Source organism: Streptomyces sp. NPDC032940 (assembly GCF_040636935.1).
Classification (GTDB): domain Bacteria; phylum Actinomycetota; class Actinomycetes; order Streptomycetales; family Streptomycetaceae; genus Streptomyces.
Map to the genome: position 1 here is coordinate 1 of NZ_JBEZVJ010000014.1, position 55685 is coordinate 55685.

Sequence of the window (55685 nt, forward strand, 5' to 3'; positions counted from 1 at the left end):
CCTGGAGCGGCACGGTCTTGCAGTCGACCATCTCGATCCGCTTGCCCTGCACGAAGCCCGCGAAGACCCCGGCCGGGGCCCGTGCCGTTGCGCGGTCCCGAACGGTGCCGGGCGGCGCGGCACGCCCGGGGGCGCGGGGAACCGCGCGAGGACGACCGGCCCGCGGCGGCCGCCGACCACGACCGAGCCCCACGGAATCCCGGCCCACCCCGCTCCGACGGTCAGCCGTGCCACGACCGCCATAGTGCCGCGTAGGCGCCGTCCGCCGCGACCAGCTGGTCATGGCTGCCCAGCTCGCAGATCCGGCCGTTCTCGACCACGGCGATGACGTCCGCGTCGTGGGCGGTGTGCAGGCGGTGCGCGATCGCGATCACCGTGCGGCCGTCCAGGACACGGGCCAGGGACCGTTCGAGGTGGCGCGCGGCCCGCGGGTCGAGCAGGGACGTCGCCTCGTCCAGCACCAGGGTGTGCGGATCGGCCAGCACCAGCCGGGCCAGCGCGATCTGCTGCGCCTGCGCCGGCGTGAGCGCGTACCCGCCGGAGCCGACCTCGGTGTCCAGGCCCTCGTCGAGCGCACGGGCCCAGCCGTCCGCGTCGACCGCGCCCAGCGCCGCCCACAGCTCCTCGTCGGTGGCACCGGTGCGGGCGAGCCGGAGGTTGTCGCGCAGGGAGCCGACGAAGACGTGGTGCTCCTGGTTGACCAGCGCGACGTGCGAGCGGACCCGCTCGGCGGACATCCCGGACAGTTCGGCGCCACCCAGGGTGATGCTGCCGTCACGGGGACCGTAGATGCCGGCGAGCAGCCTGCCCAGCGTCGACTTGCCCGCACCCGAGGGGCCCACCAGGGCCAGCCGGGTCCCCGGGGCGACCTCCAGCGACACCTTGCGCAGGACGTCCACGCCCTCCAGATAGCCGAAGTGCACCCTGTCGGCGCGCACGTGCCGTCCGTCCGGCGCGGGCGACGCGTCACCGGCGTCCGGCTCGATGTCCCGCACGCCCACCAGCCGGGCCAGCGACACCTGGGCGACCTGGAGCTCGTCGTACCAGCGCAGGATCAGCCCCACCGGGTCGACGAGCATCTGCGCGATCAGCGCGGCGGTGGTCAGCTGGCCCACCCCGATCCACCCCTGCAGGACGAACACGCCCCCGATCAGCAGCACCGAGGCGAGCACGGTCACATGGGTGACGTTGATGACCGGGAAGAGCACCGACCGCAGCCAGAGCGTGTAGCGCTCCCATGCCGTCCACTCCTCGATCCGGCGTTCCGACAGCTCGATGCGGCGGGCGCCCAGACGGTGCGCCTCGACGGTGCGTCCGGCGTCCACGGTCTCCGCGAGCGCGGCGGCCACCGCGGCGTACCCGGCGGCCTCCGAGCGGTAGGCGGAGGGCGCCCGGCGGAAGTACCAGCGGCAGCCGATCACCAGCAGCGGCACGGCGAGCAGCACCACCGGCGCGAGCGGCGGCGCGGTGACGGCGAGACCGCCGAGCAGCAGCACCACCCACACCACGCCGATGGACAGCTGGGGCACGGCCTCGCGCATGGCGTTGGCGAGGCGGTCGACGTCCGTCGTGATCCGGGACAGCAGATCGCCGGTGCCGGCCCGCTCCAGTACGCCCGGCGGCAGCCCGACCGACCGCACGAGGAAGTCCTCGCGCAGGTCGGCCAGCATCCGCTCGCCGAGCACCGCGCCGCGCAGCCGCACCTCGCGGACGAACACGGCCTGGACGACGAGAGCCAGCAGGAACAGCGAGGCGGTGAGCCCCAGGTGCAGCTCGCGGGTGTCGTCCGAGACACGTTCCACGAGCCCGCCCAGCAGGGACGGGCCGGCCATGGAGGCGATCACGGCGACGGTGTTGACGGTGACGAGCAGGAGGAAGGCGCGGCGGTGCCGGCGCAGCAGTCCGCCCGCGTAGGCGCGTACGGTCGCGGGGGCCCCGACGGGCAGGGTGCTCGCCGTCGTCGGGGCCGCCGGGTCGTACGACGGTGGCGCCACGCCGATCATGCCGTCTCCTCGATCTCTTCCAGTCGGTGCGGTGCGTCGCGGTGCAAGGCGTCCCGGTGCAGTACGCCCCGGTCCAGTGCCTCGTCGTCCAGCGGCCCGCCGAACGAGCCGCCGTCGCGCTCAGGTTCCTGCCCGGGGCGCCGAGCGGCCGTCTCCTCGTCGGTCTCGCGGGTGACGACGGTCCGATACCGGGGTTCGGTGTGCAGCAGCTCCCGGTGGGTGCCGACCGCCGCGACCCGCTCCTCGTGCAGGAACACGACGCGTTCGGCGTGGTCGAGGAGCAGCGGTGACGAGGTGAACACCACCGTCGTGCGCCCCGAGCGCAGGCCGCGAACGCCCTCCGCGATACGCGCCTCGGTGTGCGAGTCCACCGCGGAGGTCGGTTCGTCCAGGACGAGCACCTCCGGGTCCGTGAACAGGGACCGGGCCAGGGCGAGCCGCTGGCGCTGGCCGCCCGAGAGGGAGCGCCCCCGCTCGGTGATGCGGGCGTCCATCGGATCGTCGGCGTCCAGCGACCCCTGCGCGAGTGCCGCCAGCACGTCCGGGCACTGGGCCGCGGCCAGGGCGTCCTCGGCGGTGACGGTGCCGGACGCGGGTACGTCGAGCAGCTCCCGCAGCGTGCCGGAGAGCAGCACCGGGTCCTTGTCCTGGACCAGGACGGCCGTGCGCGCGCAGTCCAGCGGCAGTTCGTCGAGGGGCACCCCGCCGAGCAGTGCCGAGGCACCCCCCTCCGCGGCGGCCTCCTGCGAGGGGTGCCCGCCGAGACGTTCGGCGAGCCGGCCGGCCGCGTCGGGGTCGCCGCACACCACGGCGGTGAGCAGGCCCTTCGGGGCGAGCAGACCGGTGGCCGGGTCATACAGGTCCCCGGCGGGCACCTCGGCGGCGCGCGACCCCGCGGTGTCCGTGGCCCGCTCGAGCGCCAGCACACGTGCGGCCCGTCTGGCCGAGGGCCGGGAGAAGGAGTACGCCATGGCGATCTCCTCGAAGTGCCGCAGCGGATAGGTGAGGATCATGACGGAGCTGTAGACGGTGACGAGTTCGCCGACGCCGATGCGGCCCTCGCGGGCCAGGTGCACGCCGTGCCACACCACCGCGATCAGCAGCAGTCCCGGCAGCAGCACCTGGACCGCCGAGATCAGGGACCACATGCGGGCACTGCGGACGGCCGCGTGTCGCACCTCCTGGGATGCGCCCCGGTAGCGGTCGAGGAACAGCTCCTCGCCGCCGATGCCGCGCAGCACCCGCAGCCCCGCGACGGTGTCCGAGGCCAGTTCGGTGGCGCGTCCGGCCTTCTCGCGCTGGACGTCCGCCCGCCGGGTCGCGCGGGGGAGCAGCGGCAGCACCGCGAGCGCCAGCACCGGCAGGCCCGCCGCGACGACGATCCCGAGCGACGGCTCGTAGACGACCAGGCCGACGCAGACCAGCACGATGGTCACCGCCGCCGCGGTGAACCGGGACACGGCCTCCACGAACCAGCCGATCTTCTCGACGTCGCCGGTGGAGACGGCGACGACCTCGCCGGCCGCGACACGACGGGTCAGCACCGAGCCCAGCGTCGCGGTCCTGCGGGCCAGCAGTTGCTGGACACGGGCCGCGGCGGTGATCCAGTTGGTGACCGCGGTCCGGTGCAGGAAGGTGTCACCGAGCGCGTTGCCGACACAGCACAGCGCCATGAGACCGCCCGCCGCGGCGAGCCGGGCGCCGGCGCGGTCGACGACGGCCTGGACGGCGAGCCCCACGCAGAAGGGCAGGGCCGAGACGGAGGCGAAGTGCAGCAGGCCCCAGGCCAGCGACTTGAGTTGGCCACCCAGCTGGTTCCGGAACAGCCACCACAGAAATCGGGGGCCCGAGCGCGCGTCGGGCACGCCCGGGTCGGGATACGGAAGGTCTTGGATCTGCATGACGTCCCAGAGGCTCGGGTCAGGGGGTGCCGCGCAACACGGCATCAAGAGGCTGCAAACCGTGAAAGGTTCGCGTCGCCGCATGCCCAAAATCAAGCGGTTTTCCGCGGCGGGGCACGAATCCGGGCACCGTGCGCCGGGGGTCCGGCGGCCGGTCCGGTGCAACGCCCCGGGCGGCGGGGGGCGTTCGGCGAGGGGAGTGCGACGATGGACTGATGCGAAGTGGTGGAGCACGGCGTACGGCAGTCGCGTGGGCGGCCCTGGGTTCCCTCCTGGCGGCGCTGTCCGCCTGCGGCGGCGGACCGTCCGGGGACGGTGCGCGGACCGGTGCGAGCCAGTCCGCCGGCGCGGCGGGCACGAGCGGCACCCCGTCCGACCCCACGCGGATCCCCGGTGTCGGCGACCGGCTGCAGCGGCGAATCCCCGCCGGGTCGAGTCAGGTCGTCGCGGTGTACGGGGAGGGCAGGGACTCCGCCGCGTCCACGGCCGTGCTGTACACGAAGCAGGGTTCGCAGTGGCACCGGACCCGCGGCTGGGCGGCGCACAACGGCCGCAAGGGCTGGACGACCGACCACCACGAGGACGACAAGCGCAGCCCCGTGGGCGTCTTCACGCTCAGCGACGCGGGAGGCGTGCTCCCCGATCCGGACCCGGCCCCCGGCACGGGGCTGCCCTACACCCGGTCCTCCGCCTTCGCGGCGCCGCGCTCGTGGGGCAGGTCGTACTGGCACGACTTCGACTACGTCATCGCCATCGACTACAACCGCGTCAAGGGCACGCCGCCGAACGACCCGACCCGCCCGGAGGGCGCGTCCAAGGGCGGTTCGATCTGGCTCCACATGGACCACGGCAGCGGCACGTCCGCCTGCGTCAGCCTCCCCGAGGAGGGGATGGAGTACCTGCTGCGCACGCTGGACCCGGACCGGCACCCGGTGGTGGTCATGGGCGACCGGGCGGATCTGAAGGCCTGACCGACACCCCCGCCGCGGTGCGCGCCCTCACCGCCGGCGTCGACATCTCCGTCAAGGGAGCAGCGCACATGGACATCCGACAGTGCCGGGAAGGCGATCTCGGCGTCCTGGAGAGGCACATGCCCTCACCCGGACGGACGCGCCGCCATGTGATGCGGTTCGAGACGCAGCAGCGCGGTCTCAGCACCTTCCTGGTCGCCTGGCACGACGGAACCCCCGTCGGCACGGCACAGATTCTGTGGAACGGCTGCAAGGCGCCCGAAGTCCGCGACCGCTTCCCCGACTGCCCCGAGCTGAACGGCCTGGGAGTCTGGCCGCCGCAGCGGCGCTCACAGGGCATCGGGACGGCCCTCGTCCGTGCGGCGGAGACCCGGGCCCGGCACAAGGGCTGCCCCCGGATCGGCTTGGGCGTCGACGATGAGAACCACCGGGCAGCCTCGCTCTACCTCCGACTCGGCTACCAGGAAACCGGCTGCCACTACCTCGACCGCTACCACTACCTCGACGCCGACGGCTTGAGGCACGAGGTCGCCGACCCCGGCCGGTTCCTGATCAAGCAACTCGCCGAACAGCCGAACTGACCGATTCGCCGACCGGCCGAACCGACACCGACCAGCACGCGCCCCTACGCCGTGCCGGCCCCACGTCCGCCGCCGTCCGTGTCGGGCCCGTCGACCAGTGTGTCCAGGAGTCCGCCCAGCACCGTGCGCTGTTCGTCCGTGAGCGGGGAGAGGATCTCCTCCGCGGCCAGCCGGCGTGCGGCGCGTACCTCTCGCAGGGCGGCGCGTCCGTCGTCCGTGAGTTCGATCCGAATCACCCGGCGGTTGGCCGGATCGGGGGCGCGGCGCACCTTCCCGGCCGCCTCCAGCCCGTCGACCAGTGTCGTGACCGCCCGCGGTACGACCTCCAGCCGCTCGGCCAGATCGGCCATGCGAGGCGGCGAGCCGTAGTGCGCCAGGGTACGCAGCAGCCGGGACTGGGCCGGTGTGATGCCGAGGTCGCGCCGTTCGAGATGACGCTTCTGGATGCGGTGCACCCTGCGGGTGAGCCGCAGCAGCTGCTCGGCGAGCGGGCCGTCGGGATCGGGGGCGGTCATGCGGGAACAATAACAGGACCACGTTCATTGTGAGTACAGGTAACAATGAGCTATGGTCCGTCGTCCGTCGGGCCGGCGACCCGCCCGGTCCCGTCGGCCTTCTCTCTCGTCCCCCGTAGGAGCCCATGCATCCCGACCGTGACACCACCTGGACGCCACCCGCCGACGCCAAGGAGCAGCCCCGGCAGGTGCGACGCATCCTCAAGCTCTTCCGTCCCTACCGCGGCCGTCTCGCGGTCGTCGGACTGCTCGTCGGCGCCGCGTCGCTGGTCTCGGTCGCCACACCCTTCCTGCTCAGGGAGATCCTCGACGTAGCGATCCCCGAGGGGCGCACCGGCCTGCTGAGCCTCCTCGCCCTGGGCATGATCCTGGGAGCCGTCCTCACCAGCGTCTTCGGCGTGCTCCAGACGCTGATCTCCACGACCGTCGGCCAGCGCGTCATGCACGACCTGCGCACCGCCGTCTACGGCCGCCTCCAGCGCATGTCCCTCGCCTTCTTCACCCGCACCCGCACCGGCGAGGTCCAGTCCCGCATCGCCAACGACATCGGCGGCATGCAGGCCACCGTCACCTCAACGGCCACCTCCCTGGTCTCGAACCTCACCAGCGTGGTCGCCACCATCGTGGCGATGGTCGTCCTGGACTGGCGCCTGACCGTCGTCTCGCTGCTGCTCCTGCCGGTCTTCGTGTGGATCAGCCGCCGCGTCGGCCGCGAACGCAGGAAGATCACCACCAGACGTCAGAAGCAGATGGCCGCGATGGCCGCCACGGTCACCGAGTCGCTCTCCGTCAGCGGCATCCTGCTGGGCCGCACCATGGGCCGCTCGGACTCGCTGACGCGGGCCTTCTCCGACGAGTCCGAGCGCCTGGTCGACCTCGAGGTGCGGTCGAACATGGCGGGCCGCTGGCGCATGGCCGTCATCACGATCGTCATGGCCGCCATGCCGGCCGTCATCTACTGGACCGCGGGCATCGCGCTCCGGTTCGGCGGTCCGGACGTCTCTCTCGGCACCATCGTCGCCTTCGTCTCGCTCCAGCAGGGACTGTTCCGCCCGACGGTGAGCCTGCTGTCGACCGGCGTCCAGATCCAGACCTCCCTCGCCCTCTTCCAGCGCATCTTCGAGTACCTCGACCTGCCGATCGACATCACCGAGCGGGACGAGCCCGTCCGCCTCGAGCGGGTCAAGGGCGAGGTCCGCTTCGAGAACGTCGAGTTCCGCTACGACGGCAAGGGCGGCCCCGTCCTCCGCGCCATCGACGTCACCGTCCCCGCGGGCGGCAGCCTCGCCGTCGTCGGCCCGACGGGCGCGGGCAAGTCCACGCTGGGCTACCTGGTGCCGCGCCTGTACGACGTGACGGGCGGCAGGGTCACCCTCGACGGGGTCGACGTACGCGACCTGGACTTCGACACCCTCGCCCGGTCCGTCGGCGTCGTCTCGCAGGAGACGTACCTCTTCCACGCCTCGGTCGCCGAGAACCTGCGCTTCGCCAAGCCCGACGCCACCGACGAGGAACTGGAGGCGGCGGCGCGCGCGGCGCAGATCCACGACCACATCGCCGCCCTGCCCGACGGCTACGACACGGTCGTCGGCGAACGCGGCCACCGCTTCTCCGGCGGGGAGAAGCAGCGCCTGGCCATCGCCCGCACCATCCTTCGCGACCCGCCCGTCCTCGTCCTCGACGAGGCGACCAGCGCCCTGGACACCCGTACCGAGGCCGCCGTGCAGGACGCCATCGACGCCCTGTCCGCCAACCGCACCACCATCACCATCGCGCACCGCCTGTCCACCGTCCGGAGCGCCGACCGGATCGTGGTCCTGGACTCCGGCCGCCTGGCCGAGCAGGGCACGCACGAGGAACTGCTGGCACAGGACGGGCGGTACGCGGCCCTGGTGAGGCGGGACGTCCGACTGGAGCCGACAAGATGAAGATATGCCGGGTTTGGGGTGTTAAGGGGGTTACCGTGCCCGCATGCACATGAACACTCCGCGACGGAGCGCGAGGAGTCCGAGGAGCCTGAGAAGCCCGAGATTCCCGACCGCTCCGAGACGCCCGAAACTCCCGAGACCGCCGAGGGAGACGGTCCGGCTGACGCGCCGGGGCCGTATCGCCCTGATCGCGACCGGAGCCCTCGTGGCCGGAGCCGCCGTGGCGGTGCCGCTGCTGACGACCGGCGACGAGGGCGAGTCCCGGCCCACGTCCTTGGTGATCCCTGAGGGCTGGCGCGCCACCCAGGTCTACGCGGCCGTCGACAAGGCCCTCGCCCTGCCCGCGGGCACCACGAAGAAGTCCCTGGCCAGAGCCGATCTGAAGCTGCCGAACGAGGCCGAGGGCAACCCCGAGGGCTACCTCTTCCCGGCGACCTATCCCCTGGGCGAGCAGCCCACCCCGGAGAAGCTGCTGTCGGCCATGGTCGACACGGCGAAGAAGAAGTTCCACGGCGCCCCGGTCTCCGCCGGTGCCCAGCGCAACGCGCTCAACGTCTACCAGGCGGTCACCATCGCGAGCATCGTCCAGGCGGAGGCCGCGACCAAGGCCGACATGGGCAAGGTGGCCCGGGTGATCTTCAACCGCCTGGAGCGGGGCATGCCGCTGCAGATGGACTCCACCATCAACTACGCCCTGGGCCGCTCCACCCTCACGACGACCGCGGAGGACACCCGGATCGCGAGCCCCTACAACTCGTACCAGCGGATGGGCCTGCCGCCCACGCCCATCGACAACCCGGGCGACGAGGCGATGCGCGCCGCGATCGAGCCGCCCCCCGGCGACTGGCTGTACTTCGTCACCGTCAAGCCCGGCGACACCCGCTTCACCGCCGACTACGCCGAGCACCGGCGCAACGTCGACGAGTTCGACCGCAACCGGCGCAGCGCCTCGCCCCCGGCCGACGGCGCGACCCGGTGACCCGGCGGGGCGTCACGCGGCGACCGGTTCCTCCTCGGCCAGCAGCCGCCTGATGTCCCGTACGGCCGCACGTCCCGCCCGGTTGGCGCCGACGGTGCTGGCCGACGGCCCGTAACCGACGAGGTGGACCCGCGGATCGGCGACCGCGCGCGTGCCCTCGACACGGATGCCGCCGCCCGCCTCCCGCAGCCGCAGCGGCCTCAGATGCTCGATGGCGGCCCGGAACCCCGTGGCCCACAGGATGACGTCGGCGTCCACCCGCCGGCCGTCGCTCCACTGCACTCCGTCGGGCGTGATCCGCTCGAACATGGGCCGCCGGTCCAGCACGCCGGACTCGAGACCGGCCCGGATCGCCTCGTTGAGCGGCAGTCCTCTCAAGAGTGATTGACAACTATGCATGCATGCCCGATAGTTGAGAGTGGAGGGGGACACGTCGCCACAGTCCCCCGCACTCAGGGGAGGGGAACGGCGTGCGCCGTGTCTTGTTGGCTGAGCGGGTGTCTGACGCCAAGGGAGAGCGTTCAGAGAGCATTGAGGCTCAGGACGAAAAGTTGCGTCGGCGTGCGGAGGAAGCCGGCGTCACCATCGTTGATGTGGCCAAGGATGTCTCTGTCTCTGGTGATGTCAAGCCGATGGACCGGCCCGAACTGGGTAAGCGGCTCACTCCTGAGGGACTGCGTGCTTGGGATGAGATTTGGGTAACCACCCAAGACCGACTCAGCAGGGATGACAGGCACTTTTCTGCCTTCATTGACTGGGCTCTGGACCACAACAAGGTCATCGTGGTTCTCGATGACCCTGACTTCAACCAAATGATGCACACGGTTGAAGGCAGAACCATGCTGCGCCTCAAGTCCATGGGGCCGGCCAAGGAGCTGGAGCGCATCAAGACCCGGGTAAGGGAGAGCCACGAACGGCGCCGCTTCACTGCACGATGGCACGGTGGCTTCCCTCCCTTTGGCTTCCGTCCGGTCAGTCGGTACGAGAACGGCAAGACTGCCACCTACCTCGAACAGGATGAGGAGATGGTGACCGTACTCCATGAGATGCGCCGGCAGATCATTGACGGACAGTCGTTTCTTGGAGTCTCCAAGTACCTCAACGCGAACAAGGTTCTGACTGCCAGGGACCGTGCCCGTATCCGTAAGGGGAAGCCGGTCAAGAGCCGTGAGGGTGAGGGCGTACAGGAGCAGTGGTCAGAGACCACGGTGAAGAACGTCCTTACCAATGAGTCGACTCAGGGACTCAAGAAGTATCAGGGCGAACTACTCTACGGACCGGACGGGGAGCCGGTCCGGTTGGCTGAGCCTGTCTTCACTGATGACGAGTGGCAGTCTCTTCAAACGGCCATCGAGCAACGGACTATGTCCAAGGCTAAGAGGGTCAACAGGACCAACCCCCTGTACGGCGTGACGTTCTGTGCCGTGTGTGGGGCCAAGGCAGTGCAAAAGTCGTTCACCCGCGGGGACAACACATACAGGTACTACGTGTGTGGGAGCTTCCCCAAGGAGGATCGTTGCAAGGGCTCTGTGCGTGCCGATGAGTTGGAGGAGTGGTTGGAAGTGCTCTTCCTTCAACGGTGGTTCCACGAGCCGGTTACTGAGAGGGTGTGGGTTCCTGGAACGGACAACTCCAAGGAACTTGAGGACGTGCGCAAGCGCATTGTCCGTCTCAGGGACAGCTACGAAGCGGGGGCCTACGATGAGGACCCGGAGGGTTACAGGAGCCGGCTGCACGCACTGAAGACCCGCCGGGACGAACTTGCTGCGCAACCCGTAGTAGAAGGGCACTGGTCTGAGGTGCCCACGGGGAAGACGTACGGGGAACTGTGGCCGACGCTCGATGCTGAGGGACAGAGACTCCAACTCATCCGGTCAGGCTTCCGGGTGGAGGTAGGCCAAGGAACGTTCGAGGTCACGGACCCTGCCCCCGATACGCCAGAGGAGCGTAGGGCCCGGGGTATCCGCCTCGGTCTGTGGGCCGGGGAATAACCAGCTAACACACCGTTGTTACATGGGCACGGGGCGTGCCTGTCGCCAAACAAGATCACGCCCCGTGTCTCCTGCGAAGGAGAGAGGCAAGCCTAACATGCCGTACGTAGACGAGAATGGCGAAGAGCTGTCGGACAGGGAGGCAGGACAGTTCGAAGGGCGGACGGAAGTACTCGACGGACTTGTCTGGTCTCTCGGGGACCATGTGAAAGAGGGTTCCCTGACACTGACAGCAGCAGTGGCCATATGGGCTGAAGCGGCAGAGGTGACCAAGGAAGTCGCTGCAAGCGTTCTCTGTGAGTGCTGGGTAGAAGTAATGGCACTCAGATGGTCCGACATGGGTGACACAACAACCGAATAAGCACCACGAACACCAGTAGGGCCCGTAGCAATAGGTTACGGGCCCTTTTTCTATGTCCGAATGCGGGAGGGGCTTAGTCATGAGCATTCTTGAAGAGTACGTTTACGAGATTGACACGCGCATACTGAAGCTGCGCAAAAGGGGTTTTCCCTTGGCCGCGGAAACTGTGCCCCCCACGGGGCAGGCTGGCATGTGGTACACCGACGTAATCCAGTGCGTGCCCCGGAGCGGTCAAGCCGTGGCGAGGCAGATAGCACGGCTCTGTGGAGACGACTCTCAGGTAACCATCCCGTGGCGCTCTCTGTCGGATGCAGTCGGCGTCAGAGACCGTGCCGGCAACCTTCGACGCTACACGGAGCGGGGTGTGAGAAATCTGGTGGATGCCGGCTGGCTGGAAGTCGAGACAACCGGGGCCAAGAGGGGAGCCAAGACGACGTTTCGGTTGCTTGCTGGGGAGCGCTCTGTGGATGCGCTCACCTGGATCGATGATGAGGACTGGTTCACTGATACGGAGGCTGCCTGACTTATGGCCTTAGTAGAGGGCCCCTCACCCCGGGGCCCGACAACTTATGGCCTAAGTAAGAGCTTGCCGGGGTGAGGCAAGCGACACTGTCACCAGGGCGCCCTAAAGGGCCCTGGTTCTCAGAAGGTCCATAACACCATGGACCCTGGCTCAGAACCAGGGTCCTTAGATTCGTAAATGTAAGGCCAAGGCTACCTATGAAGCCTTGGCTATGTCTGTAGTTGTTCTGCCGCCATGCTCTCAACCCGACCATGGCTCTTACTTAGGCCATAAGTTCTGTCTTCGATCTTGGGGATCTCAGACAGCCCCGGCCAACGACTGAACGGAGTGAAGGAGAGTCGAACTAGCCAGACCTTTAGGGGTCTGGCAGTGAGACAAGCTCAGTTACTGAGCTTGGAGAGACCTCATGTCTCGACTAACCATTGTCCCGCGCCCCTCAGAGCCCCTGTACGGCTCTGAGGCGGCCTCAGAGGGGTTCCCTGGTCCTTGGTCATCCGAGCCCCTGGGGGGCTCTTAGAAGGGGCGTACAGAGCCTTGGGGCTCTGTGACCCCTCCCTGGTGTGGCCTGAGTCTCAGTTCCCTCATCTACTGTCACAGACCCCCTGTCTGTGACACCGACATCATAGATAGAAGGAAGAACGAGACTCACAATCCTTCTCCTCCCTTGTGGTCATGCATGGTTTCCCCCATAGCTCAGTCCTGGTCCTGAGCCCCCTGGAAAGAGCCCCCGGTTTCCGGCCGGGGGCTCTTTTTCATGCATGCCATTCCCTCGTTTTCGTACCTTGGAGTTCTTATGACTGACCTGAACATCTGGGACCGGCACAGTTGGGATGTCGTACGCCGGTCCCGCGGAATCACCTACGGCGACATAGCCGATGTGGTCGGTGTGACCTACAAAGCGGTGAGTAAGTGGTTCTACGGGGAGCGCACCCCAAGTCTGCGCTCCCAAATCCTCATGGCCAAGGCACTTGGCATTCCACTCTCCAAGGCTCTGGAGAGCATCACTGATGAAGACACCAGGGCGTTGATTCGCTACGCCCTGGAAAACGACTGACCAAAGGGGAACTTGTATGGCTAGATATCTGTTCGGAGGTACCGCGGCTGATGTGGCCGAGAACATTGATGGCTCTCGGGAGCCTGGTGCCCAAGGGACCGTGTGGAACGGTCCATTGGCAGATGCAACACAAATTACTGACCTGTTGGACGCCTCGGGTACTCCCATCATGGAACTTACCGCAGATGCCCAAGGCATGGTCGGGCCCTTCTATGGCCCGGATGGCGTCACCCTGGTCTACGCCGACTTTGGCGCCGGCAGAGTGGCCATGACTCCTATTAACACGGCTGGGGTGCTGGCTTCTCACTTGACCGCGGATGATCCTCATGGTGCCAAGAGGTCTGCCCTTGCAGAGATCAATGCGCAGAAGGGCGCAGCCAACGGCTTTGCCACCCTGGGTAGTGACGGCAAGGTACTGCCTATACAGCTCCCTGCCGCCCTTGGAGAGGGCGGGAGTAGCAATGACTGGCACAATGTCCAGGCAGCCTCTTACGGGGCCCTGGGAGACGGCATAGCGGATGACACCTCAGCCATTCAGGCAGCGATTGACGCCGCCGGCTATGGAGGCGTGGTCTACTTCCCCAAGGGGGTCTATCTCGTCTCTCAGCCCCTTGATTTGCCCCGGGGAGTGAGCCTGCTTGGGGCGCACTCAAACCTTATGGTTGGTCCGGGGATGGTAGCTACCGAATGGTCGTACTGCTATCTAAAGGCTGCGCCTACATTCACCACTGGCGCAATGATCACCATCATTGGTGAAGATGATGGTGATCATCCGGCCATCAATGGTGAGCAGCGCATCGTTAACTTGATGCTCGATGGCTCTCAGGTTCCTACCGGAAGCCTAGATGGTATCTATGCCAAGGGGAACGTTCAAAACGTAATGCTCCGGGACGTCTGTCTTAGGTACCTGCCTAACAATGGCATCATCACTGCGGGAAATGCCACTGATGAATGGCCTTACTCTTGGCGTCTTCACTCCGTGATGGTGGATAACTGCCATTCCAGCGGGTTCGTCTTTGAACGGAATACAGATATCACCCTGGAAGACTGCCAGGTAATTGGGTGCTGGTCTACCGGTTTCAAGCTCACCAACTGCGCCAACGGAATTGTGACGCATTGCCGTTCTGAGTGGAACGGCAACTACGGTTTCCACATCACTGGTGGTTGGGGCAACTGGCCCGGAAGTGGCTCTATGACCATGACCGGTTGTACCACTGACCGCAATGGATGGGATGGAGTGAGGCATGACGCCTCAGGCAATGGGCCCTTCCTCATCAGCGCTCTGAACACCCGTAGGGATGGCCGTAATGGGGGTCCTGGTGGCGGGGGCTATGCCGGCCTCAGGCTTAGCGGTAGCGCCCCTGTCGTTGTCACAAACCTTGGGTGCTACGTAGGCACCGATGATGGGGGAACGGCTAACACAAGTCCTGAGTATGGAGTGCGGGTCACCAATGCCAAGGATGTCAATGTGATTGGTGCCTATCTGCACGCCCTTACCGCGGGCATCTTTGAGGATGGCACCAACGAGCGTATCCGATTCACTGCCATTACCACCGTGGCAGGCAACAACTTCTCTGAGGACCGACAGACCGCATAACAAGCAATGGGAGACGACATGACTAATCACTTTGAACCGCCTAAGGATCTGCCACTTTCCTCTAAGGTCAAGGGACTGCGTAAGGCGTATGAAGACGCTGTAACTAAGCTGGAGACGTACCGACAGGAGAATGCCCGGTACGCCCCTCGTAGGACTCTCAATGCCCTGGATCAGTACGTCTACCATGTGCCCGCGGTGCGGGAAGTTGAGAGGGATCTCCGAGAGCAGGAGATAGAGGCTGCTGCGGCCGGTAAGGCGCTGCCTGACCGTGAAAAGGTGCTGCGCCCTATCCTGGCCAAGGTAGACGAATACAAGCGTATGGTGCCGGCTCTTGAGGCTCTGGTGACCAAGGCGCGTAACGAGTATGAAGACGGAGTCAAGGAAGACCTTGTGCCTATGGGCCGTAAGGAAGCTAAGGCTGCTCAGCAGGCTAGGGACGCTTGGGAAAGGGCGTACAAGGCTATGGAGCTTGCCAAGGCTGATCTAGAGCGGCACGCCGGTCTGTTCACGTGGTGCGTCTCGGCCGGCGATATGGATACCCCTCCCCGGACCGGACACAGTCAGGGTGACCACCTGGAGTACTGGGAACTCACAGAGGATGGCCGGCTTACCTATGAGGCTTCTCAAGAACTCGATTACCTGGAATGGGTGGTAAAGGTCCCGGGGCTCATTGAGCCCAACCCTGCTCCTCCTGTGACAGAGGAAGTCAACCACAACCCTAAGCCTCAGTATCACATTGCCAAGGCTGAGGGCTATGGAGGAAACTGGGATCACTAACTTTCGTTGGGCCCCTGCTTTGGCGGGGGCCCTTGTTCTGTTTTCCGGATGCTGATTCCAAACATCACCAGGATGTCTTCCAGAGCCTCATCTGACAGCGGGGGTGCTTTCTCTACCCACTTCTTGACCCACTCTTCTTGGTTCAAGGATTCCTCGAATTTTGAAAACCCGTACATGACGGGGTGCAAGGACTACGTACGGGGTCACTCATGATCTTGAAAGGTTCATAAGCCGTACACAATCGAAGTGCAGTACTCCCGGCGGGTTCTCTCATGACATACACACGCATTACCCCGGGTGTATGGCACACCTAATAGGCCGGCAGGCCTGAGAGGTCAGAGGACGAAAGTGCCCCAGCCGGCGGTAGCCGTGACCAGGCCACGGCGCTTGAGATCCTGCACTGCCTTGGCAACCGTGCTGGGCGCCACGTCGAACTCATGGCTGAGGGGCACGGCACCAGGGAGCCGTGAGCCCTTGGGGTAGGTGCCGTCGGCTATCCGCTCCTCAAGTGCCTTGGCTACCCGTCGCCACGGGGGCAGAGCTACGTCCATGCTGATCATGTTCAGTCAGTGCGCTAGATACCGCACCCGCGCTATCCTCGGTATGCGCGAATAGCGTGGTACATATGGAGCTACATAGGGGAGAGGGTATGGGCCTACAGCGCATGCCGGCTGACGGCACCGGTAAGCGGGGGTACTGCACACCAGGGGGAGTGATGGCTGCCCTGGCAGAGACCAGAGAGGAGAACCTTCTCCGGGTGGCCAGGAGCGACATCGAGCGCATCGCTGAGCTACTGGACTCTGAGGAGAAGACTTCCAAGGCTCAGCTCGTGATGGCTCTGCACTTCCTCTTGTTCAGTGCCAAGGCTGCTGTGGACGTAGCGGAGTGCCGGCAGGACAGGCTAGATGAGAGGGAGTAGGGACACTCCACACCACAGACCGAGGGCCCTGGTTCGCCGATGACCAGGGCCCTTCTCCATGCTCAGGTGCACAGACAGTCATCAGCGCAGGTCAGGAAGATGTGTTGTCAGACACCCAAGACAGGCAGCCCGGTCACGGACACCACACTCTTCGGCGGCAGCCCCTGACGCACCCGCTCCTCCACGAGCGCCACCGCCGCCCGGCCCGCGTCCTCGTCGAAGGGCCCCTCGCGGAAGACGGGGGGCCGTCTGGTCACCCATGTGGTGGCCGCGGCGTACGGGGCGATCTCCAGCAGATGCTGCGTGCCGGACGCGCCACCGCCCACCACGACCACCCGCTGCCCGGCGAACTCCTCGGGCCCGGCGTACCGGGCGGTGTGCAACTGGCGGCCCCGGAAGGTCTCCTGGCCCGGGTAACGCGGCCAGAAGGGGCGGTCCCAGGTGCCGGTCGCGTTGATCAGCGCCCGCGTCGACCAGGTGCCGTCCGAGGTCTCCACGAGCAGCCGTCCGCCACCGCCCTCACGTACCGCGCGGACGTCGACGGGACGCCGCACGCGCAGGCCGAAGGCGCGCTCGTACGCCGCGAAGTACTCGGCGACGACCGCGGCGGAGGGCCGCGCCGGGTCGGCGCCGGTCAGCTCCATCCCCGGCAGGGAGTGCATGCCGTGCACCTTGCCGTAGGTCAGCGACGGCCAGCGGAACTGCCAGGCGCCGCCAGGCCCGGGGGAGTGGTCGAGCACCACGAAGTCGCGCTCGGGCCCGAATCCGGTCCGCCGCAGGTGGTAGGCCGCGGACAGCCCCGCCTGACCGGCTCCGACGACGACGACCTCGACCTCGCGCATGTTGTTCACGTTTCTACTAACTCTCGACCCGCTCCCGATCTTCCCGGTGACCCGCCGCTCCCGCCCCTCACGCGCCGCGTACGTCAGGATGGGAGGCATGTCCGATGCCTTCACCACCCGAGTCATCTCCCTCGCCACCGGCTCAGCGGAGCGGGTCGCCGACATCACCGGTGACTGCGAGTCCTTCCTCCGCGAGGTGGCGGCGGGCCGCGACGGCCTGCTCAACGTCTTCGTCCCGCACGCCACCGCCGGGATCGCGATCATCGAGACGGGCGCGGGCAGCGACGACGACCTGCTCGCCGCCCTGCACACCCTGCTCCCGGCCGACGACCGCTGGCAGCACCGCCACGGCAGCCCCGGCCACGGCCGCGACCACGTCCTCCCCGCCTTCGTCCCCCCGCACGCCACCCTGCCGGTGATCGCCGGCCGCCTGGAACTGGGCACCTGGCAGTCGGTGTGCCTGGTGGACACGAACAGGGACAACCCCGACCGTCAGGTCCGGCTGTCGTTCCTCGGATAGGGGCGCAGGAGGCTCACCGGTCGGTCCTCGGCTCCGTGCGCCGGCCGATGTGGATCGTGGCGTACGAGTAGGACTCGCCCTCCCGTGGTGCGCGGTTCCAGGAGCGTGTGGTGAGCTGGGGGAGGATGCCCTCGGACAGGGCGAGGCGGGGGAGGGCGAGGCCCAGTTCGTGTTCCACGGCGGCCAGGAGGCGGCGTTCGTGTTCCTCCTCGGGGACGCCGTCGAGGAGCCGTTCGGGGTCCAGCTCCGTCGGGACCGGTCCCGAGCGTTCGATGCCGGTGCCGCGCAGCGTGAACGCGTACAGCTCTTCGCCGTGCCGGGCGACCGACAGGTGGAACGCCGACAGGCCGCCGCCGGGCCGGGCTCTGCCCGCCCACAGCACCACCGCGCGTCCGTCGCGGGAGGCGGCCGCGCCGGGGGAGACGAAGAAGGTGCCGCCGGGCGAGGTGCGCGGAGCCATGTCGAAGCCGAACGTCCATCCGGTGCGCGTCCGGCCCACCGACAGCACCGCCCGGTCCTCCCACGGGGGCAGGTCGTCCCGCCGTGGGGCGCCGTAGTGCGGCCACGGGTCGCGGCGGCCTGGCGGCTCGGTCAGGGCCGTGGATCCGTCCTCCCCGATCAGCGAGGGCAGCGCCTCCGGCTCCGTGCCGTCGACCCACACGCACCGGTAGGAGTCGTACGGCGCGTTCCAGCGAGGGGCGTCCGTGAGCCAGTGCAGTCCGGGCGGGTCCAGGTCCGCCACCGGGTCCGGCGGGGTGCCCGTCCGGCCGGCGCGCGGTGTGGCCAGCAGTTCCCTGCCGCGCTCCGGTGTCACCACCGGTCCCAGGACGGGGTCAGCGAGCAGACCGAGCGGCGCAAGCAGGTCGGGGCCGGGCGGTGACCACGACGGCAGCGCGGCGCGGATCAGCCGCCAGGCCCCGTCCGTGTCCCCCCACCTCGCCGCCTCCCGTGCCTCGGTCACCGCGCGCCCGAAGTCCCCGTCCGGCTCGTAGCGGAAGGAGCGGTCGCGCACCCGGGCGAAGATCGCGTCGGCGGCGGCCTGTACGGCCTCGTCGGTCTCGGTACCCAGCACCAGCCGGTCGGCGAAGGTGCCGTGACGGTGCTCGGCCAGGTGGGCGGAGGCCATCACCGGCACCAGCTCGTCCGTGTAGCGCGGATCGGCCACCAGGGTGCCGAAGCCGTGGCCGTAGCCCCCGCGCGACAGTGTCTCGATCTGCCGCAGCAGGCCCCACGCGGACGGCCGCCCGTAACGCGACGCCTCGGTCAGCAGCCCGAGGGCGCTCTCCCACCGTCCGCCGAGGGTTTCCTGCCGGGCGCGCTCGACATCGGCGTCCAGGGCGCGTGTAGTGGCGTTCACGAAGTCCGGACGTGCGGCGCGGGCCGCGTGGAAGTCCCGGTACGCCTCTTCCATATAGGCGCGGAACGACGGGTACCGGTCCGGGAACTCGCCGCTCCACCCCTTGTACACGTACAGCGCCCACTCGCCGTCCTCGTCCGTGTCGCCCGGGTCCAGGAGGGCGTACGACATGTCCGAGTCGGTCTCCAGCTGGAGCGCTCGCTCCCACATCCCGGCCAGCGTCACCTCCTGCTCGGTCGAACGCTCGGTCAGGGACTGGCGGTAGATCTCGGCCATGTCGAACGGATCCCCGAACCAGCCGATCTCGTGGGCTCCGCCCAGTTGGTAGATCGACGCCGTGCCGTCGACGCGCCAGCCGTTGCTGGCCTCGAGGAAGCCCCGGTAGGACGGAGGGAGCCGGGTGCCCAGGCGCTCCTCGGCGGCAGCGATCTCCTCCGGCGTCGCGGGCGGTGCGGCGAGGGCCAGGTCGGCGACGGTGACGCCGCCCTCCTCCATGTCCTCCAGATCGTCCTCGTCGGGTATCCACTCGTCCTGCCAACGGCGCAGGAAACGATGCCAGTTGAAGGGGCTCGCGTTCATGAGCCGAGTGTGGCACCCGCCTCTGACAACGGGCCCGCGGGCGCCGGTCCCGGCAACGGGCCCGCGGGCGCCGTCAGATCGCCGTCTGCTCCCGCCTGCGCAGCACCGCCCGCCTCGCCAGCGGCCACGCCAGCAGCAGCACGATCACCCCGTACACCGTCACCGCGAACGGCGTGTTCACCAGGCCCGACACGCTGCCGTCGCTGATCTGCAGGGCGCGGCGCAGTTGCTGCTCGGCGTTGGGGCCGAGGATGACGCCGATCACGGCCGGCAGGATCGGCAGTCCGTAGCGCCGCATGCCGAAGCCGACCAGGCCGATGATCAGCAGGATCACCAGGTCGACGACCTCGCCGCCGACGGCGTACGCGCCGACCGCCGCGAAGAACATGATCCCGGCGTAGAGGTAGGGCCGCGGGATGCGCAGCAGCTTGGCCCACACCGGTGCCAGCGGCAGGTTCAGCGCGAGCAGCAGCACCATGCCGACGAAGAGGGAGGCGATCAGGCCCCACACCAGCTCGGGCTCCCGCTCGAAGAGCAGCGGGCCGGGCTGGATGCCGTACTGCTGGAAGGCGGCCAGCATGACCGCGGCGACGGCCGTGGTCGGCAGGCCCAGTGTCAGCATAGACACCAGCGTGCCCGCCGCCGAGGCCGACGCCGCCGACTCCGGGCCGGCCACGCCCTCGATGGCGCCCTTGCCCCACTCGTCCTTGTGCTTGGACAGCCGCTTCTCCGTCACATAGGAGAGGAAGGTGGGGATCTCCGCGCCGCCCGCCGGGATCGCGCCGAACGGGAAGCCGATGAACGGGCCGCGCAGCCACGACTTCCAGGTCCGCTTCACATCGCCGCGGCCGAGCCAGGGCCGTCCCACCGGGATCGGCTCGGCCGCCCCGCGCCGCAGGTGCGCCGCCACCCACAGCGCCTCGCCGATCGCGAAGAGACCGACCGCGACGATCACCACGTCGATGCCGTCGGCGAGTTGCAGGGAGCCGAAGGTGAGGCGCTGCTGTCCCGTCATCTGGTCCAGGCCCACCAGACCGATCGTCAGGCTGATCAGCAGAGAGGCCAGGCCCCTGATGCGCGAGGAGCCCAGCACCGAGGTCACCGCGATGAACGCCAGCACCATGACGGCGAAGTAGTCGGGCGCGCCGATGTCCACCGCCAGGTGCGCCACCGTCGGCGCCAGCACCACCAGCAGGACCGTGCCGATCATGCCGCCCGCGAAGTGACCGATGGCGGCGGCCGCAAGCGCCTGAGCACCGCGCCCCGCCTTGGCCATGGGGTTGCCCTCCATGGCCGCGACCACCGCGGCACTCTCACCCGGGGTATTGAGCAGGATGGAGGTGGTCGAACCGCCGAACATGGCGCCGTAGTAGATGCCCGCGAACATGATGAACGCGGCCACCGGGTTCAGCCCGTACGTCACGGGCAGCAGCAGGGCCACGGCCATCGCGGGCCCGATGCCGGGCAGCACGCCGATGGCCGTGCCCAGCAGGACGCCGAGCGCGGCCCACAGGAGATTGAGCGGGGTGAGGGCCGTGCCGAAGCCGTCCAGGAGGGAGTTCAGGGCGTTCATGTCACAGCACTCCCATCAGCGGGCCGCCGGGCAGCGGCACTCCGAGCAGCTTGTCGAAGACGACGTACGTGATCAGGGACAGCACGGCGGCGATCAGCGGATCGCGGTCGACGCGCCGGCTGCCGAGGGCGAAGGCGGCGCCCCAGAACAACAGCGCGCCCGCGGCGGGGAAGCCGGCGGGCTCGATCAGCACGGCCGCCCCCAGGAAGATCCCGGCCAGCAGCAGCACCGTGCGCCAGTCGGCCGGTTCGGACAGGTCGATGTCCTCGCCGCCCTCCGCCTCGCCCCGGCCGCCGCGCAGGACGTCCACGGCGAGCAGCGCGGCGATCACCAGCAGGCCCGCGCCGACGACGATCGGGACCGTCTTCGGGCCCACCGGCCCCCGCTGGGTGATGTCGACGTCCATGGTCAGCGCATCCGTCAGGACCAGCGCGCCGAGCGCCAGCAGCAGGACGCACACGCCCAGTTCGGAGTGGTCGCGCAGCCACGAACGCCGCTCGGCGGCCCGTTCCACGGGCGTCTCGGTCCGCGTCGTCACAGTCCCAGCTCCTTCAGCACCGACACCACGCGCTTGTCCTGGGCGTCCAGAAACGCGCCGAACTCCTCACCCGTCAGGAAGGCGTCGTCCCAGCCGTTCTGCTCCAGGGACCTCTTCCACTCGGGTGAGTCGTGCAACTCCTCGAACAGGCGGGTCAGTTTGGCGCGCTCCGCGTCGGTCAGGCCGGGCGGCGCCACGATGCCGCGCCAGTTGGTGAAGTCCACGTCGTAACCCGACTCCTTGAGCGTCGGGGCGTCCCGGAGTTCGTCCACGCGCTCCGGGCCCGTCACCGCGAGCACCCGCAGCTCGCCGGCCTTGATCTGGTCCAGGTACTCGCCGACGCCGGAGACCCCGAAGCCGACCTTGTCGCCCAGGATCGACGCGAGCAGTTCGCCGCCGCCGTCGAAGGGGATGTAGTTGACCGACTTCGGGGAGATCCCGGCGGCCTGCGCCATCAGCATCGGCGCGAGGTGGTCGGGCCCGCCCGGGGAGGAACCGCCGCCGACGGGGATCTTCCCCGGGTCCTCCTTCCAGGCGGTGATCAGCTCGTCGATCGTCCGGTACGGGGAGTCCTTGGCGACCACGACGACGTCCTGCTCCTCGGTGAGCCGGGCGATCGGCGTCGTGTCGGCGAGGGTCCTGGGCGCGTGGTTGGAACGGGCGGCGCCCACGACGCCGAGGCCCATGGACATGGCGAGCTTGCCGTTGCCGTGCTCACCGACCAGCCGGCTCAGACCCACGGTGCCGCCCGCGCCGGGCAGGTTGAACACCTCGATGTTGTGGGTCAGTCCGGCGTCCTCGGCGTTCTTCGCGGCCGTGCGGGCGGTGATGTCGTAGCCGCCGCCGGGGGTGTTGGGGACCATGAAGCGCAGGCCTGGAATCTGCGTGCCCGTCTCGGACTCGCTGCCCGTCGAGAGCAGCGGGGGGCCGGCGAGGACGAGCACGGCGGCCCCGAGCAGAGCAAGGGGGGTGCGCAGGCGCACGAATGCCACCACCTGTCGGTTGGGTAGATCGGTACGGGGCCCTGTGGGGGAGGGTGATGTGGGCCACATGGTGCCGGTGACCAGGTGCGATGTCTTCCTTGCGGAACCAAGGGAGGTTGTGGTCTTTGCGGTCGCCGGGGCGCGGCATCCGGCCGGGCGGCATCACCGGTGCGTCGCCGGTTCATTGCGAAGACGGCACATCCCTTTCCTTCGCCGCAGGTGAACGCCATGATGGCGACCCGGCACACCCCGGCACCCCCCACGCCCGACACCCGACGCCCCCGCCCCCGTCAGCCGAGATCGAGTACACCGTGGCCCCCACCTTCCGCCGGCACACCCTCGCGGGCGAGATGCTGGTCCTCCAGCTCGCCATCGTCGTGGTGGTGCTGCTCGCGGTGGCCGGCGTCTCCCTCGCCCAGTCGAAGGCCACGTTCAACCGGGTCGAGGGCCGCCGCGTCGCCGCCCTGGCCGAACAGCTGGCCGCCACGCCGCTGGTCCGCAGCCGGCTGCTGTCCCCCGTACCGCAGGAGGCCCTCGCCCCGCTCGTCAACTCCACGCAGACCCAGTCCGGCGTCACCTCGGTCACGGTGGCCGACGCCGACGGCCGCATCGTCAGCTCCACCGACCCGACGGTGGTCGGCGACCGGCTGCCGCTCGCCGGTGACGCCGTCGTGGGACGGGGCTGGTCGGGGGCGCTGACGCTGGGCGGCAGCCGGGAACTCGTCGCGCAGGTGCCGGTGCTCGGGGACACCCCGGCGACACTCGGCCGGCACCTCGGCACGGTGATGGTCGGCGAGGCCGATCCCACGGTGTGGCAGCGGCTCGGCGGCGCCTCCTCCTACCTCCTCGCCTACCTCGGCATCGCCAGCGGTCTCGGTGTGGCCGGCTCCTGGCTGCTCGCCCGGCGCGTCAAACGGCAGACCCTCGGCCTGGAACCCCGCGAGATCGCCGGGCTCGCCGAACACCGGGAGGCCATGCTCTACGGCATCGCCGAGGGCGTGGTCGCCCTCGATCCGCAGCACCGGCTCACACTGGTCAACGAGATGGGCCGGCGCCTGCTGGACCTGCCCGAGGACTGCGTGGGGCAGAGCCTCGACGGCCTCGGCATCGACGGACGCCTCCTCGACGTCCTGACCGGCGCCACGGCGGACACGGTCACGGCTTCGGGCGCCGGACGCCACGACACGGACGGCCGGCGTGACGAGGTCGTCGTCCGTCGCGGCCGGGTCCTGGTGATGAACCGCATGACCGTCACCAAGGACGGCCGCCCGCTGGGCTCGGTCACCACCCTGCGCGACCGCACCGAACTGGCCCGGCTGGAACGGGAGATCGGCGCCTTCCGCAGCACCTCCGAGCTGCTGCGGGCCCAGGCCCACGAGTTCGCCAACCAGCTGCACACCATCTCCGGGCTCATCCAGATCGGCGAGCGGGACGAGGTCGTGCGCTACGTCCGGGCGCTCAGCCGGCGCCGGCAGTCCCTCGACGTCACCCTCAGCCGCCGGGTCCGCGACACCGCCGTCGCCGCACTGCTGACGGCGAAGTCCTCCCTGGCGGCCGAGCGGAAGGTCGCCCTGCGGGTCTCCGAGCGCACCTCCCTGGGCCGGCTCGCCCCCGAGGACGCCGCCGACGTGGCGACCGTGGTCGGCAACCTCGTCGACAACGCGGTGGACGCCGCCGCGACGTCCGGCGACGACGACGCCTGGGCCGAGGTCGAGCTCAGACAGGACGCCACCGGGGTGGAGATCGTGGTCCGCGACTCGGGGCCCGGCGTGGCGCCCGCGCTGGCCCGCGAGGTCTTCTCCCACGGTTTCACCACCAAGGCCGCCCGGCAGGGCGAACGCGGCATCGGGCTGGCGCTGACCCGGCTGGTCTGCGAACGTCACGGCGGCGAGATCTCGGTGACCAACACCTCCGAAGGGGCCGTGTTCACGGCACGCATGACGGTCAGCCACCTCACCGACGCGGTGGCGGAAGGAGCAGCACCATGAAGGGGACGAGCGGCACGGGCGGCGCGGGGGCCACGGCCGGTACGAGGGCCGCCGCCGACGCCGGTCACGCCACCCCTGCCACCGACGCGATCGGCGTCCTCGTCGTCGACGACGACTTCATGGTCGCCCGCGTCCACCGCGCCTTCGTCGAACGCGTCGAGTCTTTTCGGGTCGTCGGCGTCGCCGGTACCGGCGAGCAGGCTCTCGCGGCGGTCGGCGAACTCCGCCCCGACCTGGTCCTGCTCGACCTGTACCTGCCCGACCTCTTCGGCCTGGACGTCGTCACCGCGCTGCGCGCCGCCGGTCACGACTGCGACGTCATGGTCGTCAGCGCGGCCCGGGAGGCGGACACCGTGCGCGGCGCCGTGCGCCACGGCGTCGTCGACTATCTGCTCAAGCCCTTCGACTTCGAGGACCTGCGGGTGCGGCTGGAGCGCTACGCCGGCCGGCGGGGCCGGCTGCTCGGCACCGTCGTGCGCAGCCAGGCCGACGTCGACCGCGTCCTGGCCGGGGCGGCGGCACCGGCCGTCGCGGTACCTGCGCTGCCCAAGGGCATGAGCGCGGAGACGGCGGAGCTGGTCGAGAGGACCCTCCTCGATGCCGAGGGCACGCTCTCCGCCAGCGAGTGCGCGGCTCTGACCGGCGTCTCCCGGGTCAGCGCCCGCCGCTACCTGGAGTACTTCCACACCGTCGGCCGGGCGGAGGTCTCCCTGCGCTACGGAGTGACGGGCCGCCCCGAACGCCGCTACCGCTCGCGGGGCGCGGTCACCGGCCGGGCGCTCCCGCCCGCAGCCCGTCCATGACGAAGTCCAGGAAGCGGGTGGCCCGCGGCTGCCAGTCCTCGCCGGGGTCGATCAGCCACAGGCCGCCGATGACGAGGAAGAAGTCGTCCGCGGTGATCCCGGGCCGGATGGTGCCGGCCTCCTCGTTGGCGCGCAGGAGGATTCCGGCCGCGTCCGCGAGGGGGGTGGGGCGCGGCTTCTCGGGGCCGCCGGGCGTGCTGGTGACCAGCCGGATCGCGTCCGCCAGGCCGGCCTTGGTCATGGCGAACCCGGCGAGGCGGTCCATCCACTCGCGCAGCGCACGCTCGGGCTCGCGGGTGGCCAGCAGCTCGGGCGCGGCATCGGCCACCTGCCGCATCTCGTAGCGGTAGACCTCCAGGACGAGGGCCTCGCGGTTGGGGAAGTTGCGGTAGAAGGTGCCCTGCCCGACGCCCGCCTTCTTGGCGATGGCGCTCAACGGCGCGTCCGCGCAGCGCGTCAGTTCCTCCGTGGCCACGTGCAGGATCCGCTCGCGGTTGCGCTGGGCGTCCGAGCGCAGGGGAGAGTCCGCTCTGTCCCGCTTCGCCTGTGACACCCGTCCTCCTCCCGGGACCGTGGCCGAATCCCGTTCTTGCTAAGCGGACACCTGTCCGTTACGTTTCCAGTGAGCGGACAGTTGTCCATTTCCCGTGCCCACTCTAGCGGCGGAGGCCGGTCGGCGGGACCGGCCGGTGGACTCCGCCGTGGACGAAGCCCACTGCCGAACCTCACCGCCGACCTCATCGCCCACGGCCCGATCCCCTCGTCATCAGAGACTGTCACCAGACACCAGAGAAGGCTGACCATGGCCCCAGCGCCCGCGTCGACGTCCAGTGCCATCACCCTGAACATCAACGGCGAGAAGCACCAGCTGACCGTCGACCACCGCACCACCCTGCTCGACGCCCTGCGCGAGCGCCTCGATCTGACCGGTACCAAGAAAGGCTGCGACCAGGGGCAGTGCGGCGCCTGCACCGTCCTGGTCGACGGGCGTCGCGCCGTCTCCTGCCTCAGCCTCGCCGTCGCGGCCGAGGGCCGCGAGATCACCACCATCGAGGGCATGGCCGAGGGCGACCGGCTGCACCCGGTGCAGCAGGCCTTCCTCGACCTGGACGGCTACCAGTGCGGCTACTGCACACCCGGCCAGATCTGCTCGGCCGTCGCCGTCATCGAGGAGCACGCCGCGGGCTGGCCCAGCGCCGTCACCGACGACGTACGGCCCGAGGCGGGTCCGCCGCCCCTGACGCCCGACGAGATCCGTGAGCGGATGAGCGGCAACCTGTGCCGCTGCGGCGCCTACGTCTCGATCGTCCAGGCCGTCGCACGCGCCGCCGAGGCCCACGGCGAGACCGCCGGGGAGAGCGCGGAGGAGGCCGCCGCATGAAGGAATTCGGCTACCAGCGCGCCGACGACGTTCCCGGCGCCGTGGCGCTGCTCGCCGCGGACCCCGACGCCCGCTTCCTCGGCGGGGGCACCAACCTCGTCGACCTGATGAAGACCGGCGTCGAACGCCCCGCCCTGCTCGTCGACGTCCGCGAACTGCCCCTGGACGGCATCGAGGAGACCGCCGACGGCGGCCTGCGCATCGGCGCCACCGTCACCAACAGCGACCTCGCCGCCCACCCCGAAGTCCGCCGCCGCTACCCGGCGTTGACCCAGGCCGTGCTGGCCGGCGCCTCCGGGCAGCTGCGCAACATGGCCACCGTCGGCGGCAACCTGCTCCAGCGCACCCGCTGCGGCTACTTCACCGACGTCAGCAAGCCGTGCAACAAGCGTGCCCCGGGCAGCGGTTGCCCCGCGATCACCGGCGCGCACCACAATCACGCCGTGCTGGGCGCCTCCGGCCACTGCGTGGCCGTGCACCCCTCGGACATGGGCGTCGCCCTCACCGCCTTCGACGCGGTCGTCACCTACGAAACCGCCAAGGGCCCGGGCGAGTTGCCGCTCACCGACTTCTACCTCCCCGTCGGCGACACCCCGCACCGCGAGACAGCCCTGCCGTCCGGCGCGCTGATCACCGGCGTCACCCTGCCACCGGCGCCCGTCGCCGTCCGCTCCCGCTACCGCAAGGTGCGCGAACGCGCCTCGTACGCCTTCGCGATCGGCTCGGTCGCCGCGGCCCTCGACATCGAGGACGGCGTCGTCCGCGAGGCACGGCTGGCCCTCGGCGCCGTCGCCTCCCGGCCCTGGCGGGCCCGCGCCGCGGAGGCCCTGCTGACCGGCGCACCCGCCGACGGAGACACCTTCGCCGCCGCCGCGGACGCCGAACTGGCGGCGGCCAGGCCCCTGCCCGACAACGCGTACAAGGTGACCCTCATGCGCAACCTCGTGATCGCCGTGCTGACCGAACTCGCCGAGGAGGCCGCCCGATGACCACCGCCACGACCGGCCGTACGCCGGTGCAGGGCGCCGTCGGCACCGCGCACACCCGCGTGGAGGGCCGCGACAAGGTCACCGGAGCGGCCCGCTACGCCGGCGAGATCCCCTTCGCCGGCCTGGCCCACGGCTGGCTGGTGCTGTCCACCGTCACGCGGGGCCGCATCCGCTCCCTCGACACGGCCCCCGTCCTCGCCATGCCGGGCGTGCTGGCCGTCCTGCACCACGGCAACGCGCCGCGCCTGCAGACCGACTACGTCGGCATGCTGGGCGTCCCCGACCCGACCGCCGCCGTCTTCCAGCACGACCGCGTGCCGCACGCCGGATGGCCGGTCGCCCTCGTCGTCGCCGAGACGCCCGAGCAGGCCCGGGAGGCCGCCGAGGCCCTCACCGTGACGTACGACGAGGAGCCGCACGACACCGTCCTGCACGCCGGCCACCCCGACGCCCATGCAGCGGGCGGACACATGTCTGCGGAGACGGGCAAGGGCGACCTGGACGCCGCCCTCGCCGCGTCCGCCGTCGTCCTGGACGCCGAGTACACCACTCCCGAAGAGCACCACAGCATGATGGAGCCGCACGCGGCGACCGCGCTCTGGGACGGCGGACGGCTCGAGGTCGTCGACTCCAACCAGGGCACCACCTGGGTCCAGAGCGAACTCGTGAAGATGTTCTCCCTGGACGAGTCCGCGGTGCGCGTGCGCTCCGAGCACATCGGCGGCGGCTTCGGCAGCAAGGGCCTGCGCGCCCACCAGGTGTCCGCCGTCATGGCCGCGACCGTGCTCCAGCGCCCGGTACGCGTCGTCATGACCCGCCGTCAGATGTTCTCGCTGGCCGGGTACCGCAGCCCGACCGTCCAGCACGTCAGGCTCGGCGCCGGACCCGACGGCAGGCTCCGCGCCCTGGAGCACCGCTCCCTGAACCAGACGTCCACGGTGTACGAGTTCGTCGAGCCCGGAGCCGGCGTGGCCCGGGTGATGTACGACGCCGCGGCGCACCGCACCGCCAACCACGTCGCACGCCTGGACGTGCCGTCCCCCACCTACATGAGGGCGCCGGGCGAGGCACCGGGGTCCTTCGCGATCGAGTCGGCCCTCGACGAACTCGCCGAGCGCTGTGGCGTCGACCCGATCGAGCTGCGCCTGCGCAACGAGCCCGAGGTGGGCCCGGTCTCCGGGAACCCGTTCAGCAGCCGCAACCTCGCCGCCTGCTTCCGCGAGGGCGCCCGGCGGTTCGGCTGGGCGGACCGCGACCCGCGCCCCGGCGTGCGCCGCGACGGACGCTGGCTGCTGGGCACCGGCACGGCCGCCGCGTCCTTCCCCGCCGGCGCCGGGCCCTCCACGGCCCTGCTGACCGCGGAGGCCGACGGCACCTTCACCGTGCGGATCGCCGCCGCAGACCTCGGCACCGGCGCCCGCACCGCCCTGACCCTGGTCGCCGCCGACGCCCTGGGCGTCACGCCGGACCGGGTCCGCGTCCGCATCGGGGACAGCGACTTCGGGCCGGCGATGATCGCCGGCGGCTCCATGGGCACCCGCTCCTGGGCCTGGGCGATCACGGCCGCCGCGGCGGAACTGCGCGAACGGCTCGCCCTCGGCACCGACCTCCCGCCCGAGGGCATCACCGTGCGCTCCGACACCACCGCCGCCCTCGGCGCCCTCGCCCAGAAGGAACGACACTCCTTCGGGGCACAGTTCGCCGAGGTCGCCGTGGACACCGGCACCGGCGAGGTACGGGTGCGCCGCATGCTCGGCATCTTCGCCGCGGGCCGCATCGTCAACCCGCTCACCGCCCGCAACCAGCTCGTCGGCGGCATGGTCTGGGGCATCTCCATGGCCCTGCACGAGGAAGCGGTCCGGGACCGGAACACCGGCGGCCTCTACGGGCCCGACCTCGCCGGGTACCACGTGGCCACGCACGCCGACGTGCGGGACGTCGAGGCGGACTGGGTGGACGACCCCGACCCCGACGACCCGGTCGGCATCAAGGGCGTCGGCGAGATCGGCATCGTGGGCGCCGCCGCGGCCGTCGCCAACGCGGTGTGGCACGCGACCGGCGTCCGCCACCGCCACCTGCCGATCCGGCCCGACCGCGTCCTGGCAGGGGCGGCACACCGGGACGGGCCCGCGGCGGCCGGGGCCGGGGGAGCGGCGGATGCTTGACATCGCCGGCGAGCTGCACCGCTGGATGGAGGAGGGGCGGGAGTTCGCCGTCGCCACCGTCGTCTCCGTCGGCGGCAGCGCGCCGCGCGGCCCCGGCGCCGCCCTCGCCGTCGACAGCGAGGGCACGGCGCTCGGCTCGGTCTCCGGCGGCTGTGTGGAGGGCGCGGTGTACGACCTGTGCACCGAGGCCCTGCGCGACGGCGAGACGGTGCGCGAACGGTTCGGCTACAGCGACGAGGACGCCTTCGCGGTCGGGCTGACCTGCGGCGGGGTCATCGACGTGCTGGTCACCCCGGTCGGCGCCGGATCGCCCTCGCGGGCAGTGTTCCGGTCGGCGCTGTCGGCCGCCGTCCGCGACGAGCCGGCCGCCCTCGCCCGCGTCGTCGGGGGGCCGGCCGGTCTCCTCGGGCGGGCGCTGCTCGTCCGGGCCGACGGCTCGTACGAGGGCGGACTCGGCGGCCACCCCGCGCTGGACCGCACCGCGGTGACCGAGGCCCGGGCGCTGCTCGACGCGGGACGCACCGGCACGGTCGGCCTGTCCGAGGACGGCTCGCACTGCCCCGGCGGGCTCACGCTGCTCGTCGAGTCCCGCGTGCCGCCGCCCCGCATGATCGTCTTCGGCGCGGTCGACTTCGCCGCGGCGCTGGTGCGTGCCGGCAAGTTCCTCGGCCACCACGTGACCGTGTGCGACGCGCGGCCCGTCTTCGCGACGCGGGCCCGTTTCCCCGAGGCCGACGAGGTCGTCGTCGACTGGCCGCACCGCTATCTGCGGAGCACCCCGACCGACGAGCGCACGGTGCTGTGCGTCCTCACCCACGACGCCAAGTTCGACGTACCGCTGCTGACCGAGGCCCTGCGGCTGCCGGTCGCGTACATCGGCGCGATGGGCTCGCGGCGCACCCACGAGGACCGGGAACGGCGGCTGCGCGAGGCCGGCCTGGGCGAGCGCGAGCTGGCCCGGCTGCGGTCGCCCATCGGCCTCGACCTCGGCGCCCGCACCCCCGAGGAGACGGCCCTGTCCATCGCGGCGGAGATCGTCGCCGCCCGGCGCGGCGGCACCGGGGTGCCGCTGACGGGCGGGGCGGCGCCGATCCACCGCGACCTGTCCGGGGCCGCCGCCTGACGTACCGAGGCCGGAGCCGGAGGGTGCCGGGCCTCACACGGATGCCGCGGCACGTCGGCCGTGCCGGGTCCCGCCCACCCCGTGCGCGGCCAGCGGCCCCACCGTGAGGCCCGCCGAACGGCAGTCGGCGACGAGGTCCGGGAGCGCGCCGAGGGCGGCCCGCCAGCTGCCGGGCGCGGAGGCGTGGTCGGTGTCGTGCAGGAGGATCGTGCCGCCCGGACGCAGGTCCGCCGCGACGGTCGCCCGCACGGAGGCGGGCGTCGCGGCGTGCCGCCAGTCCTCGCCCCACGCCGTCCACAGGACCGGGCGCAGTCCGGCTCGCCGGGCCGCCGCCCAGCGGCCCGAGGTGAGGATGCCGTAGGGCGGCCGGTACCAGCGCGGCGGATGTCCGGTGACCTCCGCCACCGAGCGGGCGGCCCGCAACAGCTCGCGCACGTCCCGCGCCGGCGACGGCAGCCAGGGCCGGTCGTGCGACCAGCCGTGGACGCCGAGCTCGTGGCCTCGCAGGACCAGCTCACGGGCGGTCGCCGGGTGCCGTACGACGTTCTCGCCCAGCACGAAGAACGTGGCCCGCACGCCGAGCACGTCCAGCGCGTCGAGGAAGCGGGGGGTGGACGCCGGGTCGGGGCCGTCGTCGAAGGTGAGGGCGACGTGGTCGGGCCGGCCCTGACCGGCCAGCGCGGGGAACCAGCGGCGGCGCGGACCGGGCAGCCAGGTGGCGGCCGGACCGATGTGGGCCAGCGCGGCGGCCACCGGTACGAGGAGCGCCGGCGCGACGGCGGACGCCACCCGCCCGGCCCCGGTCTCGTCCCGCATCCGTTCCCTCCAGGTCTCCAGTCCTCCGGACGTCGCCCGGAAGCTCACTCCCGGAAGGCCACGCCCGGAAAGACGTCCCCCCGAACGGTCCCTCGGACGTCATCCCCCGGACGTCGTCCCTCCGAAGGAGGTCCCTCGAACGTCACCCGGAGGTCGTCAAGGCCATGGTGCGCCGGAAGTCCCGGCGGTCACGACTTCTGCTGCTCCTGTCGCCGCCGCCCCCCACCCGGCCCGTCGCGCGCCGCCGGCACGGTGTCCCAGGCGCCGTGCACCGACGGTGCCCTGGCCAGCCCCACGCTGCCGAGGCCGATCAGCGCCACCCCGATCAGCTCGGGCAGCACCCGCACCCCGAGGGCGATCTCCTCGCCGAACAGGGCCCAGCCGAGCCCCACGCTGGTCAGCGCGTCCCCGAGGGTGAGCGCGGGCTGCGACGCGGCGAGGGTCCCGGCCCGCAACGCGCTCTGCAGGAGCAGGAAGCTGACCACGCCGACGACCCCCGTGGCGTACAGCGGCCACTGCGTCAGCACCGCGCCCAGCCCTTGCGGGAACCGCCCGGTGACCTCCTTCAGCAGCGCCGCCGTGCCGCCGAACGCCACCGCGGACGCCGTCCCGAACAACGCGGCACGGGGCGCCCCGTGCACCAGCCGGCCGACCAGGGCGAAACCCGTCACCACGCAGAACAGGCCCAGCAGCGCCCAGGGCCAGCGACCGGGCGTCGCGGTGTCGTGCCCGGCCGCCGGGGACGCGGCGCCGAGGAACAGCGCCAGCCCCACGGCCAGCGCCACGAACGCCAGCCAGGTCCGCAGGTCGGGACGCCGGTGGAAGACCACGCTGCCGACGACCAGGGTGAACAGCAGCTCGGTCGCCATCAGCGGCTGCACCACGGCCAGGCTGCCCACCGCCAGCGCGGAGGCCTGCAGCACCGTCGTCAGCGCGAGCATCACCGCGCCGCCCACCCAGTACGGGTCGCGGATCAGCCGCAGCAGCGAGCGCACCGTCGTGTGGACGGCACCGGCCCGGTCCTCGTCCTGCGCCGCGGCGCGGCGCTGCAGCACCGACGCCGCAGCGTTGGACAGCGCCGCGAACAGGGCGAGGACTACGGTGAGGACACTCACCGCGGCGTGCTCCCGCTCATCCGAACCGGGAGGCCATCCGCCGGTACAGTCCGGGCGCCGCGCCCCGGACCCGGCACGGCAGTCGCAGCCAGCCGGGCACGTACACCTCGTCCCGGTCCCGGACCACCGCCCGGCACACCGCCTCGGCGACCCGCTCCGCCGGCACCGGGCGCGGCCGGGACCGCCGGTAGGGGGCACCGCGGCGTTCGAAGAAGGGCGTGTCGACGACACCGGGCACCACATGGGTCACCCCGACGCCCGTGCCCCGCACCTCGTACCGCAGGGCGTCGGCGAAGGCGCCCAGCGCGGCCTTGGCGGCGGAGTACACGGCCTCGTCGCGCACCCCCACGCAGCCGGCCAGCGACCCGATGAGCACCACCCGCCCCGAGCCGGCCTCGATCATTCCCGGCAGCAGCAGCCGAACCAGTCGCAACGTGGCCAGGACGTCGATGTCGAAGACCTCGTCGATGGCGTGCGGCGGCATGTCGCGGAACTCGCCGGCCCAGCCGATCCCGGCACCGGCCACCAGGACGTCCACCGGACCCACCGTGGCCGAGGCGAAGTCGGCGAGCCGCCGGTCGGCGCCGGGCAGGGTGAGGTCCGCGGCGAAGACCGTGGCCGACGTGGCCTCGGCCACCTCGTGCAGCCGGGACGGGTCGCGCCCGCTGAGCACCATCCGCCAGCCGCCCTCGTCGGCCAGCCGCCGGGCGACGGCCGCGCCGATGCCGGAGGAGGCCCCGGTCACGAGCGCCGTGCGCGTCCGCGTGCCGGGCCGGGCGGCGGACGGTCCGGGCCTCGCCTGGTCCGCGTCGGGTGCGACGAGCCGCGGTCCGGGGGCGGACCGGGTGCGGGAGAACGCATCGACCATGGGGACCACCTTGGCTCGGGGCGGACTCGGGAGGCGACCGACCGGTCGGGACCCCCGGCGTCCGGCCGGACGGGCGGTCACGGAGTATCCCGGACATCGGGTCCGAAACGCTCGCCTATGACCCGGTTTGGAACGTACGGGGCGGGCAAATATGCCCCGGTTTGGAACGTACGGGGCGGGCAACTTGAACCGCCGTGCATCCTCCCAGCTCATCCACGTCCCGCCGGACCGCGCCCCCGCGCTCCCCGCGGGACGCCAGACGCGTGCTGCTGATCAGCGCGAGCATGGGCGCCGGGCACGACACGGTCGCCGCCGAACTGGCCCGCCGGATCCGGGAACGCGGCGGCGACGCACTCGTCGTCGACGTTCTCGCCCTCCTGCCGTTCGGCCTGGGCACCGCCCTGCGGCTCTTCTACCGCGGGTCGGTTCGGCACTTCCCGTGGGCGTACGCCGCCCTGTACCGCCTCTTCCTGCGCCCCGGCGGCGGGCGCCGGCCCGGCGGAACGCCCCTGGCCCGGCTGGCCGGGGCCCGCCTGCGGGAGCTGGCCGACCGCACGGGCGCGGACGTGGTGGTCCCGGTCTTCCACCTCGGCGCCCAGCTGACCGGCCATCTGCGCGCCCGCGGCCGGCTGTCCGTGCCCAGCGTCGTGCTGGTGATCGACTTCGTCGTCCACCGGCAGTGGCTCCATCCCGGCAACGACCACTGTCTGTGCCTCACCGAGGACGCGGCGCGCGAGGTCCGGCGGAGCACCGGCACACCCGCCGAGGCCTGCGGCCCGGTGGTGGCCCCAGAGTTCTTCGCCGATGCGCCCGGCGTACCCGATGTGCACGACGCTTCCGAGGTGCCCGGCGCGCCCGGGGCGGCCGATTGGCGTCGGCTGTTCGCCCGGCACGGCCCGGGGCGGCCGCCCGTCGTGCTGTCCGCGGGTGCCTGGGGGGTCGGCTCGCACCTGTGCGCAACCGTACGGCTGCTGTCGGACGGCGGCTTCCTGCCGGTCGTGCTCTGCGGGAACAACACGCGGCTGCGCCGTGAGCTGTCCGGCCGCCCGGGCGTGGTCGCCCTCGGCTGGGTTACGGACATGCCCGGTCTGCTGCACGCCGCGCGGGCCCTCGTGGACAACGCCGCCGGTCAGACCGCCGTCCAGGCACTCGCCGCCGGACTGCCGGTCGTCGGCCACCGTCCGATCCCCGGCCACGGCGCGGACGGCGTCCGCAGGATGGCCGCGCTGGGCCTGTCGGAGATGGCCGGGGACGACGCCGGACTGCTCGGGGCGCTGCGCCGGCTGACCGCCCCGGGCCCGGCGCGTGGGGAACGGATCGCCGCCGGACGCGCGCTGTTCCGGGACGACGCCGTGACCCGGGTGACCGAGATCGCCGACGCGCCGCGCACCCGCCGATGAGCCGCACCGGCCGCGGCGGTCGTACCCGGCGACCGCGCGGGCGCCCTCCGCGGCGCACACCCCGCGTTGCGGGCGGCCGGAACGGGGCACTCGGCCCCGGTCGACGAGGCGGCCCCGGGTGGCGTCGCCGGAAGGAAGGCCCTCATGACGGACGGTGAGCAGCGCTACGGCGCCGACGACGACATCCCCCTCGCGGGCTACGCGACGCTCGCGACGACCTTCGCGGCCGCTGTCGGAACGCTCGCGGCGGTGGCGTGGCGCCGTGGGGTCCGGCTGCCCGACACCGTTCCGCCCTGGGACGTCGCCCTCCTCGGGACCGCCACGTTCAAGGCGTCCCGCCTGCTGACCAAGGACAAGGTCACGAGCTTCGTGCGGGCGCCGTTCACCCGCCGGGAACGCGAGAGCGAGGCCAACGAGGTGATGGACGCCCCGCGTGGCGGCGGGATGCGCCGTGCCGTCGGCGACCTGGTGTCCTGCCCGTTCTGCACCTCGGCCTGGGTGGCCGGCGGGCTGGTCGGCACCTACGCCGTCGCACCCCGGGCCGGCCGCATGCTGAGCGCGGGCCTGAGCGCCGTCGCGCTGTCGGACTGGCTGCAGTACGCGTGGAGTCTGACGGAGCAGAAGGCGGAGGGCTGAGTACGGCCGGGGACCCGGGTCCCCGGCTCAGCCGTGTGCCCCCGGACGGGCCGGCCGCGTACGGCCGCTCGGTCGGCTCAGTGGCGTTCCTCGCTCTCGGCGCGTGCCGCGCGCTCCGCGTGGAGCTGCTTGACGCGGGCCGCCTCCTTGCGGACGTCGGCCTGGACGGCCTGCTCCCGCTCCAGCCACTCGGGACGCTCCTGCTTCAACGCGTCGATCTGCGCCGTGGTCAGCGGCTCCTCGATCCCGCCGCGGCGCAGGCCCGCGATGGACACGCCCAGCTTGGCGGCCACCACCGGCCGCGGGTGGGGTCCTTCGCGCCGCAGGTCGCGCAGCCACGCCGGGGGATCGGCCTGCAGCGCGTTCAGCTCGGCGCGCGTGACGACGCCCTCCCGGAACTCGGCGGGTGTGGCCTCGAGGTACACACCCAGCTTCTTCGCCGCGGTCGCGGGCTTCATGGTCTGGGTGTTCTGGTGCGACGTCATGGTGTCAAGGGTATCGAGCGTGTGAACGGCTCCCGACCACGCCCGGTAACCTGGCCGGGTGACAGGCTCGGAAGAACCCCCCTCGTTCCGGCTCGCGTACGTCCCGGGGGTGACGCCCGACAAATGGGTGCGCATCTGGAACGAGCGGCTGCCGGACGTCCCCCTCGCCCTGACGCAGGTCTCCGCCGCCGAGGCGGGCGCGACGCTGCTGGACGGGGACGCGGACGCCGGACTGGTGCGGCTGCCCGTCGACCGGACCGTCCTCAGCGCGATCCCCCTCTACACCGAGACCACGGTCGTGGTGATCCCCAAGGACCACCTGGTGACCGCGGCCGACGAGGTGTCCGTCGAGGACCTGGCCGACGAGATCGTGCTGCACCCGCTCGACGACGTGCTCGGCTGGGAGCGCCCGCCCGGCCGGCCCGCGCTCGAGCGCCCGGCCACCACCGCCGACGCGGTCGAGCTGGTCGCGGCCGGCATCGGCGTCCTCGTCGTCCCGCTGTCGCTGGCCCGTCTGCACCACCGCAAGGACCTCACGTACCGGACGGTCACCGACGCCCCCGGGTCGGCGGTGGCCCTCTCCTGGCCCGAGGACGCGCACACCGACCTGGTGGAGGAGTTCATCGGGATCGTCCGGGGCAGGACCGTCAACAGCAGCCGGGGCCGGCGGCCCGCCCCGGGGCAGTCGAAGGACGAGCGCCCCGGCACGGCGGCGGCACGGCGCAAACCCGGCGCGAAGAAGCCGGCGGGCGGTAAGCAGACCGGCGGCACGCGGCGCGGCACCGCGAAGGGCGGCAACCCCAGGGGCGGCACCGCGAAGGGCGGCCGGCGGGGCAAGCCCCGCGGCCGGTGAGCCGCCGCCGACACGGTCGACGCCGGCCGCCCTCAGCGGACCGTCGGAGCGGGCGTCGGACCCGTCGTGTCGACGTCCAGCCCGGGCGGCTCGGTGAGCGACAGCACCGGCTCGCCCGGCTGCGGGGCCGGCGGGGTGAGCTGGACCTTGGGCAGGCCCGGCGGAGCCGTCTGCTGGAAGTTGACCTGGTCGAAGTTGACCAGGCCGGTCTTCTCCAGAACGGTGATGTGATCCAGGACGGTGTCGTTGGCCTGGTCGGCCAGCTGCCGCACCAGGGAGTTCTTGGTGTTGGCGCGGATCTTGGCGATCACCGGGAAGATCTGGCCGTGCGTGATGCGCATGATGTTGACCGCGGTGGTGTCGAACTGCTTGCCCGTGGTCCCGCCCACGGTCGACACGAACTGCTGCTGCTGGGGAGAGGCCAGGTTGGGCAGCGTGATGCCCAGTTCGGGGGCGATCCGGCGGCAGGTCGCGTCGAGCCGCGAGTGGCCGGCGACCAGATGTTCGCCGACCTCCCTCATCTCCGGGGTCGTCCCCCGCTCCATGGCCAGCAGCCCGAGCGGGTGCTCCCACAGCCCGGCGGCACGGACCTTCACCACGAAGTCCCGGTCCGCCTCGGTGAGCGGACCGTACCGCGTGGAGGTGACGACCCGGGCCTGGTCGCTGCCCGCGTTCTGTACCCCGAGCATGGCCGGGTAGACGAGCGCGGTGAGGGTGAGGACCAGGGAACCGGCCACGAAGGCCGTCCCTGCCGTGGTGCGCGTGATGCGCATCGTGCCTCCTGGGGCGACGACAGGCTCGGACACCGGGAGATACGGATGCGGACAGCGGTCTGATCACCGCTCCGTGCAAAATTCCGCGGGGCCGGTACGGAGGGGCTGCGCCCCCTCCGGTCAGGAGGTCCGCGTCTCGCACAGGAGCCAGTCGTGGGCCGCCCGCGCGGTGAACTCGGCCTGCCCGCCCCGCAGCAGCAGCCCGGCCGTGGCGAACTCCGGGGCGTCGGCCTGCGCGGCGACGTACGGGACCGCGATGCAGCGCATCCCGGCGGCGTGGGCCGCGGCGGCCCCCGGCGCGGCGTCCTCGACGACCACGCAGTCGGCCGGCACCGCCCCGAGCCGGCGGGCCGCCTCCAGGAACACGTCCGGGGCCGGCTTGCCGCGCGCGACCTCGTCGGCCGACACGACGGTGCGCAGATACGCGTCCAGGCCGGTGCAGGACAGGATCGCCTCGATGGCCTTCGGCGAGGAGCCCGAGGCCACGGCCAGCGGCACGCCCTCGCCCGCCAGCAGCTCGACGAACTTCCGCATCTCCGGGTAGGCGCGGGTGGCGGTGCGGGCCAGCTCCAGATAGCGGCGGTTCTTGGCGGCGAGCAGCTCCTCGGCCGGGGCGTCGAGGCCGTACCGGCGCTTCCAGTGGGCGACCGTCTCCTGGGTGCTGATGCCGACGTACTCCTCGTGGTCGGCCCAGGTGAAGTCCGGCACGCCGTACTCGGCGAGCGTCAGCCGGCCCGCCTCGTAGTAGGTGGGTTCGCTGTCCACGAGGGTGCCGTCGAGGTCGAAGACGACCGAGATGCCGCCGAGAGTGCTCATGGTGCCCAGGATGCCAAGGCTCACTTCCGTGCCGTGCGCCCGATCGACTCCACCAGCGGCAGCAGCCGGTGCGGGACGCGCTCGCGCAGGGCGACCTCGCTGCGGGTGCGGACCACGCCGGGCAGGCTGATCAGCTTCTGGACCACGTCCTCCAGATGCGCGTTGTCCCGGGCCACCACCCGCGTCAGCAGGTCGCCGCCGCCCGTGATGGAGAAGGCCTCGACGATCTCCGGCACGGCGGCCAGCGCCTCGCCCACGTCGTCCAGATGCCCCTGGGTGACCTCGATGTGCACGAACGCGAGCACCGGATGGCCCAGCGCGGCGGGGGAGAGGGACGGTGCGGTGCCGGTGATCACGCCGTCGCGCTCCAGCCGGTCCAGCCGGGCCTGGAGCGTCCCGCGGGCGACCCCGAGGATGCGCGCGTACTCGCGCACGCTGGTGCGCGGCTGCTCCAGCAGCAGCCGCAGGATGCGGGTGTCGAGTTCGTCGACGGCCATGGCGTCCTGGTCCTCTCGTCGGCCAATGGCTCTCCGATGGCCGGGCCGGTGCCCTGATCACTGTACCAATGGCCCAATGTGGGGAGCGGCAGTTGAGCCACTGGTGGAAAGGATGCTGATATGGAGCGGTCGATGGCGCTGCGGATCCCGCGGCGCCTTTTTCATGCCGGCGATGTTCGGGCCAGTGTGCGAGGGGGCGGTAGTCAGTGCTGAAGAGGGTGTTCGTGAGCCCGGATCCGGGGCGGGCGCGGCTGCGCTTCGCCGCGCGGGCCGTCATCGGCATCGGCCTGGCCGTCGTGGTCTGCGGCCTGGCCGGCATCTCCCTCGTGGGCGCCGTCATCGGCGGGCTCGCCGCGCTGCTCGCCCTGTTCACCGTCACCGACGCCACCGTGCGCGGACAGGCCCTCACCACCGCGCTGCTGCCCGTGGCGGGCCTGCCCGTGCTGACCGCGGCGGCCGGACTGCACGGTCTTCCCGTCGCCCGCGACCTCGCCTTCCTCGCCGTGGTCGGCGCGGGCGTGTACGCCCGGCGCTGGGGCCCGCGCGGTCACAGCCTCGGCGTCTTCGCCTTCATGACCTTCTTCATCGCCCAGTTCCTGCACGCGACCACGGACCGGCTGCCCGAGATGTTCGCGGCCGTCCTGCTGTCCGTGGCCACCGCCGCGGCGGTCCGCTTCGGCCTGTGGTGCTACGAGCGCCGTCTGCCGCCGCCCGCCCTGCCCGCGCCGCCCGCAGGCACCGGGCTCGCCCGCATCACCACCCGCCAGGCCGTCCAGGCCACCGTCGGCGCGGGCTTCGCGCTGGTCGTGGGGCAGCTGGTCTCCGGCGACCGCTGGTACTGGGCCGTCGGCGCCACCTGGTGGGTCTTCGTCAACACCACCTCGCGCGGCGAGACGCTGGTCCGCGGCTTCCGGCGGGTGCTCGGCACGGTCGTCGGCATCGGCCTGGGCTTCCTGGCCGCCGTCCCCGTCGCCGGGTCCGCGGTGCCCACGGCCGTCCTCGCCGCCGCCTGCGTCTTCGGCATCTTCTACACCGCGGCGGTGTCCTACACGTGGATGATGCTCTGCGTGACGGTGCTCGCCGAGCTGCTCTACGGCCTCCTCGGCGTCCTCAGCCCCGGCCTGCTCGCGCTGCGGATCGCCGAGACCGGCGTCGGCGCGCTCGGCGCCGTGCTCGCGGTGCTCTTCGTCCTGCCCGTCACCACCCACGCCGTCACCGACGCATGGATCCAGCGCGCCCTGCGCTGCGTCCACGCCTGCACCGCCGAGGCCGCCGCCCGTCTCGCCGGCGCGGAGGACGCCGACCCGGCGCCGCGCGTGGCCGAGCTGGAGCAGCTGCTCGGCCGGGTCCGGCTCTCGGTCGCCCCGCTCGTCCACCCGCTCAACCCCATGGCCGGCCGCAAGCGCCGCGCCCGGCGGGTGCTCGCCCTGCTCGACGACTGCGCCCGGGAGATCCGCGGCCTGGTCGCCGTCGCCGCCGACCCCGAGGCCTCGCACGACGCCCGCCTGGCCGCCGCCTGCTGGCGCGTCGAGGCCGCGGTCGAGGCGCTCACCGGTGGCGGATCCGTCCCCGACCACCAGGAACGGCCGCTCGCCGCCGAACCGGCGCTGGCCCACCTCCACGGCCTGGAGCGCGCCCTGGCAGAGCTCGCCGCGCCGCTGCGCAGCCCGTCCGGGTCCCCGCTGGTCGGTGCCTGACCCCTCCGACGGCCGGGTCCACCCGTTTGGTCTAGACCGCAGATGATCGACTGCTACCGTCGCTCCAGGGCGGACGATCAGTCGGCACTCGAGGCGGTGCCCGGCGGGCACGGGACGAGAGGGGTCAGCGGTGGCGGACGGCGGCAGGCGGCAGCGGCGGGCGTTCATCGGGTCGTTCACGGCGGCCGGCGGCCCCGGGATCGTGACGGCGGCCGTGACCCCCGGGGAGGGCGCGTTGACGCTCCTGAGCACGCTGAACGGCGTTCCGGACCCCTCCTACCTGGCCCTCGCGCCCGACGGCGGCACCCTCTACGCCGTCAGCGAGACCGCCGACGGCGCCGTGGCCGCGTACCGCGTCGCCGGGGACAAGCCCGAGCCGGCCGGGCGGCCGGTGCCGGTAGGCGGCGACGGGCCGACCCACCTCAGCCTCTTCGCCGGCCACGTCCTGACCGCCAACTACGGTTCCGGAAGCGTCACCGCCGTCCCGGTCCGCTCCGACGGCACCCTCGCCCGGTCCGCGTCCGGCGTGCTCCGGCACACCGGCAGCGGCCCGCACGTCCAGCGCCAGCAGGGCCCGCACGCCCACCAGGTGCAGCCCGACCCCAGCGGACGGTGGGCCGTCACCGTGGACCTCGGCACCGACTCGGTGCGGGTCTGCACCCTGGCCGACGGCGCCCCGACCGTGCACCGGGAGATCGCGCTGCGCCCCGGCTCGGGCCCCCGACACCTGGCGTTCCACCCCGACGGCGACCACGCCTACGTGGCCAACGAACTCGCCCCCACCGTCACCGTCTGCCGGTGGGACGCCGCCGACGGCACGCTGCGGCCGCTCGCCGAGGTCCAGGCGCTGCCCGGCGCTCCGGCCGGGGACGCCTACCCCTCGGGCATCGCCGTCTCGCCCGACGGCCGCTTCGTGTGGACCGCGACCCGTGGGGAGGACGTGCTGTCAGTCTTCGCCGTCGAGCCCGACGGACTCCGGCTGACCGGCACCGTCCCCTGCGGCGGCCACTGGCCACGGGAGATCACCGTGTCGGACGGCTTCCTCTATGTGGCCAACGAACGATCCGGAGACGTCACCTGGTTCACGCTGGACCCGGCGACGGGAGTGCCGCGCCGAGCCGGCGCGCTCCCGGTGCCGGCCGCGTCCTGCGTGGTCCTCGGCTGATCCTCCGCCGCCGCACGACACGGCGAAGGGCCCGCTCCGGCACCGGAGCGGGCCCTTCGGCCTTGTGCGCCGTCCAGCGGGCGCCGCCCGCCTCAGCGGACCGGCGTGCCCTGCGGCTGCTGCGGCGAGATGCCGAGCGCCGTCGTGTACTTGGCCAGCGTCAGCTTGCCGATCGCCGGGTACGGGCCGAGCGGCTCCGCGGTGGAGCAGTCCGCCTCCCGGGCCGCCTCCTCCAGCAGGGACGCGTCGATCTCCGGGCCGACCAGGTACGGCGCCAGCGCGAGCTGCTGCGAGCCCGAGGAGCGCAGCTGCTCGGCCACGGACGCGATCGAGCCCTCCTGGTCCAGCGCCGCCGCCATCACCGGCACGGCGAGGCGCGCGGCCAGCAGCATGCCGGTGATCCCGGCCGCCTGCACCGCCTCGTCACCGCCGACGGAGGCGAGGATGATGCCGTCCGCGGCGGTCGCCACGGTGAACAGACGGGCCCGGTCGGCGCGGGCCAGACCGGCCTCGGAGAGCCGCACGTGCAGCGCCTCGGCCAGCAGCGGGTGCGGGCCGAGCACGTCGGTCAGCTCGGCGGCGACCCGGCTGTCCATGACCGCCTGCCGGACACGGCGCAGCAGCGCGCTGTCCGGACCGGCGAGCAGCGGCACGACGACGGCGACGGGGCCCTCGGGCTCCTTCACGTCGAGGCCGGCGGCCCGCGCCTGCTCGTAGCGGGCGGTGCGCTCCTCGGCGGCGCGCACCAGCACGGCCGACAGCGACGGGAACTCCTCGTCGTCACCGTCCAGGTGTCCGATGCGGGCGTCGATGCCGGGGAGCTCGGAGCGGGCGATGCTCACGATCTCGTCGGCGAGGCCCCGGGTGGCGCTACTGGGCGTGCCCGGCACCGCGAGGACGAGCGCGGGCGCGCCCTCGGGAGCCACCAGGGGCTCGGGTCGGCGGTGCCGCCCGGGCTGGCGGGGGCGCGGCATTCGTACTGGCAGGCCGGACGCGGGCCCAGTGGGGGAGCTCATGGCGCCGCATGTTACTGGTTTCCTGGGCTTCCCTGTTCGGGGAGGGTGCGGGTGAGCGGTATCCGTCCGGTTTTGTCTGATGAGTGATGTACGGATCGGACGACATCGGTACGATTCCCCTCTCCGGTGGACTGTTGTCAGCCGCCCCGCGTCGTCGTCATCGGCGGCTTCCGGTCGTGGCGCGGCGACGGATGAAGCGGTGGTCCTCGAAGGGCCCCGGTCCGTCGGTACGGAGCGTCGGTGTCGGCCAGTAGAGTGACGCAGCGTGGCACCACGACCGTTGCATGAACTTGTTGAAGCCGGCTGGGCGAAGGCCCTGGACCCGGTCGCCGGACGTATCGCGGGCATGGGCGACTTCCTGCGCGCCGAGGTGGCGGCGGGCCGGACGTATCTGCCGTCGGGGGCGAACGTCCTGCGGGCGTTCCAGCAACCCTTCGACGACGTACGGGTCCTGATCGTCGGTCAGGACCCCTACCCCACACCGGGCATGGCGATCGGGCTGAGCTTCGCGGTCTCGCCGGAGGTGCGGTCACTGCCCGGCAGTCTGGAGAACATCTACCGCGAGATGCACACGGACCTCGGCCTGCCGCGGCCCTCCAACGGCGATCTGACCCCGTGGACCAGCCAGGGCGTGCTGCTGCTGAACAGGGCGCTGACCACGGCCCCGCGCAAGCCGGGCGCGCATCGCGGCAAGGGCTGGGAGGAGGTCACGGAGCAGGCCATCCGTGCCCTCGCCGCGCGCGGCAAGCCGCTGGTCTCCATCCTGTGGGGGCGCGACGCGCGCAATCTGCGCCCTCTGCTCGAGGGGTATCCGGCGATCGAGTCGGCGCACCCCTCGCCGATGTCAGCGGACCGGGGGTTCTTCGGCTCCCGGCCCTTCAGCCGGGCCAACGACCTCCTCACGCAGCAGGGCGCCGAACCGGTGGACTGGCGACTGCCGTAAATCCGTCCGTCCGAAGGCCGCGGTCGGATCAGCCGACGACCGCGGCCCGGACGCACAGCACGTCCGGCAGGTGGGCGGCGAGCTGCCGCCAGCTGTCCCCGTCGTCGGCCGAGGCGAACAGCTCGCCGTTGCGGTTGCCGAAGTAGACGCCGGCCTGCTCCGCGTCGTCGGTGCTCATCGCGTCGCGCAGCACCGTGCCGTAGTGGTCGTCCTGTGGCAGCCCCTCCGCCAGCGGTTCCCAGCTTCTGCCCGCGTCGGTCGTGCGGAAGACCCGGCACCTCCGCCCGGCCGGGACCCGGTCCGCGTCGGCGTTGATCGGGAACACATAGGCCGTGTCACCGCGGTGCGGATGGGCGGCCACCGCGAAGCCGAACGTGGACGGCAGCCCCTCGCCGATGTCCGTCCAGTGGGCGCCCGCGTCGTCGCTGCGGTACACCCCCCAGTGGTTCTGCAGATACAGCCGGTCCGGGTTCGCCGCGTCACGGGCGACCTTGTGCACGCACTGGCCGAACTCCGGGTCGGGGTCCGGCAGGAACACCGCCGAGACCCCCGAGTTGGACGGTTCCCAGCTCGCGCCGCCGTCGGTGGTGCGGAAGACACCGGCGGTCGAGACCGCGACCGTCACCGACTCGGGGTCCCGCCGGTCGGTGAGCACGGTGTGCAGCCCCTCGCCGCCACCGCCCGGCACCCACCGCGACCGCGTGGGGTGCTCCCACAGGGGCCGGACCAGCTCGAAACTCTCCCCGCGGTCCTCCGAGCGGTACAGCGCGGCGGGCTCCGTGCCCGCGTACACCACGTCCGGCTCCGCGGCGGCCGGGTGCAGCTGCCACACCCGCTCCAGCGAGGCCCCCGTGTCCTTCGGGAACTTCACGGCGGGCTGCGCAGGCTCCGTCCACGTGCGGCCCAGGTCGTCGGAGTGGAACACCGACGGACCCCAGTGCGCGCTGTCGCCGCCGGCCAGCACCCGCGGCGTCTTTCCGCGGGTGTCGACGGCGACCGAGTAGACGGCCTGCGCGTTGAAGTACGGACTCTCGTCGAACTCCCAGGTGCCACCTCGCCTGCGCCCGATGAACAGGCCCTTGCGGGTGCCCACGGCGAGCAGTACCTCGGTCATGCCGATCACCTCCGCGGCGTCCTCGACGCCTTCGTCCCGGACACCGGCCAGTCTGCACCCCACCACTGACAGTCACCTCCCCTGACGCCTTCGTCGCAGGTCACAGCGGTGGGTCCGGTCCGGAGGCAGGCCCCGGGACCGCCGCTCAGCCCACGGCCGGCAGGGCCCGCGCCAGGATGCCGCCGAGGTCGGCCCCGTCCGGCAGCGTGCCGAAGGAGTGGCCCCAGTCGCCGCCCAGCCGGCTCGCGCAGAAGGCGTCGGCGACGGCCGGCGGGGCGTGCCGGACCAGGAGGGAGGCCTGGAGGGTGAGGGCCATCAGCTCCACCAGGCGGCGTGCCCCGGTCTCGGACGCCGTGGCCAGCCCCGTCTCCAGCCGGGACACGGCCGCGTCCAGGCGGGCGTCGGCCCCGCGCGCGAGGGCCAGTTCCCCGAAGAGCGCGTGCGCGGTCTCCGGCGAGCGGCCGAGCGCCCGCAGGACGTCGAGGGCGTTCACGTTCCCCGAGCCCTCCCAGATCGACAGCAGCGGCGCCTCCCGGTAGTGGCGGGGCATCCCGGACTCCTCCACGTAGCCGTTGCCGCCCAGGCACTCCAGGGCCTCCGCGGTGAACGCCGGGCCCCGCTTGGTCACCCAGTACTTGCCGACGGCGGTGGCGATCCGCCGGAAGGCCGCCTCCCCGGCGTCCCCGCGCACGGCCCGGTCGGCGGCACCGGCCAGCCGCAGGGTGAGCGTCGTCGCGGCCTCCGACTCCAGCGCCAGGTCGGCCAGGACGTTGCGCATCAGCGGCTGGTCGATCAGCCGGGCGCCGAACGCGCTGCGGTGCCGCACGTGATGGCCGGCCTCGACGAGTGTCTTGCGCATCAGCGTCGCCGACGCCATCACGCAGTCGAGCCGGGTGCAGTTGACCATCTCGATGATCGTCTTGACGCCCTGTCCCTCGGGCCCCACCAGCCAGGCGACCGTCCCGTCGAACTCCGGCTCCGAGGAGGCGTTGGACCGGTTGCCGAGCTTGTCCTTCAGGCGCTGGATGCGGAAGGTGTTGCGGGTGCCGTCGGGCAGGATCCGCGGCACCAGGAAGCAGGAGAGCCCGCCGGGCGCCTGGGCCAGTACCAGGAACACGTCGCACATCGGCGCCGACGTGAACCACTTGTGCCCGCGCAGCGTGTAGACGCCGGGCTCGGCGGTCGGGGTGGCGGCGGTGGTGTTGGTCCGGACGTCCGAGCCGCCCTGCTTCTCGGTCATCCCCATGCCGGCCAGCAGCCCCCGCTTCTCGGTGGGCGTGCGCAGTCCCGGCTCGTACTCCCGGCTGGTCAGCAGCGGCTCGTAGACCTTCGCCAGCTCCGGCTGCCGGCGCAGCGCCGGTACCGCCGCGTACGTCATCGACGTCGGACAGCCGTGCCCCGCCTCGGTGTGCCCCCAGACCAGGCCGCCCGCGGTCCGCGCCACATGGGCGCCCGGCCGGTCGTCCGCCCAGGGTGAGCCGGCCAGGCCCTCGCCGACCGCCACCCTCATCAGGTGGTGCCAGCTCGGGTGGTACTCGACCTCGTCGATCCGGTTGCCGTACCGGTCGTGGGTGCGCAGCACGGGCTCGTGGCGGTTGGCCAGCTCGCCCCACTCCTGCGCCTGCGCGCTGCCGGCCCGCAGGCCGAGCCGCCGCAGGTCCTCCTCGGCCCACCCGGCGCCCTCGCGCCGCACACCCTCCAGCAGGGCCGCGTCCTCGGACGCGTCGTACGGGGCCGGGGAAGGGGGCTGATTGGTGACGTCGTGCGTGGCGTACCCCCCGGGCCGGGCCGCGCTCGCCTCGTCCTCGTACCGCTCCTGCGTGTGTGTCGTCATACGGCGAGTGTTGCACTATCCGTACAGCCGCAGCAATAGTGCAACACCCGCGACGCGCACGTACAGTACGAGCCGTGTCCCTGCGGATGAACGACCCTGCGCCCCCGGACGGGCCCGAGCTGCGCCCGCTGTCCGCGCGGTCGGTCGTGCTGAGCCTGCTGCTCGGCACCCACCCGGCGGAACTGCCGGCGCGGGACCTGGTGCGGCTCGTGGAGCGCTTCGACGTCGGCGGGTCCACCGTACGGGCGGCGCTCAGCAGGATGGTGCACGCCGGTGACCTGCGGCGCACGGACACCGGTTACCGCCTCAGCGAGCGGCTGCTGGAGCGCCAGCGGCGCCAGGACGAGGCCGTACGCCCGCATACGCGCGCGTGGGACGGCGACTGGGAGATGGTCGTGATCACCGCGACCGGACGCGGCCCCGCCGAACGCGCCGAACTGCGCACCCGGCTGGCCGGCCTGCGCCTGGCCGAGCTCCGCGAGGGCGTGTGGCTGCGCCCCGCCAACCTGAGCCGCCCGCTGCCCGGAGACCTCGACACGGTGGCCGAGCGCTGCACCGCCCGCCCCGAGCGGGCGGCCGGTGAGCTGGCCGCGGACCTGTGGCCGCTGGACGCCTGGTCCGCGACGGCCCGGGCGCTGCTCGCCCACGTCGAGGGCGTGCGGCGGCCGGCCGGCCGGCTCACCGCCTTCGCCGCCGTCGTGCGCCATCTGCTCGCCGACCCGGTCCTGCCGCCGGAACTCCTCCCGCCCGACTGGCCGGGCGCCGCCCTGCGCGACGCGTACACGGACTACCAGCGGGAGCAGGCCGGCCGCGCGCGGATGCGCTGACGGGGTGCCGCCCCAGGGGGTGGGCGCGTGTGTCGGTCGTACGGAATCTGATCGTGCGGTTACGTTGCGGAGGTGCTCGAAGCATCCTTTGTTGATCGTTCTCTTCAGCTTTCCGATCGCTGCCCGGACGACAGTGAGGTGTCCGTACGGCACACATGGGCGGTGCGGGACGGGGGCGCGACCACGTCCTGGTTCGACGTCCGGTGGACGTTCCCGGACGGCGCGCGCATCGACGCGCTCGCGGTGCTCTGCGGGGACGGCGTCCGCGTCGAGGACGTGCGGGCCGAGCCGGCCCTCTCCCTCGACGACCTGTCCGTGCTCGCCGAGTGGCTGGAGAACCCGCTCTTCGAGGCCTGTGTGCGCCCCTCCGGGGAGCCTGCCGCGGCCGCCCGGCGGGCCCGTCCCGCCGGGCCGTGCGGCGGCGAGGTGCGCCGGCTCGCCGCCCGGGAGTACCGGGCGGCCCGGGAGGCGGGCGCCGACCCGGTGCTCGCGGTGATGCGCGTGACCGGTTACGGCCGGCGCAGATCGCTCAGACTGATCGGCCAGGCACGCGACGACGGCCTTCTGACCCCGCGCCGCGCACGGCGCTGAGGCCCGGGCCGCCGGGTCCCGCAGGCCACCGTGTCAGAGCATCCCGCGCATCCGCGAGATCTCGCTCGTCTGCTGGGCCACCACGTCGTCGGCCATCTCCTCGATCTGCACGTTGTTGCCCTGCGCCTTCACATCCGTGGCCATCGTGATCGCCCCCTCGTGATGAGTGATCATCAGCGTGAGGAAGAGCCGGTCGAAGGCCTTGCCGTCCGCCGCGCGCAGCGTGTCGAGCTGCGCCTCGGTCGCCATCCCCGGCATGGCGGCGTGATCGTGTCCGCCGCCCGTCTCCCCCTCCTGCTCGCCGTGGGAGGTCAGCCAGCCCTGCATCGCCTTGATCTCCGGGCCCTGCGCCGCGGTGATCCGTTCGGCGAGCTTCCTCACCTGCCCCGACTCCGCGTGCTTCGGCGCGAGTTCGGTCATCTCCAGCGCCTGGGCGTGGTGCCGGATCATCATCCGCGCATAGGCGACGTCCGCCGCGTTGGGGGAGTCGTCGTCGGCGCGCTGCCGCTGAGCCTCCTCGGCCGAGACCGTCCGGTTGGCCTCGCCGGGCGAGCCCGGGACGAGCACCGAAGGCCCGGCCGCCGCCGACGACTCGGTGTCCGGCCCGGAGTCGCACGCCCCGAGCCCGAGGACGGCCAGTGCGGTCAGCGACACCGTGATGAGCGACGCGCGAATCGACGCGGGACGGATGGGCACGACAACCTCCTGTGGAAGGCGGGGCACGGGGCACCTCGTGAGTGATGACCGTCCTGGCACGCTTCCGCGCAGCGCTGATCAGGAAACTTCATGACGTCTTTGTTGCGCCTCTATTGGTATGTGCATGACGAAGACGATACTGCGGGAGTGCGTGAACCGTTCCGACGGGAACGGACGTAGGGAGGAAACAGTGATCCTGTTGAGCGACCCGCGAACGCGACGCAGACGACGGGGAGTCGTGGCAGCCGCCGCCGGACTCGTGGCAGCGCTGCTCACGGCCGTCCCGGCCGCGGCGACCCCCGACCCGGGGGACGGCCCGGCCACGTCGAAGGAGATCTCGTCGAGCGCCCGCGCCGAGGCGCGCGACGCCATCGCGAACGGCGAGATACCCGGGCAGGACGAGATCGTCCACTCGGACAACATCCGGCACCTGGCCAACATCCCGAAGGACGCGCTGACCGGCATCAACTCCGACCTGGCCTTCCAGGGCAAGTACGCCTTCGCCGGCAACTACGACGGCTTCCGCGTCTTCGACATCAGCAACCCGAAGAAGCCGAGGACCGTCGCCCAGGTCCTCTGCCCGGGCTCGCAGAACGACGTGTCCGTCTCCGGCGACCTGCTGTTCCTGTCGACCGACTCCTCGCGCAGCGACAGCAGTTGCAACAGCACCACCCAGCCCGCGACGGAGAAGTCCTCCTGGGAGGGCATGAAGGTCTTCGACATCAGCGACAAGCGCAACCCGAAGTACGTCGCCGCCGTCGAGACCGCCTGCGGCTCGCACACCCACACGCTGGTGCCCGAACGCAGGAACGTCTACATCTACGTCTCCTCGTACTCGCCCAACGCCGCGTACCCCGACTGCCGGCCGCCGCACGACGGGATCTCCGTCATCAAGGTGCCGCGCGACGCCCCCGAGCGGGCGGCGGTCGTGAACTTCCCGGTGCTGTTCCCGGGTGAGGGCCCCGACGGCGGCGGCAACCCGGGCGGACCCACCAACCCGGGCGTCTCCAAGACCACCGGCTGCCACGACCTGACGGTCCTGCCGTCGAAGGACCTGGCCGCAGGCGCCTGCATGGGCGACGGCCTCCTGTTCTCCATCAAGGACCCCGAGAATCCCGAGGTCATCGACCGGGTCCAGGACAACGTCAACTTCTCGTTCTGGCACTCGGCGACCTTCAACCAGAAGGCGGACAAGGTCGTCTTCACCGACGAGCTGGGCGGCGGCGGCGCGCCGACCTGCAACGCGGCCACCGGCCCCGACCGCGGTGCCGACGGCATCTACGACATCGTCGGCAAGGGCGACCACCGCAAGCTGGTCTTCCGCAGCTACTTCAAGATCCCCCGCCACCAGGCGGACACCGAGAACTGCGTGGCCCACAACGGCTCGCTGATCCCGGTCAAGGGCAAGGACCTCATGGTCCAGGCCTGGTACCAGGGCGGCGTCTCCGTGTGGGACTTCACGGACTCCTCGCGTCCGAAGGAGATCGCCTACTTCGAGCGCGGCCCGCTGAGCACCGAATCGCTCGCCACGGGCGGTTCCTGGTCGGCGTACTACTACAACGGCTACATCTACTCGAACGACATCGCCAAGGGCTTCGACGTCCTGAAGCTCAGCGACCGGCGCACCGACCCGGCCCAGCGGGTCCGCCTGCGCGAGCTCAACGTGCAGACGCAGCCGGACTACTTCGACTGATCCGTCGGCTCCGCCGCAGCGGCCGGCGGCGGGCACCCGGGTGCCGCGCCGGTCGCGAAGAACCGAGACAGATCCGTGTCGCACGCCCCGCCGGGCGCCTCGGCGTCCGGCGGCACACCCATGTCCCAGTCCAGCCGGTAGCGCTTGAACAGCTCGGCGCGCAGCACCGGCACGGGCATCGGCACCCCGGGCACCAGGGCCGCGAAGACGGCGCCCATCAGCAGCGCCCGCAGCATCGGGTAGTCGTGGTCGACGTCCTGCGACCCGTGCCGGGCCACGGTGTCCCGCAGCAGCTCGGCCAGCCGCCGCTGCTCGGGGCAGGGCACGAAACCCACCTCGGCCTGAAGCAGGCCCGCCATGTGCTGGCGCATGAGCACCGGCCGGTCCCGGGCGAGCCCGAGGATCGCGTCGATGGCCCGCGCCATCCGCTCCGGCCCCTCCGCGGTGCGCGGCTCGCGCTCCAGGGCCTCCTCCAGCGTGCGGTGCATCAGCCGGTGCACGGCGGACTGCACCAACTGGCGCTTGCCGGGGAAGTAGTACGAGACCAGACCGCGTGCCGACCCCGCCCGGTCGGCGATGTCGCCGAGCGTGGTCGCGTCGTACCCGTGCTCACCGACCAGCTCGACCGCCGCCTGCAGGAGCCGCTCCTTCGAACGCCTCCGCAACTCTTCATTGACCGAGGCGCTGCGCGGGGACATGCTGTACTCCTGCGTTGACTGGCTGCCAGCCAACTATACTCAGCGCAGACGGACCGGCCCCCGCGGGGTGCGTCCGGTCACCGTCCGCCTCGGGCGACACGGGGGATCGTCCGAGGCGGACGGGCACATCGATGGTTGCTCCGGGCTACGGCCTGTGGGTTCCCGGCGCCGTGGCATCAGCTCTGCGGGACGTCCTTGACGAACACGAGGCCGTCGCTGCCCGCCAGGCGGGCCGGGTCGAGCGGGGCGTAGCCGAACCAGGGGGACTCGCGGGGCGCGGGCGGGGGATCGCCGAGGACTGCCGCCAGCCGCGGGGCGTCCACGACGCAGCGGTCCTCCGGGAGCGCGTACAGCAGCCCCTCGAGGGTGTCCGGCGGCGGCGCCTCCACTCCCCGGTGCCGGATCGTGCCGAGGCCCGTGGCCACGAAGGCGTACCCGTCGCCGAGCCGGGCGCTCACCAGGGCGCCGGCGCTCCACCACTGCACCGGCCCCTCCCACAGCCGCATCGTGCTCCTCTCCCGCTGGAAGTGGGAGTTGTGGGCGTGGGCGAGGACCGGCCCCCGTTCGGCGAGGGCGAGGAGGTTGTGGGCCATCATCTGCGCCCGGACGGCCAGCAGGTGGGCCATGCGCTCCGGTGAGGGGTCGGCCATCCAGTGGTGGTAGCGCAGCAGGCCGGTCGCCGTACGGGCGTACAGGTGCGCCCGGTCCCGGTCGTCCCGGGCGTCCGCCGTGCCCGGCCGGGGCAGCCGCGTCTCGAGCAGCGTCGCCAGATCGTCGGCGAGCAGCCGCAGCCGGGCGGCCTCGGCCGACCGGCCCACGGACCGGGCCGGGTCCGTCATCGCCTCGGGAAGGGTCCACCGCTCGTCGTCGCCGAGCAGGAGGTCGAGCGTCTCCCGGGTGCAGGGCAGCAGGGCGGCGTCCACCCGGGCCGCGAGGTGGTCGTGGAGCGCGGTCAGGGCCTGGCGCGGGCTCGCGGCGGCCGTGATCTCCAGCGGGCCGTCGAAACCGGCGAAGCGGAGCCGCTCTTCCGCGGGCCGGCCCTCGTTGTGGGCCCGCATCCAGCGCACCAGCTCGCGGTTGCCCGCGTACGCGCCCCAGCCGTGGCTGATCCCGGCCTCCACGGCCTCGTCCAAGGTGCCCGTGCCCGAGGTGACGTAGTCGTCCACGCTCAGGCCCGCCATGCAGTCGCTCTCGATCGCGATCGTCCGGTAGCCCTCCTCCGCCAACTGCCGCACGAGCTCGTTGCGCAGGCCGAGCAGTGCCTCCTCGCCGTGGGTGGGCTCGCCCAGCGCGAGCAGCCGTGGCCGGGCCGGGAGCAGCCGCATGAGGGCGGCGGCGTCGACGGCCTGGACGGTGTCCCTGATGTCAGTAGCCATGGATTCCACCGTATCGTTGAACTTTCGGTGGAAACTTTTCCGCCAAGACGCCGCGGTAGGGTCGGCTCTCATGGGGCACAACCTTCAAAGCGGTGAACGGCTCAGGCCGGTCGATCTCGCGCGTCGGCACGGTCTGTCCACCCAGGCGGTCAGGAACTACGAGGAGGCCGGCATCCTCCCGGCCGCCGGCCGCACGCCGTCCGGCTACCGCGCCTACACCCCCCTGCACGCCGGTGCCCTGCGCGCCTTCCTCGCCCTGGTGCCCGGCCACGGCCACCGGACGGCGGCGTCGATCATGCGGGCCGTGAACCGGGGCGAGGACGACGAGGCGTACCGCCTCGTCGACGAGAGCCATGCCCAGCTCCTCGACGACCGGCGGACCCTCCGGGCCGTGGAGCGCGCCCTGCGCGACCTGGAGCCGGCCGCGGCACCCGAGCCCGCGCCTTCGGCCGGATCCGGCGCCGTGTTCATCGGGCCGCTGGCGGGCAGGCTCGGGATCCGGCCCGCGACGCTGCGCGCATGGGAGCGCGCCGGGCTGGTGACCCCGCGCCGCGACCCGCACACCGGGTACCGCGTCTACGACGCGGCTGACGTACGGGACGCTCGGCTGGCGCACCAGCTCAGGCGCGGCGGCTACCCGCTGGAGCAGATCGCCCCGCTGATCGCCCAGGTGCGGGCGGCCGGAGGCCTGAAGCCGCTGGAGGGCGCGCTGGGCGACTGGCACGCACGGCTGTCGGCCCGCGGGCGGGCGCTGCTGACCGGGGCCGCCGGGCTGGACACGTACCTGCGTGAGCGCGGGTGAGTCCTCGGGCGGGTCAGCGCACCAGGTCCAGCACCGCGCGCAGCGCGTCCGGGCGCTCGGCCACCGGCAGATGGTCCACGAAGTGCACGCCGCAGCCGAGAGCCGCGGCGCCGCCGTCCGCCCGCCGGTCGTCGCCGACCATCAGCGCCCGCGCCGGCTCGACGCCGAGCGCCTCGCAGGCCACGGCGAACAGCCGGGGATCGGGCTTGCGCACGCCGTGCTCGTACGACAGGACGTACGCGTCGACGTACCGGTCGAGGCCGTGCTCGCGGAAGACCGGGCGCAGGTCCCAGCCGATGTTGCTGACCACCCCCACGGCGATCCCGCGCTCCCGCAGCGCGCCCAGTACCTCGACGGCGTCGGGGTAGGGGGTCCACGCGCACGGCCTCATGTGCCGGTCGTACAACGCGTCGTGGAGCCCGGGATCGGGCAGCGGCACCTGGCGGGACAGCCCGGTGTACGCGGCCCGGTGCAGTTCGGAGCTCTCGTCCCGCACCTCGACCACGGCGGCGAGCTCCTCGGGCACCCGCAGCGGATGCGCGCCGCCGGGCAGCGCGCCGGCGGCCTCGAGAGCCCGGGCGGTCCGCGTCAACTCCGGTTCGGGCAGCGTCAGTCCCCGGTCGGCCAGCACCGCGCGCAGCCAGGCGTCGGCGGACTCGATGCGGAACAGGGTCCCGGAGAAGTCGAACAGGACGGCGGTCATGGGCGGATCCTACGGGGCCGCGCGGCGCGTGCACGCGACGCCGTCCGGCACATCGCGCCGCTGTGTGCCCGGCGCACGCCGCCGCCTCACCGCGCCCACCGCCCGTGCGCGAGCACCGCGAGGACCACCACCAGCGCGCCCAGGAGCCAGCCGGCGACGACGTCCGTCGTCCAGTGGACGCCCAGCCACACCCGGGTCACCCCGACGCCGGCCACGGAGAGCACCGCCGCCGCCAGCGCGGCCAGGCGTACACCGCGGGGGGCGCGGTAGTGGTGGAGCAGCCACACCAGGAGGCCGCACACCAGGGCGGCGGTCATGGCGTGGCCGGACGGAAAGGCGGCGTAGCGCGCGGAGTCCACGGGGTCGGGCCACACGGGGCGGGGGCGGTCCACCGCGGCCTTGAGGAACTGCTGCAGCACACTGCCCAGCGCACAGGTCACGGCCAGCCACACGGCCGTCCGCCGGTCCCCGCGCCGCCACCACAGCCACACCACCACCAGCGCGCACAACAGCCGCATCGTCCAGGGATCCCACACCCAGTCGGTGAGGACGCGCATGACGTGGGTGACGCCCGTCTCGTCGACCGCCCAGCGGTGCGTGGTCCGCGCGACGTCGTCGTCCATGCCCGTCAACGGGCGCCACTGCGCGGCGACCAGGACGAGCAGCGCCAGGGAGCACAGGGTCAGGACCCAGGCGGTGCGGACGGCGGTCCGGGGCTGCGGCGGACGGGGCGGGGAGTCGACGGGCGGCGAGTGCATGCTGCGATACTCGCCGACCCCGGGGGCGGGGAGCCAGTCTCCCCGCCCGACGATCCGTGCGCCGGGGCCCGGCCGGTGTCACATGGTCAGCAGCATCCCCAGCATCGCGATCCCCATCGACAGCCGGCAGGCCCGCGCCAGCTCCGGCCGGTCGCCCCAGCCGGCCGCCTGGCCGGCGCCCGCAACGGCCGCGACGGGTATCAGGCGCACGCCGGTCAGCAGCACGTAGCCGGTGAAGTAGAGCAGCAGCACCCCGGTCAGCAGCGGGATCCCGGAAGCGCCGTGGCCGTGACCGTGCCCCTGCGCGCCGGCGGGGGAGCCCGCCATGGCCAGCGCCATGTAGACCATGGCCGCGGCCCCGACGAGATGGTGCAGGTGATGCCGGGCCGAGCGGGCCGCCCACAGGGCGCGCAGCCCGGCGCCGCCGAACACCACCGCGTAGACGGGCCACGCCCACGCCGGCGGGGTGAACACCGCCGCGGGCACCGCCATGGCGGCCATCCCGAATCCCATGAGGGCCTCGCCGCCGGCCGCGCGGCGCTGCGCCTCGACGTCGCTGCGCATCCGCAGCA

Annotated in this window: 52 protein-coding genes and 2 pseudogenes (1 of these 54 running past the window's edge); 27 read left to right on the forward strand and 27 right to left on the reverse strand. The window is 71.9% G+C overall.

The window, feature by feature from the left end:
* Window positions 1-221: 221 nt before the first annotated feature.
* Together AB0E77_RS18670 and AB0E77_RS18675 are read right to left on the reverse strand one after the other, a co-directional pair.
* Entirely contained in the window at window positions 222-2003 is a 1782-nt protein-coding gene (locus AB0E77_RS18670) for an ABC transporter ATP-binding protein (RefSeq protein WP_361571733.1), read from the reverse strand.
* Entirely contained in the window at window positions 2000-3904 is a 1905-nt protein-coding gene (locus AB0E77_RS18675; protein ID WP_361571735.1) for an ABC transporter ATP-binding protein, read from the reverse strand. Before AB0E77_RS18675 ends, AB0E77_RS18670 begins: the two co-directional genes overlap by 4 nt.
* Before the next feature lie 215 nt (window positions 3905-4119).
* Between AB0E77_RS18675 and AB0E77_RS18680 the strand changes: the two genes are divergently transcribed.
* Both AB0E77_RS18680 and AB0E77_RS18685 read left to right on the forward strand, forming a co-directional pair.
* Window positions 4120-4875, forward strand: a complete 756-nt coding sequence (locus tag AB0E77_RS18680; RefSeq protein ID WP_361571738.1) for a hypothetical protein — start codon at window positions 4120-4122, stop codon at window positions 4873-4875.
* Between the two features lie 68 nt (window positions 4876-4943).
* Window positions 4944-5456 carry a GNAT family N-acetyltransferase gene (locus AB0E77_RS18685; RefSeq protein WP_361571741.1) on the forward strand — a complete coding sequence of 171 codons (513 nt, stop codon included), beginning with the start codon at window positions 4944-4946 and terminating at the stop codon, window positions 5454-5456.
* Between the two features lie 44 nt (window positions 5457-5500).
* Here the strand turns inward: AB0E77_RS18685 and AB0E77_RS18690 are convergent, their stop codons facing one another.
* Complete coding sequence (locus tag AB0E77_RS18690) at window positions 5501-5971, reverse strand: MarR family transcriptional regulator (protein WP_361571743.1); 471 nt, start codon at window positions 5969-5971, stop codon at window positions 5501-5503.
* A gap of 125 nt (window positions 5972-6096) precedes the next feature.
* On the opposite strand from AB0E77_RS18690, the gene AB0E77_RS18695 reads away from it, so the two are divergent.
* Window positions 6097-7899 (forward strand): ABC transporter ATP-binding protein, encoded by a 1803-nt coding sequence (locus AB0E77_RS18695; RefSeq protein WP_361571746.1) that lies wholly within the window; start codon window positions 6097-6099, stop codon window positions 7897-7899.
* A gap of 160 nt (window positions 7900-8059) precedes the next feature.
* Window positions 8060-8878, forward strand: coding sequence for an endolytic transglycosylase MltG (mltG, locus tag AB0E77_RS18700; protein ID WP_361572129.1), 819 nt, complete (start codon window positions 8060-8062; stop codon window positions 8876-8878).
* A gap of 12 nt (window positions 8879-8890) precedes the next feature.
* Here mltG and AB0E77_RS18705 read toward each other — a convergent pair.
* Window positions 8891-9250 (reverse strand): annotated as a pseudogene (locus AB0E77_RS18705) (pyridine nucleotide-disulfide oxidoreductase); the annotation flags it as partial.
* 125 nt (window positions 9251-9375) lie between these two features.
* Between AB0E77_RS18705 and AB0E77_RS18710 the strand changes: the two are divergent.
* The 5 genes from AB0E77_RS18710 to AB0E77_RS18730 all read left to right on the forward strand — a co-directional run bounded on the left by AB0E77_RS18710 (window position 9376) and on the right by AB0E77_RS18730 (window position 15181).
* Complete coding sequence (locus AB0E77_RS18710; protein ID WP_361571749.1) at window positions 9376-10869, forward strand: recombinase family protein; 1494 nt, start codon at window positions 9376-9378, stop codon at window positions 10867-10869.
* Between the two features lie 440 nt (window positions 10870-11309).
* Window positions 11310-11753 (forward strand): hypothetical protein, encoded by a 444-nt coding sequence (locus tag AB0E77_RS18715; protein ID WP_361571752.1) that lies wholly within the window; start codon window positions 11310-11312, stop codon window positions 11751-11753.
* Between the two features lie 793 nt (window positions 11754-12546).
* Window positions 12547-12807, forward strand: a complete 261-nt coding sequence (locus AB0E77_RS18720) for a helix-turn-helix transcriptional regulator (RefSeq protein ID WP_361571755.1) — start codon at window positions 12547-12549, stop codon at window positions 12805-12807.
* A gap of 16 nt (window positions 12808-12823) precedes the next feature.
* Window positions 12824-14404, forward strand: a complete 1581-nt coding sequence (locus tag AB0E77_RS18725; RefSeq protein ID WP_361571758.1) for a glycosyl hydrolase family 28-related protein — start codon at window positions 12824-12826, stop codon at window positions 14402-14404.
* Window positions 14405-14422: 18 nt separating this feature from the next.
* Entirely contained in the window at window positions 14423-15181 is a 759-nt protein-coding gene (locus AB0E77_RS18730) for a hypothetical protein (protein ID WP_361571761.1), read from the forward strand.
* Between the two features lie 335 nt (window positions 15182-15516).
* Here the strand turns inward: AB0E77_RS18730 and AB0E77_RS18735 are convergent, their stop codons facing one another.
* The gene (locus AB0E77_RS18735) at window positions 15517-15741 is read right to left on the reverse strand and encodes a winged helix-turn-helix domain-containing protein (protein WP_361571764.1); all 225 of its coding nucleotides are present in this window, start codon (window positions 15739-15741) and stop codon (window positions 15517-15519) included.
* 155 nt (window positions 15742-15896) lie between these two features.
* Between AB0E77_RS18735 and AB0E77_RS18740 the strand changes: the two genes are divergently transcribed.
* The gene (locus AB0E77_RS18740) at window positions 15897-16100 is read left to right on the forward strand and encodes a hypothetical protein (RefSeq protein WP_361571767.1); all 204 of its coding nucleotides are present in this window, start codon (window positions 15897-15899) and stop codon (window positions 16098-16100) included.
* A gap of 119 nt (window positions 16101-16219) precedes the next feature.
* On the opposite strand, the pseudogene AB0E77_RS18745 reads toward AB0E77_RS18740, so the two are convergent.
* A pseudogene (locus tag AB0E77_RS18745) lies at window positions 16220-16951 on the reverse strand (NAD(P)-binding domain-containing protein); the annotation flags it as partial.
* Window positions 16952-17039: 88 nt separating this feature from the next.
* Between AB0E77_RS18745 and AB0E77_RS18750 the strand changes: the two are divergent.
* Window positions 17040-17462, forward strand: a complete 423-nt coding sequence (locus AB0E77_RS18750) for a YjbQ family protein (protein ID WP_361571770.1) — start codon at window positions 17040-17042, stop codon at window positions 17460-17462.
* Between the two features lie 13 nt (window positions 17463-17475).
* Here the strand turns inward: AB0E77_RS18750 and AB0E77_RS18755 are convergent, their stop codons facing one another.
* The 4 genes from AB0E77_RS18755 to AB0E77_RS18770 form a co-directional block, all read right to left on the reverse strand.
* Window positions 17476-19398 carry an SMI1/KNR4 family protein gene (locus tag AB0E77_RS18755; RefSeq protein ID WP_361571772.1) on the reverse strand — a complete coding sequence of 641 codons (1923 nt, stop codon included), beginning with the start codon at window positions 19396-19398 and terminating at the stop codon, window positions 17476-17478.
* A 73-nt stretch (window positions 19399-19471) separates the two neighbouring features.
* Window positions 19472-20971, reverse strand: coding sequence for a tripartite tricarboxylate transporter permease (locus tag AB0E77_RS18760; protein ID WP_361571775.1), 1500 nt, complete (start codon window positions 20969-20971; stop codon window positions 19472-19474).
* A 1-nt stretch (window position 20972) separates the two neighbouring features.
* A complete protein-coding gene (locus AB0E77_RS18765) occupies window positions 20973-21509 on the reverse strand; it encodes a tripartite tricarboxylate transporter TctB family protein (RefSeq protein WP_361571778.1) in 537 nt (178 codons plus the stop codon).
* Complete coding sequence (locus AB0E77_RS18770; RefSeq protein WP_361572132.1) at window positions 21506-22492, reverse strand: tripartite tricarboxylate transporter substrate binding protein; 987 nt, start codon at window positions 22490-22492, stop codon at window positions 21506-21508. Before AB0E77_RS18770 ends, AB0E77_RS18765 begins: the two co-directional genes overlap by 4 nt.
* 311 nt (window positions 22493-22803) lie before the next feature.
* Between AB0E77_RS18770 and AB0E77_RS18775 the strand changes: the two genes are divergently transcribed.
* Both AB0E77_RS18775 and AB0E77_RS18780 read left to right on the forward strand, forming a co-directional pair.
* Window positions 22804-24480 (forward strand): ATP-binding protein, encoded by a 1677-nt coding sequence (locus AB0E77_RS18775; RefSeq protein WP_361571781.1) that lies wholly within the window; start codon window positions 22804-22806, stop codon window positions 24478-24480.
* Window positions 24477-25283, forward strand: coding sequence for a response regulator (locus AB0E77_RS18780; protein WP_361571784.1), 807 nt, complete (start codon window positions 24477-24479; stop codon window positions 25281-25283). Before AB0E77_RS18775 ends, AB0E77_RS18780 begins: the two co-directional genes overlap by 4 nt.
* Here AB0E77_RS18780 and AB0E77_RS18785 read toward each other — a convergent pair.
* Window positions 25246-25836 carry a TetR/AcrR family transcriptional regulator gene (locus AB0E77_RS18785; RefSeq protein WP_361571786.1) on the reverse strand — a complete coding sequence of 197 codons (591 nt, stop codon included), beginning with the start codon at window positions 25834-25836 and terminating at the stop codon, window positions 25246-25248. The genes AB0E77_RS18780 and AB0E77_RS18785 overlap by 38 nt on opposite strands.
* A 249-nt stretch (window positions 25837-26085) precedes the next feature.
* Between AB0E77_RS18785 and AB0E77_RS18790 the strand changes: the two genes are divergently transcribed.
* From AB0E77_RS18790 to AB0E77_RS18805, 4 genes are read left to right on the forward strand one after another with little or no spacing between them, the layout of a single operon-like run.
* Window positions 26086-26664 carry a 2Fe-2S iron-sulfur cluster-binding protein gene (locus tag AB0E77_RS18790; RefSeq protein ID WP_361571788.1) on the forward strand — a complete coding sequence of 193 codons (579 nt, stop codon included), beginning with the start codon at window positions 26086-26088 and terminating at the stop codon, window positions 26662-26664.
* The gene (locus tag AB0E77_RS18795; protein ID WP_361571791.1) at window positions 26661-27653 is read left to right on the forward strand and encodes a xanthine dehydrogenase family protein subunit M; all 993 of its coding nucleotides are present in this window, start codon (window positions 26661-26663) and stop codon (window positions 27651-27653) included. Before AB0E77_RS18790 ends, AB0E77_RS18795 begins: the two co-directional genes overlap by 4 nt.
* A complete protein-coding gene (locus tag AB0E77_RS18800; protein ID WP_361571794.1) occupies window positions 27650-29818 on the forward strand; it encodes a xanthine dehydrogenase family protein molybdopterin-binding subunit in 2169 nt (722 codons plus the stop codon). Before AB0E77_RS18795 ends, AB0E77_RS18800 begins: the two co-directional genes overlap by 4 nt.
* Window positions 29811-30941: an XdhC/CoxI family protein gene (locus AB0E77_RS18805; RefSeq protein ID WP_361571797.1), complete on the forward strand. Its 1131-nt coding sequence runs from the start codon at window positions 29811-29813 to the stop codon at window positions 30939-30941. Before AB0E77_RS18800 ends, AB0E77_RS18805 begins: the two co-directional genes overlap by 8 nt.
* 33 nt (window positions 30942-30974) lie before the next feature.
* On the opposite strand, the gene AB0E77_RS18810 is transcribed toward AB0E77_RS18805, so the two are convergent.
* From AB0E77_RS18810 to AB0E77_RS18820, 3 genes are all read right to left on the reverse strand, one after another.
* Window positions 30975-31757: a polysaccharide deacetylase family protein gene (locus AB0E77_RS18810; protein ID WP_361571799.1), complete on the reverse strand. Its 783-nt coding sequence runs from the start codon at window positions 31755-31757 to the stop codon at window positions 30975-30977.
* 188 nt (window positions 31758-31945) lie between these two features.
* A complete protein-coding gene (locus AB0E77_RS18815) occupies window positions 31946-32872 on the reverse strand; it encodes a DMT family transporter (RefSeq protein ID WP_361571802.1) in 927 nt (308 codons plus the stop codon).
* 16 nt (window positions 32873-32888) lie between these two features.
* Complete coding sequence (locus AB0E77_RS18820) at window positions 32889-33740, reverse strand: SDR family NAD(P)-dependent oxidoreductase (protein ID WP_361571805.1); 852 nt, start codon at window positions 33738-33740, stop codon at window positions 32889-32891.
* A gap of 284 nt (window positions 33741-34024) precedes the next feature.
* Here AB0E77_RS18820 and AB0E77_RS18825 point away from each other — a divergent pair, with 284 nt between their 5' ends.
* Both AB0E77_RS18825 and AB0E77_RS18830 read left to right on the forward strand, forming a co-directional pair.
* Window positions 34025-35140, forward strand: coding sequence for a galactosyldiacylglycerol synthase (locus AB0E77_RS18825; RefSeq protein WP_361572135.1), 1116 nt, complete (start codon window positions 34025-34027; stop codon window positions 35138-35140).
* A gap of 144 nt (window positions 35141-35284) precedes the next feature.
* Window positions 35285-35776 (forward strand): DUF1360 domain-containing protein, encoded by a 492-nt coding sequence (locus AB0E77_RS18830; RefSeq protein ID WP_361571808.1) that lies wholly within the window; start codon window positions 35285-35287, stop codon window positions 35774-35776.
* Window positions 35777-35853: 77 nt separating this feature from the next.
* On the opposite strand, the gene AB0E77_RS18835 is transcribed toward AB0E77_RS18830, so the two are convergent.
* Window positions 35854-36261 carry a DUF5997 family protein gene (locus AB0E77_RS18835; RefSeq protein ID WP_361571811.1) on the reverse strand — a complete coding sequence of 136 codons (408 nt, stop codon included), beginning with the start codon at window positions 36259-36261 and terminating at the stop codon, window positions 35854-35856.
* A 58-nt stretch (window positions 36262-36319) separates the two neighbouring features.
* Here AB0E77_RS18835 and AB0E77_RS18840 point away from each other — a divergent pair, with 58 nt between their 5' ends.
* The gene (locus AB0E77_RS18840) at window positions 36320-37114 is read left to right on the forward strand and encodes a LysR family substrate-binding domain-containing protein (protein ID WP_361571814.1); all 795 of its coding nucleotides are present in this window, start codon (window positions 36320-36322) and stop codon (window positions 37112-37114) included.
* 32 nt (window positions 37115-37146) lie between these two features.
* Here AB0E77_RS18840 and AB0E77_RS18845 read toward each other — a convergent pair whose 3' ends face one another.
* From AB0E77_RS18845 to AB0E77_RS18855, 3 genes are all read right to left on the reverse strand, one after another.
* Entirely contained in the window at window positions 37147-37887 is a 741-nt protein-coding gene (locus AB0E77_RS18845) for a DUF4142 domain-containing protein (RefSeq protein ID WP_361571816.1), read from the reverse strand.
* Window positions 37888-38007: 120 nt separating this feature from the next.
* On the reverse strand, window positions 38008-38703 hold the full coding sequence (locus AB0E77_RS18850; RefSeq protein ID WP_361571818.1) for an HAD family phosphatase: 696 nt from the start codon (window positions 38701-38703) through the stop codon (window positions 38008-38010).
* 20 nt (window positions 38704-38723) lie between these two features.
* Window positions 38724-39200: an Lrp/AsnC family transcriptional regulator gene (locus tag AB0E77_RS18855; RefSeq protein WP_361571821.1), complete on the reverse strand. Its 477-nt coding sequence runs from the start codon at window positions 39198-39200 to the stop codon at window positions 38724-38726.
* Window positions 39201-39406: 206 nt separating this feature from the next.
* On the opposite strand from AB0E77_RS18855, the gene AB0E77_RS18860 reads away from it, so the two are divergent.
* Both AB0E77_RS18860 and AB0E77_RS18865 read left to right on the forward strand, forming a co-directional pair.
* On the forward strand, window positions 39407-40897 hold the full coding sequence (locus tag AB0E77_RS18860) for an FUSC family protein (protein WP_361571824.1): 1491 nt from the start codon (window positions 39407-39409) through the stop codon (window positions 40895-40897).
* A 130-nt stretch (window positions 40898-41027) separates the two neighbouring features.
* Window positions 41028-42062 carry a lactonase family protein gene (locus tag AB0E77_RS18865; RefSeq protein ID WP_361571827.1) on the forward strand — a complete coding sequence of 345 codons (1035 nt, stop codon included), beginning with the start codon at window positions 41028-41030 and terminating at the stop codon, window positions 42060-42062.
* A 92-nt stretch (window positions 42063-42154) separates the two neighbouring features.
* On the opposite strand, the gene AB0E77_RS18870 is transcribed toward AB0E77_RS18865, so the two are convergent.
* Window positions 42155-43078 (reverse strand): hypothetical protein, encoded by a 924-nt coding sequence (locus tag AB0E77_RS18870; RefSeq protein ID WP_361571830.1) that lies wholly within the window; start codon window positions 43076-43078, stop codon window positions 42155-42157.
* 265 nt (window positions 43079-43343) lie between these two features.
* Here AB0E77_RS18870 and AB0E77_RS18875 point away from each other — a divergent pair, with 265 nt between their 5' ends.
* A complete protein-coding gene (locus AB0E77_RS18875; protein WP_361571833.1) occupies window positions 43344-44021 on the forward strand; it encodes a uracil-DNA glycosylase in 678 nt (225 codons plus the stop codon).
* Between the two features lie 28 nt (window positions 44022-44049).
* On the opposite strand, the gene AB0E77_RS18880 is transcribed toward AB0E77_RS18875, so the two are convergent.
* Entirely contained in the window at window positions 44050-45201 is a 1152-nt protein-coding gene (locus tag AB0E77_RS18880) for an exo-alpha-sialidase (RefSeq protein WP_361571836.1), read from the reverse strand.
* Window positions 45202-45280: 79 nt separating this feature from the next.
* Window positions 45281-46969 carry a DNA alkylation response protein gene (locus AB0E77_RS18885; RefSeq protein WP_361571839.1) on the reverse strand — a complete coding sequence of 563 codons (1689 nt, stop codon included), beginning with the start codon at window positions 46967-46969 and terminating at the stop codon, window positions 45281-45283.
* A gap of 86 nt (window positions 46970-47055) precedes the next feature.
* Here AB0E77_RS18885 and AB0E77_RS18890 point away from each other — a divergent pair, with 86 nt between their 5' ends.
* Both AB0E77_RS18890 and AB0E77_RS18895 read left to right on the forward strand, forming a co-directional pair.
* On the forward strand, window positions 47056-47796 hold the full coding sequence (locus tag AB0E77_RS18890; protein ID WP_361572138.1) for a PaaX family transcriptional regulator C-terminal domain-containing protein: 741 nt from the start codon (window positions 47056-47058) through the stop codon (window positions 47794-47796).
* A gap of 138 nt (window positions 47797-47934) precedes the next feature.
* Window positions 47935-48387, forward strand: a complete 453-nt coding sequence (locus AB0E77_RS18895) for a DUF6214 family protein (protein WP_361571842.1) — start codon at window positions 47935-47937, stop codon at window positions 48385-48387.
* Between the two features lie 33 nt (window positions 48388-48420).
* On the opposite strand, the gene AB0E77_RS18900 is transcribed toward AB0E77_RS18895, so the two are convergent.
* Complete coding sequence (locus tag AB0E77_RS18900; protein ID WP_361571844.1) at window positions 48421-49083, reverse strand: DUF305 domain-containing protein; 663 nt, start codon at window positions 49081-49083, stop codon at window positions 48421-48423.
* A 190-nt stretch (window positions 49084-49273) separates the two neighbouring features.
* Between AB0E77_RS18900 and AB0E77_RS18905 the strand changes: the two genes are divergently transcribed.
* Window positions 49274-50776, forward strand: a complete 1503-nt coding sequence (locus AB0E77_RS18905; protein ID WP_361571846.1) for a hypothetical protein — start codon at window positions 49274-49276, stop codon at window positions 50774-50776.
* On the opposite strand, the gene AB0E77_RS18910 is transcribed toward AB0E77_RS18905, so the two are convergent.
* A complete protein-coding gene (locus tag AB0E77_RS18910; RefSeq protein WP_361571848.1) occupies window positions 50764-51474 on the reverse strand; it encodes a helix-turn-helix domain-containing protein in 711 nt (236 codons plus the stop codon). The two genes, AB0E77_RS18905 and AB0E77_RS18910, sit on opposite strands and share 13 nt — an antisense overlap.
* Before the next feature lie 176 nt (window positions 51475-51650).
* Window positions 51651-52850 carry an erythromycin esterase family protein gene (locus AB0E77_RS18915; RefSeq protein WP_361571851.1) on the reverse strand — a complete coding sequence of 400 codons (1200 nt, stop codon included), beginning with the start codon at window positions 52848-52850 and terminating at the stop codon, window positions 51651-51653.
* A gap of 70 nt (window positions 52851-52920) precedes the next feature.
* Between AB0E77_RS18915 and AB0E77_RS18920 the strand changes: the two genes are divergently transcribed.
* A complete protein-coding gene (locus AB0E77_RS18920) occupies window positions 52921-53652 on the forward strand; it encodes a TioE family transcriptional regulator (protein WP_361571853.1) in 732 nt (243 codons plus the stop codon).
* A gap of 13 nt (window positions 53653-53665) precedes the next feature.
* Here AB0E77_RS18920 and AB0E77_RS18925 read toward each other — a convergent pair whose 3' ends face one another.
* The 3 genes from AB0E77_RS18925 to AB0E77_RS18935 all read right to left on the reverse strand — a co-directional run.
* On the reverse strand, window positions 53666-54355 hold the full coding sequence (locus AB0E77_RS18925) for an HAD-IA family hydrolase (protein ID WP_361571856.1): 690 nt from the start codon (window positions 54353-54355) through the stop codon (window positions 53666-53668).
* 86 nt (window positions 54356-54441) lie between these two features.
* Window positions 54442-55113, reverse strand: a complete 672-nt coding sequence (locus AB0E77_RS18930; RefSeq protein WP_361571859.1) for a phosphatase PAP2 family protein — start codon at window positions 55111-55113, stop codon at window positions 54442-54444.
* A 78-nt stretch (window positions 55114-55191) separates the two neighbouring features.
* Window positions 55192-55685: the 3' portion of a DUF5134 domain-containing protein gene (locus tag AB0E77_RS18935; RefSeq protein WP_361571862.1), read on the reverse strand. The gene runs 67 nt beyond the window's last position; the window shows 494 of its 561 coding nt (coding positions 68-561); the start codon falls outside the window, past its right edge; it ends in the stop codon at window positions 55192-55194.

Coding starts and splice junctions, on each gene's coding strand:
- AB0E77_RS18870 (WP_361571830.1), bottom strand. CDS start 43,078: ATGAGCTCCCCCACTGGGCCCGCGTCCGGCCTGCCAGTACGAATGCCG.
- AB0E77_RS18890 (WP_361572138.1), top strand. CDS start 47,056: ATGAACGACCCTGCGCCCCCGGACGGGCCCGAGCTGCGCCCGCTGTCC.
- AB0E77_RS18845 (WP_361571816.1), bottom strand. CDS start 37,887: ATGCGCATCACGCGCACCACGGCAGGGACGGCCTTCGTGGCCGGTTCC.
- AB0E77_RS18915 (WP_361571851.1), bottom strand. CDS start 52,850: ATGGCTACTGACATCAGGGACACCGTCCAGGCCGTCGACGCCGCCGCC.
- AB0E77_RS18685 (WP_361571741.1), top strand. CDS start 4,944: ATGGACATCCGACAGTGCCGGGAAGGCGATCTCGGCGTCCTGGAGAGG.
- AB0E77_RS18725 (WP_361571758.1), top strand. CDS start 12,824: ATGGCTAGATATCTGTTCGGAGGTACCGCGGCTGATGTGGCCGAGAAC.
- AB0E77_RS18760 (WP_361571775.1), bottom strand. CDS start 20,971: ATGAACGCCCTGAACTCCCTCCTGGACGGCTTCGGCACGGCCCTCACC.
- AB0E77_RS18735 (WP_361571764.1), bottom strand. CDS start 15,741: ATGATCAGCATGGACGTAGCTCTGCCCCCGTGGCGACGGGTAGCCAAG.
- AB0E77_RS18680 (WP_361571738.1), top strand. CDS start 4,120: ATGCGAAGTGGTGGAGCACGGCGTACGGCAGTCGCGTGGGCGGCCCTG.
- AB0E77_RS18690 (WP_361571743.1), bottom strand. CDS start 5,971: ATGACCGCCCCCGATCCCGACGGCCCGCTCGCCGAGCAGCTGCTGCGG.
- AB0E77_RS18790 (WP_361571788.1), top strand. CDS start 26,086: ATGGCCCCAGCGCCCGCGTCGACGTCCAGTGCCATCACCCTGAACATC.
- AB0E77_RS18740 (WP_361571767.1), top strand. CDS start 15,897: ATGGCTGCCCTGGCAGAGACCAGAGAGGAGAACCTTCTCCGGGTGGCC.
- AB0E77_RS18835 (WP_361571811.1), bottom strand. CDS start 36,261: ATGACGTCGCACCAGAACACCCAGACCATGAAGCCCGCGACCGCGGCG.
- AB0E77_RS18715 (WP_361571752.1), top strand. CDS start 11,310: ATGAGCATTCTTGAAGAGTACGTTTACGAGATTGACACGCGCATACTG.
- AB0E77_RS18825 (WP_361572135.1), top strand. CDS start 34,025: ATGGGCGCCGGGCACGACACGGTCGCCGCCGAACTGGCCCGCCGGATC.
- AB0E77_RS18830 (WP_361571808.1), top strand. CDS start 35,285: ATGACGGACGGTGAGCAGCGCTACGGCGCCGACGACGACATCCCCCTC.
- AB0E77_RS18920 (WP_361571853.1), top strand. CDS start 52,921: ATGGGGCACAACCTTCAAAGCGGTGAACGGCTCAGGCCGGTCGATCTC.
- AB0E77_RS18820 (WP_361571805.1), bottom strand. CDS start 33,740: ATGGTCGATGCGTTCTCCCGCACCCGGTCCGCCCCCGGACCGCGGCTC.
- AB0E77_RS18780 (WP_361571784.1), top strand. CDS start 24,477: ATGAAGGGGACGAGCGGCACGGGCGGCGCGGGGGCCACGGCCGGTACG.
- AB0E77_RS18720 (WP_361571755.1), top strand. CDS start 12,547: ATGACTGACCTGAACATCTGGGACCGGCACAGTTGGGATGTCGTACGC.
- AB0E77_RS18675 (WP_361571735.1), bottom strand. CDS start 3,904: ATGCAGATCCAAGACCTTCCGTATCCCGACCCGGGCGTGCCCGACGCG.
- AB0E77_RS18925 (WP_361571856.1), bottom strand. CDS start 54,355: ATGACCGCCGTCCTGTTCGACTTCTCCGGGACCCTGTTCCGCATCGAG.
- AB0E77_RS18805 (WP_361571797.1), top strand. CDS start 29,811: ATGCTTGACATCGCCGGCGAGCTGCACCGCTGGATGGAGGAGGGGCGG.
- AB0E77_RS18670 (WP_361571733.1), bottom strand. CDS start 2,003: ATGATCGGCGTGGCGCCACCGTCGTACGACCCGGCGGCCCCGACGACG.
- AB0E77_RS18800 (WP_361571794.1), top strand. CDS start 27,650: ATGACCACCGCCACGACCGGCCGTACGCCGGTGCAGGGCGCCGTCGGC.
- AB0E77_RS18885 (WP_361571839.1), bottom strand. CDS start 46,969: ATGACGACACACACGCAGGAGCGGTACGAGGACGAGGCGAGCGCGGCC.
- AB0E77_RS18810 (WP_361571799.1), bottom strand. CDS start 31,757: ATGCGGGACGAGACCGGGGCCGGGCGGGTGGCGTCCGCCGTCGCGCCG.
- AB0E77_RS18910 (WP_361571848.1), bottom strand. CDS start 51,474: ATGTCCCCGCGCAGCGCCTCGGTCAATGAAGAGTTGCGGAGGCGTTCG.
- AB0E77_RS18795 (WP_361571791.1), top strand. CDS start 26,661: ATGAAGGAATTCGGCTACCAGCGCGCCGACGACGTTCCCGGCGCCGTG.
- AB0E77_RS18695 (WP_361571746.1), top strand. CDS start 6,097: ATGCATCCCGACCGTGACACCACCTGGACGCCACCCGCCGACGCCAAG.
- AB0E77_RS18750 (WP_361571770.1), top strand. CDS start 17,040: ATGTCCGATGCCTTCACCACCCGAGTCATCTCCCTCGCCACCGGCTCA.
- AB0E77_RS18755 (WP_361571772.1), bottom strand. CDS start 19,398: ATGAACGCGAGCCCCTTCAACTGGCATCGTTTCCTGCGCCGTTGGCAG.
- AB0E77_RS18855 (WP_361571821.1), bottom strand. CDS start 39,200: ATGGCCGTCGACGAACTCGACACCCGCATCCTGCGGCTGCTGCTGGAG.
- AB0E77_RS18850 (WP_361571818.1), bottom strand. CDS start 38,703: ATGAGCACTCTCGGCGGCATCTCGGTCGTCTTCGACCTCGACGGCACC.
- AB0E77_RS18730 (WP_361571761.1), top strand. CDS start 14,423: ATGACTAATCACTTTGAACCGCCTAAGGATCTGCCACTTTCCTCTAAG.
- AB0E77_RS18930 (WP_361571859.1), bottom strand. CDS start 55,113: ATGCACTCGCCGCCCGTCGACTCCCCGCCCCGTCCGCCGCAGCCCCGG.